The organism is Acidovorax sp. GW821-FHT09B03, from assembly GCF_059418305.1.
The window spans coordinates 1-44,329 of sequence record NZ_JBWKPP010000032.1; the positions used below are offsets into that span (position 1 = coordinate 1).

The following is a 44,329-nucleotide window of genomic DNA, read 5'->3' on the forward strand; positions in this document are numbered from 1 at the left end:
TTCTTTTGGGTACTTTTCTTTGGCGAAGCAAAGAACAAGTACCTCGGCCGCCGGGCCGAGACCCGGCCTCCGCCCTCGACTAAAGCATGCCGCTCACAACAGATCGCACATGCATGCAGGGAAATTACTGCTCTGCAATCACATCCACAAAAACCAGCGGCTCAGTGCCCGTGTTCGTGAGCCCATGTGATTCGTTCTTGCGCACGATGGTCACATCCCCGGCCTTCACCGGCACATCCTTGCCATCCTTGTCCTTGAAGGTGCCACGGCCCGAAATGATGATGTAGGTGTCCTCGTTCGTCGTGTGCTTGTGGTAGCCGATGGAGTCGCCGGGCTTGAGGGTCAGCCAGCTGATTTCCTTGATCGCCTGGTCCTTCAGGGCCTTGTCGCGCGTGAATGCGTATTCACCGATCAGGGTGCCCTTGCCGCCGCCCGCGGCTTCCTTGTTGACCTTGATGAGTTCTTCCTTGGTGAACACGTCGGCCAGGGCGGGCGTGGCAGCGAAGGACAGGGCCATGGCTGCGCACGCAGCCCATGCAGAGATTGCTTTTGTCGTCATATGTCTCCAGTGTTGTTGTCTGTCGCGGCAGCGCAGGGCGCACTGCCGGTGGAGATATTAGAGCGTGCCGGGCTGCGCGTGCTTGGGCCGTCAGGAATCTGAAGGCCCCGTCATCCCGCCAGCTTGGGCAAGGCGGATGCCAGCATCGCCACGCCCGACAGCGTGAGCATGCCCAGCACGATCTGGCGAAAGCGCGCCTCGCTGATGCCGTGGTACAGCCGCGCGCCCAGCAGCACGGGCACCAGCATGGCCGGCAGCGCCACCGCCAGGTAGGGCAGCATGGGCGCCGTGACCATGCCCGTGGCCAGGTAGGCCACCATGGTCACGAGCAGCATGGACAGGTTGAAGTTCTGGATCACCGCACGCTGGGCGTCCTTGTCCCAGCCGCGCAGGGTGCACCACAGCGTGGGCAGCACGCCGGTGAAGCCGCCGATGCCGCCCATCACCCCACCTGCCATGCCCACCACCGCATCGGCGAGCCGGCCGCCGCGCGCGATGCGCGGCAGCTGTTGGGCCAGCAGCATGGCCGGGCACCACAGCACCAGCAGCACGCCCAGCACGATCTTGAAGGCGTCCATGTCCAGCCGCGGCAGCAATGCCACGCCGATGGGGATGCCGGCGAGCCCGCCCAGCACGAAGGGCAGCAGGCGCAGCCTGTCGAAGCCCCGGCGCACCGAGAACGCCGCCAGCACCTGGCCCGTGAGCGAGCCCGCGACCACCAGCACCGCCGCCAGGCGCGGCTCCAGCGTCCAGGCCCAGAGCGACATGGCCGTCAGGCCAAAGCCGAAGCCCGACAAGCCCTGCACGAAGCCTGCCGCCGCCGCACCCAGCGCCACGATCACGAACACCGACGAATCCATTGCCTGCCCCCGCTACTGCTGTTGTTGCCTGGTGCCCGTACCGTACGGCAGCCACATGCATCCACGGATTGTGGTCGCTCCATATAAGCAAACCATCAGCAATTACTATTCACCCATGCGATTTTCCGCATACCCATTCCAGACCGCCATGCCACCCCACGACACCGACGCCACCCAGGCCCTGCAGGCCCGGCTGGCCTCTCGCCTGAAGATGCGGCACCTGGTGCTGCTGCAGCAGATCGAAACGCACGGCACCCTCACCCGCGTGGCGCACCACATGGCCACCAGCCAGCCGGCCATCACCCATGCGCTGGCCGAACTCGAGGCACTCTTCGGTGCGCCGCTGTTCGAGCGCCTGCCGCGCGGCATGGTGCCCACCGCGCTCGGCACCCTGGCACTGGCCCGAGCACGCACCATGCTGCAGGACCTCACCCACTGGGCGCTGGACATCGAGGCCACCAGCGCCGGCCGCGCCGCCCACCTGCAGATCGGCGTGATCCCCTTCGTGCCGGGCCGCCTGCTGGCCGCCGCCATCGGACAGACCCGGCCGCGCGGGCTGCGCGCCACCGTCAGCATCCACGAGGGCACCAGCGACCACCTGCTGCAGCGCCTGCGCGCGCACGAACTCGACTGCGTGATAGGCCGCGCCTCGGCCGTGCTCGACATGGACGGACTGGTGCACGAGGTGCTCTACCACCAGGAACCCCGCCTCATCGCCCACCGCCGACTGGCAGCACGACTGGCGCGGCGCCCGCTGTCCTGGCCCGAGCTCGCCGAACTCGACTGGGTGCTGGGCGCGCGCCAGACCCCCATGCGCGAGCAGATCACCGACTTCTTTCTGCGTGCCGGCGTGGCGCCACCGCAGGCCTATGTGGAGAGCCTGTCGTCCAAGATCATCGGCGAGCTGATCGCCGCCAGCGAACGCGCCGTCTCCATCGTGCCGGCCGACATCGCGCAGGAGCTGGTGCGCATTGCCGGCGTGGCCATCGTGCCGCACCGCTTTGGCTGGACGCTGCCGCCCATCACCCTGTTCCAGCGCTCCGAAGGGGCGCAGTACGCGGAGGTGGCGCTGCTGGCGCAGGCCCTGCGCGATGCGGCCACGGGGTTTGCGGCAGAGCAGGCCTGAGTTCCGCTGCGCAGGGAACCTTTGGCGCGGGGCGCCACTCCATAGAGCCCAGGAACCGGGGACACCAGCCATGCAACGAAGAACGCTTGTCATCGCCGCCGCCAGCCTGGCGGCTGGCTGCACTGCGCGAGCGCCGCTGGCCGAGTCCGCTGGCAGCACCGCCGACCCGGCCTCGGATGCGCCGGAGCCGGGCCGCACCACCAGGGCCCTGGCCGACGCACCGGCCTCGTATGCCGAAGCCTTGCAGCGCTGGAAGGGTGCGGCCGAGGTGAACACCTGGATAGGTGCGCGCTTCGAGTACGACCTGCAGCGCGCCATGCAGTTGTCCGAGACCCAGCGCAGCCGCAGCGCTCGCATGCCCATCCACGAACCGGCGGCCTTCTTTGCCAACCCCCGTGGCGTGTGCGTGGACCTGTCCCGCTTTGCCGTGGAGACATTGCGCGCCGTGGACCCGGCCTCGCGCCCCGGCTACGTGATGATCGAATTCAACCCTATCGCCATCCGCGGCAACACCCTGCGCCGCCACTGGGTGGCCTCGTTCCGGCGGGATGGCCAGACCTGGTTCTTTGCCGACTCCAAGCGGCCGGGCCATATCGCCGGCCCGTATGCGGACACGCAGGCCTTCGTGACCGAGTACGCGAAGTACCGCGGGCGCGAGATCGTGGCGTTCAAGGAGATGGACGGGTACGAGCGCAAGCTGCGCTCGGCATCCTCCGCGAAGGATCACGATACCGATTCTCCGCAATAGCGGACCGGGCGCCAGGCAGTGTCCGGCGCGTGCCCACTCAGAACGCCGCCGTCAGCGGATTGGGCCCGATGCGCCCCTCCGCCTGGTCCAGTTTCGCGACGGCCGCCATGTCCTGCGCGTCCAGCGCGAAGTCGAACACACCCGCGTTCTCGGCGATGCGGCCCGGGTTCACCGACTTCGGGATCACCACATGGCCCATGTCGATGTGCCAGCGCACGACCACCTGGGCGGCGGTCTTGCCGTACTTCCTGGCGATGGCCTGGATGGCCGCATCCTCCAGCAGTTGGCCCTGGCCCAGCGGGCTCCAGGCCTGGGTGGCGATGCCGTGGGCGGCGTGGTAGTCGCGCAGCCGGTGCTGCTGGAACCGCGGGTGCAGCTCGATCTGGTTGAGCACGGGCTTGGCGCCCGTCTCCTGCACGATGCGGTCCAGGTGCTCGGGCTCGAAGTTCGAGACACCGATGGAGCGCACACGCCCTTCGTCGCGCAGGCGGATGAAAGCGCGCCAGGTGTCCACATACAGTTCGCGCGAGGGGCAGGGCCAGTGGATCAGATACAGGTCGAGCACATCGAGGCCCAGCAGCTGCATGCTGGCGTCGAAGGCGCGCAGCGTGCTGTCGAAGCCCTGCTCGGCATTCCACAGCTTGGTGGTGATGAACACCTGATCCCGCGCCACGCCGCTGGCGCGCAATCCTTCGCCCACCCCGGCCTCGTTGCCGTAGATGGCTGCCGTGTCGATGTGCCGGTAGTCCGAGGCCAGCGCGGCCTTCACGGCCTGCGCGGTGGCATCGGCCGGCGTGCGCCAGACACCCAGGCCGAGCTGGGGGATGGAGCGGCCGTCGTTGAGGGGCAGGGAAGGAGGCGGCTGGGTCATTGCGGGGTTCCTGGCGTCTGGCGGTTGGGAGATTCGATCCGCTGCATGCGGCTTTGCAAAGCATCTTCGCACGCCTGCCAATTGGCTGCACAACCGCGTCCCATGGCGCCAGCCGAAGGGACTGCGTTGTCCAGGCGGTGCTTTGCCATCAACCCGATTGGCTGCCAAATAAAATATTTCCGCCGCGCCTACCAAAGTGCATCCATATGCAACCGCCCCAAAACAGGGAGAACCCAGGGGGCAAGCCACGCGCCGATAGACATGGACCCACAACGGACCCTTGGCAGATACGTCTGCATACGTTTTGCAATTAATTAACGCAAATTAACTGAGGCGCCCACGCAACTGCGGTAGACGGCGCAATGGCCTGCATGCCTATGATTTGCCCACAACAAACACACATGGATCCGGGGTGGGAACAGCATGCAGCACACGATGAAAAAGGGCGCGCATCGCGGTGCGCGCTGGGGCGCCTTGAGCGCATTGGCCCTGGGCCTGGTCGCCTGCGGCGGCGGCAGCAGTTCGGACAGCGGCGGCAGCGGCCAGGGGGCTTCGCAGTCCTCGTCCGAAGTGGTGTACGTCCAGCACAAGTCCGCCTACGAGGTGGCAGCAGCGGCGCCCACCCAGCCGGGCGTGGCGATCAAACCGGTGAAGGCCACCTCCTCTGCTGTGGAGAACCCCGGCATGTCGGCCAGCGCCGCCATCGACGGCAACCCGAACAGCCGCTGGGGCAGCACCTTCGTGGACGATGCCTGGATCCAGTTCGACTTTGGCGCCAAGGTCGATGTGGGCTACATGAAGCTGGTCTGGGAGCGCTCCTACGGCAAGGAGTACGCGCTGCAGGTGTCGCAGGACGGCGAGAGCTGGACGCAGGTCCGCTACGTCACCAACGGCAAGGGCGGCACCGAGGAATTCCTGAACCTGGGCATGAGCGCACGCTACATCCGCCTGCAGGGCGTGGCGCGGGCCGGTGGCTACGGCTACTCGCTGTTCGAGGTGGAGTTCAAGACACCGGGCACCGACAACACCCAGGGCGTAGGCACCACCTCGGCCTGGCGCTACCCTGCCAATGGCCAGGGGCTGGCGCCCCTGCCCGCCTCGGCCGAACCGGCCGAGCTGACCCAGTTCCGCCTGGCCGATGGCACGCTGGTGACGCGCTTCGGCGCACGCGCCCTGGGGCGCCATGGCCGCGAACGCGGCGAGGAGTGGAACGAGATCGGCTTCGGACCCAACGACACGGTGGACCTGGTCACGGGCGCCCCGGTGGACAAGGGCCCCGGCGCGCACCTGACCTTCGTGACGCAGTATTTCCAGAACCGCACCTGGGGCATGGAGATCATCGACAACAGCCGCGTGGCGGGCGTCACCAAGCCCACGCTGGTGGTCAACCGCTACACCACGGTGGACTTCCTGGCGGGCGACACGGCGTTCTTCCGCGCCTTCGACCGGCCCGGTGTCACCGGCTACGGCTGGATGAACCCGGGCGAGCTGGTGGACCGCAACGCCAAGGTCTGCACGCCCACGCCCTACCCGGCCAATGGCCGCCTGGCCAGCCCCGACGGCATCAATGGCCCCTGCACCCTGCGCATCAAGGACTACCCGGGCCACGGCGGACTGGGCGCCGACGGCCTGCCCAACGGCACCAACGTGCCTTCGCGCGCGCTGGTGGCCGGCGATGCGATCGAAGTCTCTCCTGCCATGTTCAGCACCCGCGAATCCATGGCCGGGAAGGGCGACAACGGCGGCATCCGCTACTACTCGGCCGAATGGCTGTACGTGGTGGGCACGGGCCTGGTGCCCTGGTACGGCGTGCAGCCACGGCTGAACTCGGCGCCGCTGCCGGCGATCACGCTCTCGGGTGGCACGGGCTCGGTCTCGTACAACTACTCGGACAACGGCGCCTCGATGTTCCAGCAGCCGTTCAACAACGTCGGCATGCAGAACATGCAGCGCTTCGTCGAGGGGCGCCGGCTGATCCACACCAGCTTCGACACCGGCGCGCACAGCGAGCCGGGCAACGACCCCTACCTGCCCGCCGCCAAGCTGCAGGGCACGCACTTCAACCAGTCGGCCTGCGTGGCCTGCCACATCAACAACGGCCGCAGCCCTGCGCCCATGCAGGTCAACCAGCGCCTGGACAGCATGTCGCTGCAGACTGCCAGCCTGGGCGAGGGCGGCCAGCAGCAGCCGCACCCGCGCTACGGCAGCGTGCTGCAGATGAACGCCCGCGCCGCCACCGGCGAGGCGCAGGACTGGGGCAACAGCGTGCGCGTGGCGAAGTTCGAAACGCGCAACGTGCGCCTGGCCGATGGCACCGTGGTGGAGCTGCGCAAGCCCGTGCTCGGCTTCGACGGCCCCGTGCCAGCCGTGCACTCGCTGCGCGCCGCACCGCCCATGATCGGCATGGGCCTGCTGGAAGCCGTACCCGAAGCCGACATCCTGGCCCGCGCACGCGCCACCCCGGATGCCGATGGCGTCAAGGGCGTGCCCAACTACGTCTACGACCCCGAGAGCGGCGTGGTGCGCCTGGGCCGCTTCGGCTGGAAGGCGTCCAAGGCCACGCTGCGCCAGCAGGCCTCCACGGCGCTGCTGCAGGACATGTCGGTGACCTCCACCGTCTACCCCTCGCGCGACTGCAACTACGGCCCCAGCGCCTGCGCATCGGGCGTGCGCAAGCCCGGCATCACCGAGGCCGACCTGGCCTCCATCTCCAACTACCTGGCCCTGGTGGCCGTGCCGGCCCAGCGCAGCCAGGCCAGCGGATTCCCCAAGGGCGTGGCGCCGCTGGACGAGCACCGCGTGAACCCGCAGCAGGTGGCCCTGGGCAGCAAGCTGTTCGACAGCCTGCGCTGCGTGGCCTGCCACACGGCCGAGATGAAGACCGGCTCGGGCCACCTGTTCGCCGAGCTGCGCGACCAGACCATCAAGCCCTACTCCGACCTGCTGCTGCACGACATGGGCGCCGAGCTGGCCGACAACTTCGCCCAGGGCCAGGCCACCGGCGCGCTGTGGCGCACCGCGCCGCTGTGGGGCATCGGCTATACCGACAAGGTGATGGGTGCGGGCCAGGCTGCCAAGGTAGGCTACCTGCACGACGGCCGCGCCCGCTCGCTGACCGAAGCGGTGCTCTGGCACGGTGGCGAGGCCGACGCCGCACGCCGCCGCTTCGAGGCCCTGCCCACAGCGGACCGCGAAGCGCTGCTGGCCTTCCTGCGCTCGCTGTGATCTGATCCTGAAGGCCGCTGCGGGCGAATCGCCTGCAGCGGCCTTTTTTCGTTTCAATAGAGGGTTGTGCGTTGCCGCTCGGGCAGCGCCTGGTCGTAGGCTGCGCCGTCGAAACTCTGGCTGATGGCCGAGAGGATCGCGCCCGGCGTGGGCACGGGCCGCGGCGCGGCGGGGTCCACCGCCTCCCACAGGCGCGAGCGCAGGATGGCGCGGGCGCACTGGAAGTACACGGCCTCCACCGCGATGCGCACCACGCACTTGGGCGCCTGGCCGCTGACCACGAAACGCTCCATCAGATCCGGCGCCGTGGTGATGCTGGCGCGGCCATTCACCCGCAGCGTCTCGCCCACGCCGGGGATCAGGAACAGCAGCGCCACGCGCGGATCGGCCACGATGTTGCGCAGGCTGTCCACGCGGTTGTTGCCGCGCCGTTCGGGCAGCAGCAGGGTGTGCTCGTCCAGCACCTGCACGAAGCCCGGCGCATCGCCGCGCGGCGAGGCATCGAGCCCGCCCGGGCCCGAGGTGGCCAGCACGGCGAAGGGCGAGGCCTCGATCATGGCGCGGTACGACGGGTGCACGAAAGGCACCTCCTTGGACAGCGATGCTTCGCCGGGCGTGCCGAACAAGGCTTCGAGCTGTGCAATGCTCTCGATCGAATGGGCGGTATCGACGACGGTAGCGGTCATGGCAGGTTCCAGGGGTTGATGGCGAAGATCGGGCAGAACATGGCCGCCATGGTGCAGTGCGGCACCGCCGGCGACAAACGAGTTTACGGCCCGCCATGCGTGAGAAAATCGCACGCATGACACCCCGCCTGCCCCCGCTGAATGCCGTGCGCGCCTTTGCGGCCGCAGCGCGCCACCAGAGCTTCACGCTGGCGGCGGCCGAGCTATTCGTGACACATGGCGCCATCAGCCGGCAGGTCAAGGCGCTGGAAGAGTTCCTGGGCGTGGCGCTGTTCGAGCGGCGCGTGCGGCAGGTGTCGCTCACGCCCGAGGGACAGCGCTTCTTTGCCGAGGTGGCCCCGGCGCTTGCGCAGATCGGCGCTGCCGCGCAGTCGCTGATGCAGGACGCGCCCGCCCGCACGGTCACCATCAACGTGCGCCCCTCGTTCGCGGTGCGCTGGGTGATTCCGCGCCTTCCGGCCTTTGTGGCGCAGTTCCCCGGCATCGACCCCCAGGTGGTCACCAGCACCGTCCCGCCGGACCAGGCCAGCGAGCATTTCGACGTGGCGATCCGCCGGGGCCGCACCACGGGCTGGCCGACCTCCATCGCCGTGCAGCCCTTCCTGCAGGACGAGGCGCTGATCGTGGGGACCCCGGCCCTGTTCGCCAGCGCAGCCGTGGCCGAACCCCGCGGCTTGGCCGCCCACGTGCTGCTGTGGTCGCGCTCGCGCCCCGACGACTGGGACCACTGGAAGCGCCAGGTGGGAACGCCCCGCCTGCGGCCCGCAGGCCAGTTGCAGTTCGACCACCTGCACTTCGTGCTGCAGGCGGCCATCGATGGCCTGGGCTTTGCGCTGGCCCCGGCTTCGCTGGTATCCCACGACCTGGCCGCCGGCCGCCTGGTCTGCCCCCTGCCCGCGCTGCGCCTGCCGCTCACGCGCCACTACTACGGCCTGGCACCTGACGCGGCGCCCGAGGCGCAGTGCTTTGCACAGTGGCTGCAGGCGCAGTTGCCGCCCCTGGACTGAACGACTGGGCAGCCAGCGCAGCTCAGTCCTGCGCCATCAGGTGGCGAAAAAAGCCGTTGCATTCACGTTCGCGCTCGATGTCGGCCAGCACCTCGGCATCGCCCGCCGCCTGCGCCGCAGCGACAGCGGCTTTCAGGGTGGGCAGCAGCGACCGGGCCGCGGCCACGATGGCGTTCGCATCCACGGTGTTGGCATAGGAATGTGCTGCTGCGTAGGTGCCCTCGAAGCGCTTCCAGTGTGCGAGAGGATGCAGGTAGGGATGCGCGCGGTAGGCCAGGTAGAAATCGCCCTGGTTGGGTGAGTTGCGGGCATAGGACCTCGATGCCGTGCCCTCCACGAGGTGGTGGTTCAGGTGGCGTGTGAAGACCTGCCGCAGCGGGTGGTCGCGCGCCGGGTCCTGCGCATCGGCCAGCGGTGCGAACGAAGTGCCAAGCGCCAGCCGGCGCAAGAATCCGCCCAGCGCCCGGGTGCCGTGCTGCCCGTCGATGGGCGGCAGTTCCAGGATGGAATCCAGCAGTTGCGGCGACACCTGAGGTGTGGAGGTCTGCCGTGCCTGCTCGGCCATGGCCTGGAATTCGGGGTGCTGGTGCAGCGCCGACAGATCGGGGTCTTGCCAAAGCTTGTCGAGGTGCGGATAGCGATAGACCATGGCCCGGCGCACCTCCTCCAGTGCCTCGTCCACGCGGCCCAGGGCGGCGTAGCTGCAGGCGGTGTGGTGAAAGAGGTGGGGATTGAACCAGGCGGTTGCCTCTATGCGCGGATAAAAAGCAATCACCTCGGCCGGCCGGCCCAGCTGGAACAGCGCATAAAAGTAGTTGTTGACATCGCGGTACAGCGAGCCGTCGGCATCCAGGCGATCGCGCGCGTACTCCGCATCGAAGTGCTCGCTGGCCCAACGCGCAAAAAGGTCTGCATAGGCGCCAATAGCGGCCCGGTCATCCGGGCTTGCCGGGTGGGGCATCGAAGGGCGGCCTTGCCCGGGCTGATTGCGGTCATGGTAGGCCTGCCCCCTCTGCGCCAGCAGTACCTGAGCAGCCGCCAGGTCCGCCACGGGCGTGAGCCGCAAGCCGTCGAATCGACCGCTTGGCAGACACTCCCGATCCAGCAGGTAGCGCCCGCTGGCATCACCGACCACATAGGCGTTGACGAATGCGATGCCTGTGCCCTCTACCGGCAGGTCGTGCTCCAGCCGGAAGCTCGCGGCATCGAGCGGCAGGCGGTCCGCGCCCAGGTACACGGCATGCTCGCCCACGAGCAGCTTGAGGTCATGGAAGTAGCTCGCCGGCTCGACCCGGCAGGTGCCGATGTCGGCACGCGGCACCACCTTGCCGCGAAAGTAGAAATGGTGCGCGTCCTCGGCCAGGAAATCGCCCCGCAGCTTGAAGCTGTGCGCGTCGGCCTGGGGTATGCGCCGCAGTTGCCGGGGCCATGTCGCCTCGCCATGGAAGTCGGTGGAGAACACCTGCGACTGGTCCTTGTAGAACTCCGTTTCTCCCTTCTGCAGCATCCGGAAGCTGGCGGCGTCCACCTGCAGGACCTGCCTTGCGACAACGGCGTGCCGCGCATCGGTGCCGCCCCATGCGGCAGGGCGGAAGCTCGCGGCATCGATCTCGGGCAGCGGCGTGATGTCGCCGGCCTTGTGATAAACGCACTGCCCGTTGAAGAAGTAGTCGCCGAAGAGGTGCATCGGCTGCACGAAGCTTGCCTCGTGCAAGCTGTCGACCAGGCGCTCGATGCGCTGCGCCTCGACACGCGCCAGGCTGCGCTTGGCAATGGACTTGTCCACGATGCGCCCCTTGGGCAACTGCAGCGCGAAGTGGACCTCGGTGGCACGAAAGAAGTGCTTCTTGCATTCCTTGAGGAATGCCGGCTGGTCCAGCCCCTGGACCAGCGCCAGCGGTGTTTCCGTGCAGCGCCCCTCCGCCACCTGGTAGGCGGCAACGGTGTCGTCGAACAGATTCAGCGCGTCCAGGCTGTGCAGCACGAAGCCACCCGGCCCGGTGGCATGCGCCGCCAGCTGCTGCAAGGCCTGCCATTCGCGGGATTCCTGCAGGAATGCAGCATTGCCGTGGTTGAAATAGAAAAACGCGAACAGCGCCTGCTCCGGCTTGAGGTAGCGGAACACCGGGTAGGCGTTGGAAGGCTGCATCAGCTCGTCGGCAATGCAGTCGGCCAGCAAGCCGGCGGCCTTGCTGCGCAGGAATTTCTTGAAGGCCGCTTCGGTCAGCGGGATGCGGGCGATGAGGGCAACGGGTTGGGACATGAGGACGTCAACAGCGAGGAACAGGGTCAGCCCATTGATTACAGTGCGCGCATGTCCTCACACGCCGCACTGTCTGGTGAGAACAACGCAGCGATGAGGAAAAGTGCACGAATGCACGCGATATCACTGGACGCCGGCCGCCCTCTTGCTGCTTTTGAACAGGTCCTCAAACGTCGATGGCGCTGGCAGAACCCGCCTGCTTGCGCAGCTCGAACTTCTGGATCTTGCCGGTGCTGGTCTTGGGCAGCTCGCCGAACACAACGGCGCGCGGCACCTTGAAGCCCGCCAGGTGCTGCTTGCAGTGGGCCACGATGTCCCCGGGCGTGAGCGTGGCGCCGGCCTTGAGTTCGACAAAGGCGCAGGGTGTCTCGCCCCACTTGGGGTCGGGCCGTGCCACCACGGCGGCGGCCAGCACAGCGGGGTGGCGGTAGAGCACGTCTTCCACCTCGATGGAGGAGATGTTCTCGCCGCCCGAGATGATGATGTCCTTGCTGCGGTCCTTGATCTTGATGTAGCCGTCGGGGTACTGCACGGCCAGATCGCCGCTGTGGAACCAGCCGCCTGCGAAGGCTTCGTCCGTGGCCTTGGGGTTCTTGAGGTAGCCCTTCATCACGATGTTGCCCTTGAACATGATCTCGCCCATGGTCTCGCCGTCCTGCGGCACGGGCTGCATGGTCTCGGGGTCGAGCACGCGCACGTCGCGCTCCAGGTGGTAGCGCACGCCCTGGCGGGCGTTCAGGCGGGCACGCTCGCCGATGTCCAGTTCGTCCCAGGCCGCATGCTTGGCGCACACGGTGGCTGGGCCATAGACCTCGGTCAGGCCATACACATGGGTGAGATCGAAGCCCATCTTCTCCATGCCCTCGATCATCGAGGCCGGCGGCGCGGCACCCGCCACCATGGCCTTTATGCCGGCGGGCACGCCGGCCTTCATGGCATCGGGTGCGTTCACCAGCATGCCGTGCACGATGGGTGCGCCGCAGTAGTGCGTCACGCCATGCTCGCGCATGGCGTCGAAGATAGCCTGCGCCTCCACCCGGCGCAGGCAGACGTTGACACCCGCGCGTGCCGCCACCGTCCACGGAAAGCACCAGCCGTTGCAGTGGAACATGGGCATTATCCGGACACCTATTTTTGCTAAGTAAGCCATTAATTTTGGCTTTCTAGCTGCACTTTTTCGACGTCGTGTGCAGACCGATCACAAAAAGATGGAAGAAATCATGACGTAAATTGCTAAAGTGCTTGGTGCTTGGTGCTTGGTGCTTGGTGCTTGGTGCTTGGTATTCTTAAATCTAAATACCTCAATTTTGTCCAACGCCAGTAGTTTATAATTTGTCTGTGTGCTGTTGAATCTTCATTTTGTGATCTTGAGAGAGCAAGCTGGGTAAGTGCGATTTTGGTATTGTTTTTTGTCTGCAGTAATTTTTGCATGTACCTTTTTAATGAGACGGTTGAATATTTTGTTGACGGTTTTGGAAGAAAGTTGAGGTTCCCATGCCTCGTAAATGAGGAGAATGAATTTTTCCTTCCTTTGCTGTCGTATATGGAATATTTAATCAGCAAAGGTTTATCACAATCGCACCTTTCAAAAGTTCGAGAAGCAGTTAGGTTATTTTTGGAGTATTCGATCGGGGTGCCTCCACCTTTGGGCTTTGGCAAAGGAGAGATTGGGCAGATTGAGCACTGGAGGCATTTTTCCAGATTTCGTTCGGCTGTCATTTTTGGAACGTTCAACCCAGAGACTGCACAAGATATTTCCGGGCTATGCTGGTTGCCTTCGACTGTTAAAAAAGGCAATCAAGTAGCAACTCTTCTGACAGATTTTTTTAGATACCTTGATGAGCTTGATGGTGAACTCAAGGCGTCCCGCTTCAATCCGTCTGTAACGCCTTCCCGCCATCAAATCTTTGCCAAAAGTGCCGCATATGAGTTCCGACGAGGGGTTGCATTTCTTGGCCATGTGTGGACACACGCGGAGGATAAAACATATTCTGCCCTCGCAATAGAGCGCCATTCTGAAAGAAAAATCGTTTCTGGTGCTAAGCGTTTACATGATGGCCAGTTTTTGCGATTATTGGAACATGGATTTAATCTCGCCACCCACAATGGCTTGCGCGATGCTCTTGTTGCCATTCTAATGAATAAGGGGGGTCTTCGGGTTTCTGAGGCACTTCAACTTTGGGTGGTAGATGTAGTTGAAGATCCAACTTCACCTTCCCAAGCGCTAGTAACGGTGGTGCATCCAGAGGACGGCCCGTGTAGCTTGGAGTTGCGTGGCCACTCATACAAGACACGAGGTAGCTATCTTGGCGCTGCTTATGGAATCCCTCCTCGCACCCGTCTACCTTTAAGTGATCCTCAAGCATTGGGTTGGAAATCAAGATTTCTAACACTGCCTGTGTATTGGTTTGAGCCATATTGGGGAGAAATATTTTTTCGTCTTTGGCGACGTTATCTAGAGGCTACAGTCGGCATAAAGCGGAGTCATCCCTATGCGTTTTCAATGAAATCAAATGGGCAGTGGCATCCGTTGTCCGAAGATGCTTACAGCAAGGCCTACGAGCGTGCAATATTCGCCTCAGGTCTGGTTCCTTCGGGCGGTTGTGATATGAAGGCCGCGGGTTTTACACCCCACGGGTGCCGACACGCATATGGCGATCGAGCAAAGAATCGCGGTGGCCTTGATGAAAAGGTTGTTATGCTGATGATGCATCATTCGTCCCATACTTCTCAGAACGTTTACACGCAAAAAGATCACCATCAGATCAAGCATGAGATCGGACTCGGATTCAAAAATATGGAGAAATCTGAATCAGTCAATCCTTCTGATAAGTTTTCTGGCGAAGTGCAGTCAAAGTTTTTCAATAGCCTCCGGCTTAACGACTTCTGACTTGCGCAGTGTGATTTGGGTTGGCATTTGTCTTCGATAGTTTGATATTATGAAATTTGCGGATGGTGTTCATAAGCGTGAAAGAGGCGGAAAAAAATATGAGGAACGTCTTCTCGCTTACTTAAAGGGAGACGAATCTGTCTTTGTATCTGAGCAGTTCAAAAGTGCAGTTGCTAAAATTGGGAAGGAGCAGCTAAATATTGACAGCCTCGCTGGTAGCGAACGAAACGCGATCGCATCGCTTGATGCGCGGTGGCAGATTGGATTGGATGGAGTACTTCTCTGGGAGCCCAACACCGGTCACAAGAAAGACAGAGAAAATAGTCTTGATTGTGCTTGGATTAAAGAAGGGGCTCTTATCTCTTGGACTAGCGCCCATGGTTCGATGAAGCAACCTGGCCTGCGACCACCAAGTTGGCTAGAAAGTTGGACTGAGTGCTGGGAGGGATGGGGTTATAGATATACCTCGTTTCTCTATGAGAGTCATCGCGCTCAGGCCGAACGGGACGGTCATATCAATCCAGCCAGAAAAGCTCTAATGGCAATGAACATAACAGTTAAAGCATTGCGGTTTTTATTTTTGGAGTATTTTCCCAGAAGTCTTTTGGTCAGCAGTGATGGATGTTGGCCCTTGCCTAAAGATTTGCTATCAAAGGAAAATCATCCTTTGGATTCAAACGACCTGAGAGATGATTTCTGGAATACATGTTGCGTATCGGATGGAGCCAATTTCATTTTGCCAGATGGGAGGGAGCGAAAAGTTTACACCTCTGGAGCAAGACGCAGTCTCGAAGTGCAACGCTTTTTGGATTTTGTTGCGGCTAGACTTGATAATGCAGATACCGAGGTATCGGGTGGATCTCCTTGTACCTATCGCAATCCCTTTTTACCACGCAGCACGCTCGCTACCCTGCTTGAGTTGGATAAAAATAATCAATATCTATCACCCAAATCCAGAGGCGGCGACAGATTTTTCGACTGGATTCCCCGCGAGTATCCTCATTTAATAGCATGGCAAAGCTTTGCCGCGGAGTTTGTGAATAGCGAGTCAGGCGGCGTGAGCCGCAAAATGTCAGCTATTTCCGTCTTTATTGGACAGGTGCTGGTTAATGCGGGGGGTGTGAGGGAGCCCAGCAATGATGTTTTTTCACGAGTGTCTCGTGACCCATTAGATTTTCTCCGAAGAGAAAATAATGAATTGGTGAAAGGTCAGTTAGTACGACTAGTCGACCCGATGTCGCGCAGAGCTATCTCAGAATTTCTGAATCATATCATCAGACACCACTGTACGATTGTGGATGAGATGGGACCAATTCAGTTGCCAGAGTTCGGGAACCCAATGGCTGCGGAAAAACGGTTGCGGCCGAGAGTTTCGTCCAACCTCGCGGAAACGTTGCGACAGGCCATGCCGTACTCATGGATTAAAGGCCTCCGCAAAATACTTGTTCGCGGACCTCATTTTCGGGACTGGCATTGGGCAATTCAGGCACAGCAAGCGAAAGATGGGCGTTCTGCTGACTGGTTTGAGATCCCTAAGGATCTAATTGACGAGAGCGATCCGGACTGCATCTGGCGCGAACGATTTGTGCGTGAAAACGGGAAGCCAATCGCGAAATACTATGAGATGTGGTCACCTGTTCGCTGGGTTGTCTTACTTACAAAGCTTACCACCGCGTTGCGTACGGCCCAGGTGCGGGTTCTTGACTCTGGGGAGTCGGATGACATGCGTTTCGATCTTCGCGCTTGGGCAGAGAGTTCGAAGCAGAATAAACGTGATGGCTCGCCAGTATCACCATGGGTGTTGAGTTCCCTGAAAGAGCGAAATGCTACTTTGTTCGCTGCAGTCTCTTCACAAAAAGCGCTTCGCAAGCGGGTGAAAGGCCGTAGCGAATATTCTTGGAGCAATGGTGTATTGCGTCCTTGCGAGTCGTTTACCTCAGCTGGGCGCTACACCGAAACTTTACTTTACGTCAATACGAATAAAACAGCTGACTCTAGAAAAGAAGGCGCTGCAAAGGGCTTTGAAGTACCTTTGCCGTTGATGGATTGCCCACTGGCAATCGGTGATGATGGTGAATTCTGTGAGCCGCAGTTTCAAACTGCGAAAGATCGTGAAGAATGGCTCGAGGAGTTAAGTCAAAATATTCATTGGTGGTTAGCGAAACTTCGTGATTGGCAAGAAAAATACAATCCGATTGAACGTCGTATTGAATGGTCTGAATTTTCGGGGACAACGATTATTAAGGAGAAATCTGAAGAGCAGTATGCGATGCATCGACCAGCATGCTTTCTTTTTCGCGAACCTGCAATGAGAAAGACAAGAAAGCATCCCGGGCCCAGCTTTCCCCCTCCAGATAGCGTTATTGTCAGGGCGTGGTGGTCGCTGAGCAAGGAGTTACAAGATACATTCGCAAAAGAGGGCAAGCGCAATTTAGACGGAAGAAATATTGAGTTGGTTTTTAGTCGCCAAGGCCTAAATAACACTTGTGTATTCGATCTGCACAGTATTCGAGTGTCTCTAATTACGTCGCTCGTCGTTGATGGAAAAGTTCCTTTGGAAATCGTCCAGCGCCTAGTTGGCCATAGTCGTATTTTGATGACGCTCTACTATACCAAGCTGACTTCTGGTCGTATGCAACAGGCGCTGCGCGAGGGGTTCGCGCGCTTAAATGAAGAAAGTTCTGATAATGAGCTGCTATATTTGCAAAACGCATCAATCGAAGATATTCGAGCTAATGCAGCTTTTCACGATGAGGCCTCTGCATTTGCGGCGCTGGGACTTGGAAAAGAGCCGCAGCAAAGGCCTGCAGCAGCCTGGGTTCGGGTGGTAGGCGGAATATGCCCGGTGGGGGCTGTTGCCCGGAACACGGAAGGCAGTTTGCAAGCTGGCTGTTTCAACGGTGGCGAGCTTGTAGGAAATGGTGGGAAAACTCTAGCAAGCGGCGTTTACGGGCCCGTGGCCGGCGGTGAGCGGAGCTGTACAAATTGCAGGTGGTTTGTCACTACGCCAGCCCATGTGCCTGAACTTATTGCTATGTTTGAGGTCACGCAATACAGAGTGTTCGAAATAGATGAGCGGGCTATTCATCAGGAAATGTTAGTGCGTGCTGCGATCGCTCAGGAGGAAGAAGCGCATCAACAAGGCATGCCTCCGCGTAAGATAGCGGAACTTACGAGGGCAGTTGAAAGAGCGCAGCAGTTAAGTGACTCGATCTCCGAGCAAGGAATCGTTTCAAAGGTGACGTTAGGAAATACCTATCGACTGATTCAGCGATGTCTGGAAATTACAAATCAGCGAGGGAATTTCGAGAGCGACGATGCGTTGGTTTTAGCCGGAGGTGAGATGGAACTTGGGGTAATTCTCAACGAAACCACTTCGGAGATGCTTCATCTTTGCCGTATATCTCAACATGCCGAGATTTTTCCGGAGCTTGATCCGGGAAAAGCCATTTTAAAATGTTCTGAAATTATGGCAAAGAAGCTCAGCAAGGAAGGAGTGGATCCTTTTCTTATTTTAAGCCTTTCCGAATCCGAGCGTTGCAAGATTACAAATTCCGTGATGAGGTCGATTGCCAGAAGAATTAACCCAAATGATGACAATAGCGGTCTACATGCGGCTGTTCGAATAATAGAAGGGCCACACACCGTTGCCGACGCATTGGGTATAAAGAAAACTGCTCTGCCCGATTTTCTGGCGGGGTGTTCAGCAAGCAGGGGGGAACCTTTGCGACTAGGTATTGCAAGTCGAAATTCTCCGTTTCTGATTGAAAATGCAACGGAGAATAAATGGCAAGCATAAATCCACAGGAGCTATATGATCGACTAATATCAGAGAGCCAGCATCCCGCGAAGCGCAAGGGGCTTGAGATAATTCACGCGATCTGCAGGGAGCGATTTGATTCAAAGGCAACTTCTTGGTCTGTAGCCAGTATCGGTAGAATTTCAGCTGCACGTGGAGGGCCGACAGCTGCATCCCTTCGACAGCCAAGCCTTGAGCACTACAGGGCGTTGATTGCGGCATGGGCGACACAAAGCGTTGAGTCTTTCCCTCATGAAAAAAGCGGGCGCCGAGTTAGCGATGATTGGATCAGCAGTATTGAAAACCTGGCTGTCCGTCAGTTAACTTATATTCTGCGTAGTGACCTTGAGCGGTCACGGGCAGATGTGCGTAGACTTCAAAAACTTCGGCTGGATGGCGGGATTTTAAGCACCCTAGAATTAAATAAAGCAAGTTTGCCATCGCGTGCCGAGCCATCGCCAAACCAAGTGAGAGAGCTGGCTAGATTCTTACAGCATTTTGTCGATAATGATAAACTGCTGCTTGAAAAAGGTATCGTACGTAAGAGCGGCTCGCTGTGGGATAGCGATACTGGAGAGGCCATACTTGAAATGGCTGCAATTCAACTGCTTCGCAGAATTGTAGAAAACTGATTGGAGCTAACGCTCATCCTACGACTGCTCAGAACCTGTGTTTTCGCACTGGGGATGGTTGCTTGTTGAATTCCACTGACCTGATCAACGTACTAACCCTATCCTGCTGCTTTTAGAAGCAGGAGATTTCAGGAGCTTAGACGTGGTGACACTCAGTGTCATAAGGCGATAGGCCCTGGGCGAGCAGCTGTCCATCCGCGAGATTTCAAGGCGCACAGGCCTAGCTCGCAACACCGTGAAAAAGTATCTGCGCTCGGGTGATGAGCAGAGCACCCCAGCTGCCAAGCGCGCGAGCTCCAGCAAGCTCGACCCATTCGCAGAGAAGCTTTCTACTTTGCTAGCCCTGGAAGCAACAGAGTCGCGCAAACAGCGGCGTAGTTTGCGGCAGCTCCACACCGAGATGCCATCGGGATTCGCTCTAACTGAGGCCGAATAGAGCCCATGTGTTTTGATGGACGGGAACTCATGGAGGCAGCGTGGTAGGCCCCGTGACCTCTTCTTCGCAGTTTGGCGGTTTGCTGCCAAGGTAGTACCACATCGATGCTGGCACGGGTGTTCTGAAATGACGGCAAGCGATGAAGTCCAACGGCCAAAAGCCAATTGCCAGGGCCGGCGAGCTTTCCTCCCATCGAAGACGGCCACTCGCGTTGAATTGCGCGATGCGGTCGCGCAAAGTTTGCGCCGGTACTGGCAAGGCGTAGGGAGCTTCGGCGCTACCGCTCACCTGGTGCGCTGGCCCAAAATACCAGTTGGATGCCCAGTCAGCCGTTGGGTGCCAGAGCTGACTGCCCACATCGGAATATTCCTTTGAATGACCCTCGGCGAGATTCTGGTACATGTCGTCTAGACGCAGCATCGCACACCAGGACGCCATGGTGGCCAATAGCCACGAGTGGCGGCGCATAAGACCTTTGAACTCGTCGGAGCCATGTACCTCAAGCTCGACCAGATCGTCGAAGGAGTCGGATCCCACCGGGAACATTCTGTCCATCGTGAACACGAAATTCAGGCGTCCAGTGATCTCGGCAGTCCACCAGCGCGCCAAGTCGTGCCGCCCCGTTTGAATGAACAACACCAGAGCCAAACAAATGTCGATCACTTGTTCATCCAGTCGAGGGGAGGCTGCCGCTCCGTGGTTGCGCAGCATTGCAGCAAGGGCAGTCGCGAGTTCACTGGAACGTGCCCGCCACGCGTCATCTTGACCCTGCTCCACTAAGGCAGCCGAGAGTCCGATTGAAGCAAGGAGGCCGACTTGTTCGAGCAGCAGCACCGAATACTCGGCGCCTTCTCGCGTGTACCCCGACAGGCCGTCCTTTATGCGGACGTGTGCAGCCACGGCGTCGAAGTAGCGGCTGGCCGCTTGCAGGTAGGAGCGCCAGATATCCTGTATCACCTCACGGACGTCTTGCCGGTCGTGTAGCGACTGCAGGACGACACGGTGGAAGCTCCACAGCAACGTGCGCTCCATCACCCAGAGCGCCTGGCGGCGCTCGTTCTCGCCGTCGGCCCAGTGCGAGCACACCAACGCAGCCAAATGAACCCGGCGCAGCGCTTTGAGCAGTGCCGGGACAGTCTGCTGTGCTCCTTTCTCGTCTAACTGGCCTTCGGGCGCGAGGCCCAGTTGACGAAGCATGAGTTTGCAGAGATGCTCAAAACGGTAGTCGCTGTCGGCGCCCATCACCAGCGCCTTGCGCAAGTCGGCGCGATCCTGACCGTCAAAGAGGTGTTCGTTCAGCAGGTGCGCCTCGACCAAGTCGGACACCTCGTCCGCGCCCCAAAATTCGAAGTGGAGCTGGGGATGGCGCGTGGCAAAGCCGACCCAGTTGGGCTGCACTTCCTGGCCAAGGTCGCCTGTAGTTGCGACCACGATCACTTTTCGGTGGTCTTTGTACTCGGGCGGCACATGGCTAGCGAGCCAGACATCTATGATCTCCTCCATGCTCTCACGCACAGCGTTAGGATCCCCGCTCCAAGTGCGTCGGCCGATGTCGCCTTGCTTAATGACGAACAGCAGTAACTCTTCGACGCCATCCGTCAGAGATCGGCCTGCCGCCGGGAAGTCGACGCCGAACTGGCGCACCCCGGCTTTGGGCTTGACCAGCGGCACGTAGCCCATCTGCGTTAACAACTCGGGCAGCAGCCGGTCGAACTCGTCCCGCTCTCGCAGTGTCCGTAGGTAGTGCGAGAGCGCTAGGCGCATCGGGTTGCCGCCGTTCATGTGAGATCCCGCTTGGCTGTGCGCAGTTGCAGCCTTCGATAGGCATTGCCGACAGGATCGAGCACTTCGCGCCGCGGCATCTCGAACGACACCGAGTGAGATGCAAAGTGCATGGGCTCGGTCCACGACTCGCCATCGTGCTGAAAGCTGGTCTCGCCGGCCTTGATGTGCACCCGCGTGACGAGTTGTGCAAAGACCGACTGCTTTTCCGCCTCGCGTATCGAACTCTGCATCGCCTTGGAACGGGCTTTAGCGAGATCACGGCGCAGGGTGATTGGAACTCTGAGTTCGCGCAGGCGCGGCAGCGCCTCCAGCGCAGACATGTCAGCCTCCAACTGCGCTGCGATGCTGCCCAGCAGCTCTTTCACGTCAGCGTCCTGCTCATGCGCGGCTCGCTCTTTTAATGCGACGCTCGTGGCTCCTGGGTAGTCATATCCGACTTCTTCATACAGCATCCAACGCATAAAGGGAAATACGCGCTCCTTCGCGTCGCGCAAATCCAGCAAGGACAGCGTTAACGAGATCATCTGCTTGGACTCCAGCAGGAAGCCAAGTGTCCGTTTGACCAAGTACACCAAATCAGCCTCGGTGGCAGTCTCGAGCACCGCTCGATCAAACTCGATCGCCATACCGTCATTGGCGCGCATGTCTGTGACCAAGCCTGCCGCAGCATTCGCAGTGGCCTGGCCATCAGCGAGCATCCAGCGGGTGAACACGCTGGCCATCAACGGGGGATGGGATCGCAGCGCCTGCGCGCACGCATTGAAGCGATCCGCGAACTCACGCTTGCCTACTGTCGAGCCGAGATGGGCGCGGACCCACGCTTCGAGGAACTCAAGCACTGGTTCGACGTGCGCCGACTCGGGGCGCAATAACTGAGAGAGACTGTAGTCCAGCCTGTCCAATGCACGGTCGAACCCGTCGCCTAGCCCTACACACAGGGGGAGCCACTCGAAGAAAATGCCTGCCTGAAGAAAATCCTCGTCGTTGCGTGATAACGCCTGCGCAACGCACACGACCGCGTCTTGGTCGCCTGCGGCGATGCGCGCACGCAAGGCTTCATCGAAAGTGCGTCGCAGGTGAAGAACTGCGCCGGCGGCGCGCAGCCCGGCCTGGCGCTGAACAACATCTTCGTCAGCCATCCGGAGCAGGATGCGTGCTTCCAGCGCTGTTGCCAGTTCGGCAGACAGGCCGGGCTCTGCAAGCATGCGGCTGGCGATCCAGCAGGTGACCTCGTCAAGATCGGTCAGGTCGGGGCGCATGTCTACTTCCAAGAGACGTGAGACTGAGGTCTGCGGGTCTGATTCGAACCAAGCCATCCAGGCCGCGCCCAGCAAGTTGCCACGCGTTTTGCAAGGCTGTGCCAGCAGCATCTCGACCATGTCGCGTGCGGCCGCTGGCTTGCGGCCGAACCAGCGCGACAGCGCATGATAGAAGAAACCGCCGGCGAGATCGTTCACTGTGTGCGGCTGCTCGGCATCGCAAAGCGCTATCACATCGGACGGTTCGACCGAGTCAATGTACGGCAGTGTGGCCTCAACGAGGTGCAGGGCGTCGAAGACGTCGGTCGGACGAGCAATTCGGGTCGTCGCCAAGCGTAGGACGCTGACCACTGGGTGGACAGCCGCCAGAAACCTTCCGGAAGCCATATCGGCGTTGCCAATCTCCCGCCGCCATAGACCATAGGCTGCAGTCCACACCACCTGCTCGTCAAAGGGAGGATCGCCCAACTCAGCGAGGACCTCCAAAGCCGCCACCGAGTTCCGGTCTTCAAGGCGAGCGAAACGCAACTTGCCGCCATTTACCGACGCACCGGGAGTGTTGGAGAGATCGAGCTGCGCTCCGGCGGGGACCTCGATTTCAAGCTCTCTGCGATCGGCTTCCTGCAGCTGGCGCGCAAGTTGTCCTACGGTCACGGGCTGTTGCATTGTGAGCATTGGTACGGGTCGCAGGTAGTAGCGATGAGAGCCTGTTAGGTTACCGCAACGCGCACGGAGGATACTCCGCGAGCTACTGGCTTCTGAAACATCCCCTTGCTTGAGCTGGGCCGAAGGGCAGGAATCCGCCACGGAGCCGTCAGCGCACCCACTCCAGCGATCCGAAAAATGCTGCAACGCGGTCACCCGGGTTTGCCTGGCAACCTCAGCTTTTGGCCTAAAGCTGAAGTTCGCGGCACTCACAAGCTGTTGGCCAAGATGGGATGGCCGGCCGCTTGGTGATAGATCATGTCCGGTGCACGCCATTCCGGAAGTCAAGCCTTGGAGCTAGCGAGCGACGATCTACGAAAGTGGGATCGCCAGATCTAGCTTGAAGCGCTCTTCTTCTCGACAGCTTTGGCTAGCGGCGTCAACCAACCGATGCGCCTAAAGCGCCAGTACAGAGCGCTGCATGCACACACAATCACAAAGAGTGAGAGAGGATAGCCATAGGTCCACTTCAGCTCAGGCATGTGCTCGAAATTCATGCCCCATAGACCTGCAAACGAAGTCCATACGGCAAAGATTGCGGCCCATGCAGCCAATCGCTTGGTCACCTCACCATCATTGATGGTCACCAGTGACAGGTTGACCTGGACCGCGGTACCAATAGTGTCTCGTAGCCCATCGATAGAGGAGTTGACTCGCGCCAAGTGGTCTGCAACATCCCTAAAGTAGTCCTGCACAGCGGCCACTTGTGGCGGAACTCGTCCGCCATGTAGCCTGCCCATATCGTTCAACAAGGGGCTTACAGCGTGCTTGATGCGAGTCGTCTTCAGCTTCAATTCGTATAGGCGTTCTACGTTGGCCTTGCCGGGGCCTGCCTTTCCAAAAATCTCTTCTTCTATTGCATCTAACTCAGCTTCGAGCTGTTCCACAATTGGGAAGTACCTGTCTACCACTGCGTCTACCAGTGCATAAAGGACATAGCCCACGCCGTGGCGCAGTAGCTCGGGTTCTCGCTCGGCGCGCGCGCGTACGCCCAAGAAGCCCGTGCGGCTATTTCTTCGTGCTGAAAGTACATAGTTGCTGCCAGCGAAGATCGCGAGCTCCCCGAATTGGAGCTCACCCACTTCATCAACTTCGATCATGTGCACCACAACGAAAAGGCAATCGGGATACTCTTCGATTTTTGATCTCTGGTGACCATGCAAGGCGTCTTCAACCGCAAGCTCTGGAAGATTGAACTCTCTCTGCAGAATTGAGAGTTCATCTTGAGTTGCATCCTCAAGCGCCACCCATACAAACCTGTCCGGCTGCCGAACTACGGCTCCGATGCCGTTCAGGTCCGTATCTCGCTCCTTGTGTCCATCTCGATAAGTGGCGCAGTTGATAAGCACGGCTGTCTCCTGAGTTAGCTGGTCGTCTTCGTGATGTTGGTCTGGAACACTCGATCGGCACCGGCGGCGTTGAGCTCAAAGCGATACCAAGCTCATTTGCGCGGAAGCAGTTCACCACCGACGGCTCTAAGTCGAGCCATGTGGGTAGATCGCCACCTATGTGTTTGCAGCTTCAGCCCACACGGAGAATTCGCACGCGACATGCCACCGGTGCATGGCGACCGCAATGGGGCCCATCAACCATGGGTACTCGACGGTCAAAAACGCACGCATTCCCCCATCTTCATCGCGAAACTGGTGCCGGATCCCGCCCAGTACAGTCCCATCCGCGAGGCGCGCAGCGCCCGCCATTTGAATTGGATAGGTCGGGTCTGCAGGCGTCACAAGATCGGCCGTTTCGTCCATAGCGAAAAAGAAGCGGGATGCGAGAGGTGACCCGCCCGTTGTTTCCCACACCTCCTGACCGCCGTCAGGTGTAGGACGAAAAATGTGGTGGTCAGGGCAGGCAGCAAGAAAGGCAGCCTCGTCATCCACCGCTGCCCGGTCAAAGTACCAATTTTTAAAGTTGGCTGCAGACCCACGCGGGAGAAACAGTTCGACTTGACACTGAAGGCGCCGGCCTCGAGAAGCGAGCGCCAAGACCTTGGTCAGTCGATCAGACCATTTCACCTGCGTAGCCAAGCGGCGTTCGATCTCTGGTCGGCCGAGCGAAATTCTGGCTCTAACTACTTCTGCGCGAAGCGTATCGACATCTGATGAACTTGATGGCATCCCAAGACTGCGCAATGCCTTCTTTGCTCTGTTGACCTCCCACGCGAGGATTTCTTTCCTGGAAAGAACCTGGGTGTTTTTACCGAGGCGAACCGTTATCGCCTGGCGAGGGATAGGAAAAAGAGCTTCGTTCATGGCTGCATGAGTTCCGATGTTTGCCATGAGGACGAGAGTCCCCTGGCGTTGCACGACAAGCCCCGGCAAAATGCCGGTACATTCCGTTTCAAACACTCGTATCATACAAATGTTTGAATCAAAGTTCCATCGGTTGCAGCTAGTGGAAGAGCTCCAAAAGAGAACTTTCGAAAACGTCTTCCCGGCTTAAAGATCACGATCTTGCCGTATCAGTGTCTAGAAGTACCATCAAAAATGTCATCCAAACCAGTTTTTGACCCTGCTGCCGAAACCAAGTGGAAGGTCATCTCCGCCGCCACGCACCTTTTTGCGGAGAAGGGCATGGAGAACGTCACCTTGCGAGAGCTGACTGCTTCCGCAGGGGTCAACTTGGCAGCGGTGAACTACCACTTCGGAAGCAAAGATGCACTTTGCGAAGCGGTGCTCGACAGCCTTGCCGGAAGCGTTAACGAGAGGCGTCTCGCTGGACTCAACAAAGTTCTAGAAAAAGCGGATAGCCAGGGAGTAGCACCCTCACTCGAAGAGATCTTGGACACATTTATGCGTCCCTACCTCGGGCCTGATCAGGACGGAGAAGGGGCACTTCTCGCACAGCTCGTGCTGAAACACAGGCTCAGCCCAAACGAAATGACCACACGGATCGTCCAGAGGCACTTCGACCCCTTGGCCCGAGACTACATCCGCGCCTTCGAGAAGGCATGCCCAGAAGTGAATCCGTCTGCCTTCTACTGGCGCTACATGTTCATGGCCGGAACTGTGATCGTGACGTCCACGGACCGGAGCAAGACCAATCGGATCACCACAATCTCGAACGGTCGGTTCGATGCCGCCGATTCGGATGCGCTGCATCGATCTCTCATGGAATTTCTTGTAGCGGCCATCAGCGCTCCTACATCGTAGAGCCGTCCAAGCGGGTCTGAACATGCCCCTCGTACTCGGGTAAACCCTCTGTTTCCGAAACCCAGGACTCACTACGATCCGATTCAAACAGCTGTTTTAATCAGCTGTTTGATGGATCTAACTTGTCAGGAGTTTTGAATGTTTGAGTACTTTGAAGGCAACTACTCTTGGAATCTCGCCACGCTGATGGTGATCAATACGGGTGGCGTGCTGACTGAGGTTGACGACGTACTGCGGCCCCTCAAGCCTCTGGCCGCCAATGCTGATGACGCCGCGACGCAGGCGTTCTGTGATGCCTGGAAGGCTGCGGGCGACAAGGTTGCCAAAGCTGCCCAGGCGGATGAATTGAAGGGTGATCGGAGAGGTGCCTCGGGAAAGTACGGCCGTGCTGCCACCTATTACTTTGCCGCTGAGCGTCAGAGTTCCTCAAAGGATCCTGGGCGCAACCAGCTCTACCAATTGTTTTTGGAGTCGTTCAAGAAGTTCGCAACTCTCGGAAAGTATGAGATCGAGAGGGTTGAGATTCCCTATGAGGGGACCACCCTGCCAGCGCTGTACGTTCGCGGCAAGGGCAATGCCGCCCGCAAGCCATGCATGGTTCACTTCGATGGGCTCGACGTGAACAAGGAGTACATCTACCTCGGCGGAATGCCCACCGAATTGGCAGAAAGAGGTGTCTCGACGCTGATCGTGGACCACCCGGGGGTGGGCGAAGCCTTGCGCTTGCGTGGCTTGCACACGATCGTAGAAACCGACCGCCCTGCCACTGCGTGTGTGGACTGGTTGATGACGCAGTCAGATGTCGACCCCCAACGTATCGGAATGATGGCCCTGAGCCTGGGCGGCTACTACGCAGCTCGTTCGGCAGCGTTCGAACCACGCTTTGCATGCTGCGTGTGCTGGGGTGCCATGTACGACATCGGGGTCGGCATCCGCCGGCGGCTTCAGGGTGGTGGTGCCCAAAAGTCGGTCCACCACTACTTCGAACACGTCCAGTGGGTAATGGGCGTCCAAAGCGTTGAAGAAGTTCAGGCCATGGGGGATCGTATGACCCTGAATGGAATCCTGGATCGCATTCGGTGTCCGCTGCTTGTGGTCCACGGCGACAACGATCGACAGGTGCCCGTGGAGTTCGCTCACCGCACGTACAACGAGGCAGTAAACAGCGTCGGCAGGGAGCTTCACATTCACACCGTGGAAGAGGGGGGAAGCGAGCACTGCAGCGTCGATAACCGCGAATTGACCATCAGCTACATGGCTCATTGGATCGGCCGAACACTCGGCGCCCCACAAGAACTTGCATAGTCCTGCGCCGCCCGCAAACCATCTGTTACCCATCGCGTTGAAACCCATTCGCAGTCAACGCTTGTCTTCACCCACCACAAGAGCACATCCATGAAATCACTTCCTCCAGTGCGCAGAGTCATTACCGGAACCAATGCCGAAGGACACTCCTATTTTCAGGAAGACGGCGCCGCTCCCGCACCCATCACGTTGGCTTCTCGGCCTGGCTATTCCAATTCGAACCTCTGGCGCACCGGTGCAGCTCCTTCGGCAACGAAGTGCCCTGATGACATCCGAGAACACAAGGGCGTGATGCCACCAAGCGGTGGCACGGTATTGAGGGTTATCGACTTCCCGCCACATCCAAAGGACCCAGAGGAACGCCGTCGCCAGGCCGCGGCAACCTTCGAAGCGGTCTATCCCGACGCAAAGCATCAGCCCAACAATGATCGCGACGTTGGGATGCACATCACCGACACGGTGGACTACGCGATCGTGCTCCAAGGCGAGATCACCGCAATCATGGAGAAAGGCGAGACCGTCCTCAAAGCTGGAGATGTGCTTGTGCAAAGAGGAACGAATCACGCTTGGGCAAACAACACCGATGAGATTGCTCGGGTTGCCTTTGTACTGATTGACGCACATCGGCAGATGAGCTCGATCTGACTCGCCTGAGGTCAGCAGCCCGCGGCTGACTTCACAGCTCACTTCACAGGAGACAAAAATGGACCGTAGACATTTCCTTGAGGCCCTCGGTTGCACCGCTGGGGCACTGACGCTTTCTTCGCCGTCATTCGCAGCGGAGTTCCCGAGTGTGATCAAGCTGATCGTTCCGTTTGCAGCAGGCGGGCCGTTTGACAACACGGCGCGCATCTTGGCGGACGGTCTGGCGCTGGCCACGCGCAAGTCCGTCATCGTCGACAACAAGGGAGGCGCCGGTGGAGTGATCGGTAGCAGCGAAGTAGCGCGATCCAAGCCGGACGGATCTACGCTGCTCTTCACGACGGGTGGCCACACTGTGCTCCCCATCCTCCAAAAGAAGATGCCCTACGACGCACGCAAAGCGTTCACCCCAATTACCCAGCTGTACAAATCCGCCGGCTTCCTACTGTTGGTGCCGGCTAATTCACCCTACAAGACCGCTCAGGAGCTTCTGCAGGCTGCAAAAGAAAAGCCAAGCAGCCTGAGCTATGGGTCCGCAGGCACAGGCAACACAACGCATCTGGTGGGTGCTCTGTTCGCTCGCGCGGCCAAGGTTGAGCTGATCCATGTGCCATACAGAGGCGCCGCTCCGATCTTCAACGACATGTTCTCGGGCATGGTGACGATGTCCTTCCTGGGCACCTCTATCGCAAAACCATTTCTTGACGCTGGTCGACTGCGAGCGCTCGCCATCTCGGGTGATCAGCGCACCCCCGATTTGCCGAATGTTCCATCATTTGGGGAACTGGGTATCAAGGGCGCGGACGTGCCTGCCTGGGGCGGCATATTTGGCCCAGCCGACATGGCCGCCGACCTGGTCGACCAGTTTCACAAAGCCATTGTGTTCGCAACCCAGCGCCCCTCTTTCCTCGAAGAAGCGAAGAAGATTGGTGCAGTCGTTACTGTGCCTGCGCCCAAAGAATTCAAGGCGTACGTTGAAGCCGAGTTCAACAGGTACCAAAAGATTCTGCCGCCGCTAGGCATCACCCTGGATTGAGGAGACCACGGGTATGGAAGCAACTCTTCTGTTGCGCCTGGTTGGCATTTTTGCAATGGCCGTCCCCTGCGGAATTGCTCACGCGCAGAAGTCCAACGACTTTCCAGTGAAGCCTATCGAGGTGATCGTTCCTTACGCTGCTGGTGGCGGAGTAGCGAACATGGCGAGGGCTTTCGCGGTGGATGCCGCACAGGAAATGGGCCAGCAACTGGTAGTCGTCAACAAGGAGGGCGGGGGCGGAGTCGTGGGATTCAATTCCCTGGCGCGAGCGAAGCCTGATGGATACACCATTGCCTTCTCCCCGGCCTCTCCCTTGACGAATGCCCCATTCGTGAACAGCAGCATGCCCTACAAGCTTGACCAGTTTGAGCCCGTGTGCCAAATCTTCGAAAACATCTTCGCTGTGGTAGTCAAACCCGACTCCCCACTCCGCAGCTTCGAAGATCTGGTCGCCAAAGCAAAAGCAGCGCCCGGGACGATTTCGTTTGGGCACGCGGGGCCGGCCAGCGTAGGGCACCTGTCCTTGGCTGCGATAGAGCGCTCATCCGGGATCAAATTCAACGCGATTGCATACCGCGGCGACAGCCAAGCCATGTCTGACACCCTCGCTGGCACCCTTGATTTCGCGGCACTGGGGGTTGGCACGTTAGCTGGGAAGAACATGCGGGTACTGGCAGTGTTGTCCCAGAAGCGCCATCCTGCGCTGCCCGATGTACCAAGCGTTTCAGAGTTGGGCTTCCCGACCAACAGCCAAGGCCTGAATGGACTGTTCGTGCCTGCCGGTACACCGCAAGCCATCATTAATCGCTACTCGGCTGTATGCAAGAAGATCGCTTCATCACCTTCGTACATCGAGCGCGCACGTGGCATGTCGCAGGTGGTCAACTACGTCGACGCTCGAACCTTCAAGGCGCTCATCGAGCGTACATACAGAACACACGAAGCACTTGTGCCTGGTCTTGGGCTTGAGAAAAACTAGAACCGTTTTGTCAGCATAGGGCGCACGGCCAAGGCGACAGAGGCCGCGCTGCCTTCCAACCATCGGGCCCCGCCCGTAGTTCAAGGAATTTGGAAATGATTGTAGAGATTGACGTGCCGATTCGCGTTCGCGACGGCCTTGAGTTGCGGGCCAACATATTCCGGCCAGAGGCTGCCGGCGCTTATCCCGTCATCCTCACGCACGGACCCTATGGAAAGGACGTGCATTTCGCAGATGGCTACGCGCCAGCCTGGAAGAAGCTGAAACAGCTGTATCCGGAAATCGACAGCGACGGTTCATCTGGCCGGTACCTGCGCTGGGAGCTTCCAGACCCAGAGCAATGGATTCCGCACGGCTACGTGGTAATCGCGGTCGACACGCGCGGCAGCGGCAAGTCGCCTGGGAAGCTGGACGTATGGTCCAAGCAGCAGACTCTGGATCACTACGATTGCATTGAATGGGCCGCCGTACAGCCATGGTCCAACGGGCGAGTGGGTCTTATGGGCATCTCCTATCTTGCTGCGAACCAGTGGCAGGTCGCCGCATTGAACCCGCCACACCTGGCTGCAATCATGCCCTGGGAAGGGTTTTCAGACTTCTATCGGGAGCTGACACACCAGGGCGGAATTCTGGCCAATCACTTCGTCAACGCCGCCTGGTGGCCTAACCAGATCCTATCCCTGCAGCACGGCAACGGGAACTCACCTCACAAGAGTCGAGAGACTGGACAAACTACGACAGGGGTTCCGTTGTCTGAGGGGGAATTAGACGCCAACCGCGATGACTTCTTCGAACAGTTCGAAGCCCACCCGATGGATGACGAATGGTACCGAGACCGCAACGCGGACTTGTCAAAGATATCGGTCCCTGTGCTTTCGGCCGGGAATTGGGGCGGTCTAGGGCTGCATTTGCGGGGCAATGTAGAAGGCTTCCTCGGCGCAGGCTCCAAAGCTAAGTGGCTTGAGCTCCATGGAGGAACTCACTACGAGTCTTTCTACAAACCTCGCTGGCGTGATCTGCAGCGGCAGTTTTTTGACCACTATCTCAAAGGGCTCGCAAATGGCTGGGAGCAACGCGAGCCAGTGATGCTGCACGTAAGACATCCAGACCACTTCGAATACCGAGAGGAGAGTGAATGGCCAATTGCTCGTACCAGCTGGAGTCGGTGGTATCTGGACGCGAAAGGCCAGACAGTGTCGAAGAAGACGTTGAACGAAGAGGCTAGCGTGACCTTCGATGCAATGGGTACAGGTGTCGAGTTCTCGACGCCTGCGTTTGAGAGCGAAATCGAGTTCACGGGCCCACTATCAGTACGGCTGTGGGTCGAGACGACTGCGTCGGATGCTGACTTTTTCCTCACGCTCAAGTTGTACGACCCGCATGGCGCCGAAGTTCCATTCGAAGGGGCTTCTGAGGCTGCAGTCCCAGTTACCCAGGGCTGGTTGCGTCTGTCCCATCGCGCGCTCGATCAGAATAGGAGCACTGAGTCTCGGCCGTTTCATGCCCACACCGAAACTTCCCCTGTTGTCCCCTCCACGTCCTATCCGATAGAAGTGGAACTGTGGCCAACCAGCGTCGTCGTTCCACGCGGCTATCGCCTCGGGCTGCTGGTGGAGGGTCAGGATTTCTCTCGAAGTGCGACCAAAGAGCCACGCACCGGCTCTGGGCCATTTCTTCACAACGATCCGAGGGACCGAAGCCCGGCCAAGTTTGCAGGTATCAACCGCATTCGTACCGGGGGAGCGTTCGACTCCAGCATCCTGCTTCCAGTGATCCCGCACAAATAGACGCGACCCTAGTGCAATCGTGGAAAGCGCTTGCACTGTGCACGCCCTCACTTCTCACGCACCATTAAGCTCAAGCATGACAGCAACCGAAAAAGCAATCTTGCGCATGCCCGTGGCATTCGGGCCAAATCCAAGTCCTCGGCAAGGCCGCGCACCCGTGACGCACTTTGATCAAGTCAACAGCCCTCGCAAGCGCAGCTTGTACGCACGATTTGAGACCAATGAAGCTGCAGTCGCCAGGCTTATACCCAAGCACTGCGTTCTTCGTGGAGCTCCTCAAATTGCGTTTGAATTCACGGTCTTGGAAGACCTGCACTGGCTCGCTGGACGAGGCTACAACATGCTGTCGGTCCGAATTCCCGTCCAATGGAAGGGAAAGGAGACAATAGATGGTTGGGCCCAACCCGTCGTCTGGGAGAACCTTACCGATCCAATCCTCAGTGGACGTGAGGAACTCGGCTGGAGCAAGATCTATGCAGATCTACCTATGCCAACGGAGCAAAAAGGAGTCACCCGTGTGAGCGCCGAATGGATGGGATTTGAGTTTTTCGAGATGCGCTTGGAGGCACTGGAAGAGACTCCGGCGGCACCGCAAGTGGGGGGCAATCTCATCCACCAGAAAGTGATGCCCTCTACCGGCGCTTGGGGTGAGTTGGACGTTGACTATTGCACCCTGACGCCAGCTGGAAACAGCAGCGCCAGGTTGACCTCCCACTCGCAAGGATCCGCATCGGCAAGGTTCAACTCGCCAACTTGGCAGCAGATGCCCACACAGTTCCATATCGTTTCGGCGCTTGCTGAGATTCCCCTCCTCCGGCTTGTCACCGCCGGCGTCTATGAAAGCATCGGTGGCAAAGATCTTTCAGATCAACGCCGTCTGAACCCCACCTAGATCCAGTAGCAAGCCGGTCATCTCGCCCATCAAGGTAGATAGCAGAGCTGATCGGCGATTACTACACAGTGCGGTTACTCAGGACATTTCCTCCTGAGTGACTGCGGTCCATGGCCAGCTCCCATCGCCACTAGTCGACCTGGATATTGTTCTCTCGCACGACTTTCGCCCAAGCCCTTGAATCCTCAGCGAGAAACTGGCGGAATTCGTCTGATGTGCCACCTGCAGGGACCAGGCCAAAGTCATGAAGTCGCTGTTGGAAGTCTTCGGCCTTGATGATCTGCTGAGCCAACGCGTTGAGCTTTGCGGTCACTTCCGGTGGTGTGCCTTTCGGGGCGACGAGGCCGTGCCATGAATCGCCCACGAAATTCTTGAAGTGTTCGCCCACAGTTGGTACGTCTGCCAGCGCACTGACTCGCTTTGGTCCAGAGACAGCGAGCGCAGTCAGCTTGCCGGCTTTGATGTTGGGAATTGCCGTTGTGGCAGGCTCAAAAACCACATCGATGAGTCCATTCATAAGATCGGGTAACGCCATGACGTTGTATGGAGCGTGGACCATCGTTACACCGGCCTCGTTTAGCAAGCGCGCCATTGCCACATGTGTGCTGCTGCCGATCCCATAGCTGGCGTATGTCATCTTGCCTGGCGCTCCTTTGGCGGCTGCAACAAACTCTGGCAATGTCTTGTACTGCGACTTTGGAGAAGTCACCAGAACAAAGGGCACTGAAAGAATGCGCACCACAGGTACAAAGTCTTCTGCCTTGTAAGGCAGGTTTTTGTACACGTGCGGGTTGATTGAAACCGTGTTGTTCACGGCGTACAGCAGGGTGTGACCGTCAGCGGGCGCGGTCGCCACGAGTTGTGCCCCAATGATTGTGCTTGCCCCACCCTTGTTGTCGATGTACACGGGCTGACCAAGCCCCTTCGACAAACGCTCGCCCAGTAGCCTTGCTATGACGTCTGGGGAAGAGCCCGCCGCATAGGGAACGACGATCCGCACCGGCTTTGTGGGAAAGGTCGCCTGCGCAAACGACGGCCGTTGGGCAAAGCATGCCGCTCCGACGAAAACTGACGTCAGAATCAATGTTCTGCGGATTGATGAGTTAGAGCTGAGAGCGAGGACAGATTTCTGAATGCGTTGGTTGGACATCTTTTCTCCATTTGGCGAGTTTGGATCTGGCACGCGGCTTGGCATCACAGCACTCATCTGCGATTGCGCCCACAGACTCGCTTGCGAGTCGCTGCTTTCGAGTAGTCGAGAGATCGATCCGCCTAGATATCCATCTCAATGCCGAGGGGCGGCAGCAGTTGCTGCAGGCGCTGGAGTTCGTTCTTCAGATAGACCCTGAACTGCTCAGCAGGCATTGCCTGCGGTTCGTTGCCGAGAGTTTTGAACTTAGCTCGGAGTGCCGGGTCTTGCAGAGTTGCCACAACTCCCTTGTGCAGGGCGGCAAGCACATCGGCGGGCATGTTCGGTGGAGCCAAAAGCGCCGAGTAAGCAGGGATGTCAACGTCCTTGATTCCGAACTCGGCGAAGTTCGGAAGATTCGGTAGCGTCGTCGCCCTCTTGGTCCCGGAGAGCCCAAGCGCTTTCAGCTTGCCTGACTGGATGAAGGGCATGACTACGGACGGTGCTACAAAGGCAATGTCCACGACCCCTCCCATTAGGTCCGTTATGAAATCACCGCGGTAAGGCACGTGAAGGAGCTCAATCTCTGCCGATTTCGCAAACAGCGCGCCGACCACATGGGTGGTATTCCCGATGCCTGCCGATGCGAAGCTGATCTTTCCCGGAGCCTTTCGTGCAGCATCAACTACATCCTGCACGCTATTGAACGGAGAGCTGGTACGGGTCAGCAAGGCGAAGCCCTCGCCAACGGACACCTTTGTCACCGGCGTGAATCCCTCTAGCGGATCGTAGGGCAACTTCTTCATAAGCACGGCATTGGTGGTATGTCCACCAGTCGTCCACAGCACCACCGATCCATCCGGCTTTGACCTAGATACTTCCGAAGCCGCGATGGTAGCGGCGGCCCCCGGCTTGTTCTCGACGATGCACTTGCGGTTGGTAACGGAGCGGTAGGTTTCGGCGAACCATCTCGCCGACGCGTCGAGCGAGTTACCCGGAGGAAAGGGCACGATGATTCTCAGAGTGTCCGGCAGGACCACTTGCGCATGCCCAAAAGTTGGAAGCGCTGCTGCAGCCATGGCCAAAAGAATGTCACGACGAAAAATATCCACGAGGTTGTCTCCTTGTTATCGTCAAAGTGGGCCGATTGATACTTCGACCACCTGGCACTACTGCATCTGTTGCGCGAGCCAACCAATCATCTTGGGCGCCACGACATCGAGCTTTGTGACGGCGCAGTGCCCCGTGTCGGGCAACAGAAGAACTTCTGTATCTTTGCGCCCCTGAAAAACCAGGGTGTCTTGTTGAGGGATATGGACGTCATCAGCTCCATTGACCACCAGCATCGGCGCGTTCTGACCCTGTTCAAGCAGACTCCTCAGCGAGAAGCCAGCCATCGCTGCCGCTACTTCTTGTGGATCGGGGCGATTCAGGCCAAGCGCATTTCCCAGAATGTCTGCCATCCCAAAATGCCACTGGCGCGCTGGTGGATTCGCAAGCGCTCCGACCGGGCCGCCGAGAACGATGGAGGCGTCCACCGCGCCCTCCAGTCCAGACCGTGCGGAGAAGTGGCCGCCCATGGAGATACCGAGGTGCCCCACTTTGCGAGCTCCTGAGCGACGTGCCTCTGCCACTAAGCCAGTAACGATCTCATACCCGGCAGGCGACATCGGAATTTGGGACTCGCCAGTTCCGGGAATGTCGAATGCAAGTACTCGGACCCCAGCATGCTGGATAAAAGGCAGGAAGACACCTTGCAAATCCATCTTCCATGAGTCGACTCCACCGCTTGCCAAAAGGACAGGGGCATCAGCCGCGGCTCCCTTAGCCGACAGCACATGCACAGGTACCGCTGTCAAACCTCCGGCGTAGGGCACGTTCAGTATGCGGCGCTCGAAATCGATGGGTAGTTGGCTCGACCAGCGCTGACACTGCTCGACCTGCTTCGCCAAGGCTATCCGACCTGCTTCGTTGGCCAGTGTCGGAAACTTGGCCCAACCATACGCGAGCATGGCTTGATCATGGCGACCTGCATTCGCATACCGCTCCGCAAGACTGGACCATTCGTACACCCAACCTCCTGGCTCATAGTCCCACATGCGATCGATGCGCGATCGCACCTCGTCCACGTCTTTGGAAGGAAGATTCTGCCGAGTCATTTGAGCGTATCGCTCGGTGAATAGCTCATTGGGATCAAGGGGCCATGTGTATGCCATGTCGGTACTCCTGGTCTGTTTAAGAGGCGTTGCTTGAGATCGATGGGGACCGCCAATGGACCATTGGAAGTCCGGCAACCGGTGACCTAAAGCAAGCGAGCGATGTGCCCATAAGGCTGCCGAGATAGACGGTCTGCAAGTCAGGGCCGCCAAAGGTGATGCTGGCCATCCACGGCGCGAGCGTGCCGTGGGCCTTCGCCATGATTTCCATGGTCAACGTGCCCGCTGCAGCGTGCGCTTCGAGTTGGGCATTGGCATCTGGATTTCCGTCGTCAAGGAGCTCAATGACCTCGCCTTCGGGCGTTATCGCAAGAAGCCTGTCCGACATGATCATGGTCACCCACAGGTTCCCGTAGGCATCAAATGCCATGCCGTCCGGCGATCCTGCACCGAGTGAGGAGGGACCAAACACTTCACGATCTACAAGGGATCCATCGGACTGCACCCGCAGGCGCGAGATCCTTTTGGCCGTGGTCTCCACCACGTACAGCCATTCCTCTTTGGCATCGAAGCGAATCTCGTTCGTGAATGCGAACCCTTCGGCAACCACACGTGCACCTTGGTCATCCATCAAGATGATGTAGCCGTCGTTGACGCCAGGACGCAGCGCATCGGACCAGGGATTGATCCGTGTGGAGACGGTGATCCAGAGGCGGTTTCGCGAGTCACGTAGAACGAAGTTCGCCTTGCCAATCGGCACGCAATCAATTGCGTCGAGAAGCACCGTTGTGTCGCCAGTTTTGCGGCTCATGCGTTCGACCCGATCGGTGCCGAAATTTGCCACTATCAGGTCACCGGCGGAGTTGAAGGCCAGACCATTGGGAAGCGTCCCCCTGGTGAAGCGCTCTTTGAGGTCACCGGTATCTTCAAAGCGCGAGCTCGCTTTCTGAGCGACCAGGCGCTGCGTTCCATCAGGCTGTATGTGCATCACTCCACCACGGGCATCAGCAACCCATAGATCACCTGAACTTTCCGCAAGCACGCACTCGGGCCTTGCGAGATCAACACCAACCTGAGTCACCAGTTTTCGATCAACCTTCCAGTTGAGCAGCGGGTTCGTTTTCATCAAATTTCCTGAAATTTTCACAAGACGAGCTTCGATCGACGCTCATGCAGTCATGTTAGTTTGTTTACACGTGTGTGCAATATAGTAGAAACCCAGGCTATACTTTGCTGCGTCTTAGCGGGATCATTCGGCCTTAGATGGATGACCGCTATGGTGTATTTTTGGTTGCACATGTGTTCAATTTGTAGACGCTTGTCCAGCGAGCATGGGCTTGAGGCGTGGTAGCGTGGATGCCCTGATTTCGCCAACACGTCTATGAACACCCCAAAAAACACACCTGAGGTTGAAACTCCGAAGCGCAGACCACAATCGCGCTCGGATAGCGAGGCGACCAAGGAGCGAATCCTTGACAGCGCTGAGAAATTGTTTGCGCGGTTCGGCTACCACGCTGCTTCGATCCGCGACATAGCGGCGGAGGCGGAGTGTCAGTCGGCACTCGTGGGATACCACTTTGGCTCGAAGCAGGAATTGATGGATCGAGTGCTCGCTCGTCGCTCTGAGGTCCTCAACGCCGAGCGACTTGCGTTTCTTGAGCGGGCTCGAATCCAAAGCCAAGATGCGCCCATCAAGGTGCGGACCTTGCTTGAAGGCTACGTAGGCACGATCCTCAAAAGAGCAGCACGCAACGACCAAGGTTGGCGCAACTACACGCAGATGGTTGCCATGGCGGCAAGCAGCGCCGAATGGAGCGAGCTGACCGACAAGCATTTCAATGCGGTCGCACGCGCGTATCTGGAAGAGCTGCACAGAAGCCAGCCAGACATTTCTGCCGAGGACCTCCACCAGGGGTTCTTCTTCGCTGTCGGGGCGATGGTGAATGTCTGCGCGCGGCCAGGGCGCATTGAAACCCTGTCAAAGGGGCAGTTCAAGTCAAAGGACGTCTCTGCGCTTTATGACAATTTATGCACCTTCTTGGAAGGCGGATTCATGGCGATGGCCCGTAGAGGCCTCGCTCCACCAGGTCCTTCGGGGCAAACAAAGGAAGATGATGGAGATTCAACAGGCGCCCCAGCCCGCGCAAAACGAAGGAAACAGCAGAGCACCGGTAGCTGAAGGTCAGCTTCTGTGGACTCCTTCTCCTGAGCAAGCCAACAACAGCGAACTCTCTAAATTCATGAGGTGGCTCGCCTCTGAACGCGGCCACTCCTTCGGAGACTACGATTCCCTGTGGCGCTGGTCCGTGACAGACGTCCAGGCCTTCTGGGCCGCCATTTGGGACTACTTCAATGTCATCTCCGGCACCCCATATGAGCGGGTTCTGAACACCAGGGAGATGCATGGAGCGCGATGGTTTGAGGGCGCGACGGTCAACTATGCCGAGCATCTGATGCGTGCGGAAAGACAAAACCCAGACAAGGTCGTCTTCCACCATTGCTCGGAACTGCGGCCACTGGGCCAGATGACTTGGCGTGAACTGGGTCGACAGGTGCGCATCGTTGCGACACGACTGCGAGAGCTCGGCGTGCAGCCTGGAGACCGCGTTGTCTCCTACATGCCCAATATTCCCGAGACCGCGGTGGCGATGATTGCCAGCTTGGCGATTGGCGCTGTATGGTCCTCAGCCGCGCCAGAATTTGGCGTAAAGACGGTGGTAGAAAGGTTTGCACAGATACAGCCCAAGGTTCTTTTTGCGGCCGACGGATACCGCTTCGCAGGCAAGGATGTTGACCGGCAAGCTGATGTGTCAGATCTAGCCCGGCAGTTGCCATCCGTCCAGACAATTGTTTGGCTGGACTATCTCAAGCCTGGCGTTATTCCTTCCATGGGTACGCGCGACCTGGTGAGCTGGCAGGCCTTGTTGACTCATGCTGACGTAGAAGCTGAAGGCTTTGAATACGAGCGAGTCGGGACCGAGCATCCGATGTGGGTCCTGTTTTCGTCCGGCACTACGGGCTTGCCAAAGGCGATCGTTCACGGCCACATCGGCATGCTCTTGGAGCATTTGAAGGTATCCCACTTTCACATTGGACTGGGCGTGGATTCAGTGTCATTCTTCTACACGACCACCGGTTGGATGATGTGGAATGCGCTGTTGTCAGGCCTCCTTGCCGGGGCGTCCGTAGTTTTGTATGACGGTAGCCCGGTGTACCCGGCATTGGACACGCTTTGGAAGCTAGCGGCTGACACGAAGACAACCTCGTTTGGGGCAAGCCCGACTTTCGTCCAGATGATGGAGAAAGCGAAGCTCCAGCCCCGCACATCTCATGATGTTTCAAGCTTGCGTTCTGTCCTCCTGGGCGGCGCTCCCTCTACCCCTGAGGTCTTTGCCTGGTTTTACAACAGTGTCAGTCCTGATCTGTGGGTCACATCCCAATCTGGAGGTACGGAGATGTGCAGTGCATTTGTTGGTGGCGTACCGATTCTTCCTGTTCGAGCAGGCGAAATTCAGGCGCGTCTGTTAGGAATGGACGTTCATTCATGGACAGAGGATGCCTCTGAGCTGCACGACGAAGTGGGAGAACTCGTCGTCACCACACCGTTTCCATCAATGCCGCTGTTCTTCTGGAACGATGCGGACGGAAGTCGCTATCACGACGCCTACTTCTCGCACTACTCGGGAGTTTGGAGACATGGTGACTTCATCAAGATCAATGCCCGTGGAGGATGCTTTATCTACGGGCGGTCGGATTCCACACTCAATCGTCATGGTGTGCGAATTGGCACATCGGAAGTGTATCGAGCAGTCGAGCAGGTCGAGGAGGTTGCAGACAGCCTTGTGGTCTGCTGCGACTTGCCCAATGGAACTCACTACATGCCTCTGTTTCTTCGATTGAAGCCCGGGCACGTGCTGGATGATGCGCTTCGCGACAAGGTCGCAAAGCGACTGCGCAGCGACTACAGCCCCCGCCATGTTCCCGACCAGATGTTCCAAGTCGACGACATCCCTTACACCCTCACTGGAAAGAAGCTCGAAGTGCCGGTCCGCAAGATTCTCATGGGCAGCCTGCCTGAGAAGGTCGTGAGCCGCGACGCCATGGCGAACCCTCATGCGCTTGACTCGTTTGCTCGACTCGCGCACGAGACACCCGTGCGTTGAGGCATTCGAGGCCTCCATGTTCACTCAATCCCCTAGCTCAGGGTGGACAAGCTGAATAGGCGCATCGCGTGCACCACGCTCTGCAATCGCCACTGAGCAAGCCGCAGCATCAGATCGCACTTGAGCGCGATCAATGGTTTGCAAACCTCCCGCCCAGCTTGAGGCAGCAACTCCTCTCGGCTGGGCGCTTGCGTTACTTCGGACCAGGGCAGCGCCTCTTTTCTCGTGGCGATATTGTTGATGGTCTGTACTGCGTTATTGATGGCGATGTCGTGGTCTACGGTGAGCTCGCGCCAGGTCGCAGCGGAGTGCTCCTGCAACTTCGTCCTCCAACATGGTTCGGAGATATCTCGTTGTTTGACGGGCTCGGGCGCTCACACACTGTTGAGGCGACACAAGCCGTCACGGTCTTTATGGTTCCGATAGATCTAATGATCCGGCTGTTAGACGGGGAGCCAATTTACTGGAAATTTCTCGGTGTCTTGCTTAGCGAAAAACTGCGGACGGCCCATTTGGCTTTAGATGAATGCGCAAAGGCATCGACAGAGGTGCGACTAGCTCGCCGCTTGGTTGTGATGTCGCTTACAGGGGGACAGTCAGTACCGAGGTCAATTGTCTTGGAAGTTCAGCAAGAGCACTTGGCACAGATGCTAGGAATGTCCCGAAACTCGATCAATCCTGTGCTCAGAAAGTTCAAATCGATGGGCCTCATCACGTTGTCCTATGGGCGGCTGGCCATCGTGAATTTGGACGGACTCAAGGATGTTGCTGGGTTCAAGTATTGGCCATCTCGCCGATAGATTGCGTTCCCTACAACCGCGTGTATCGCACGCTCCGCGGCGAGTGCAGCAGTTCTGGGCCTTTGACTGTGGTCACGGAAGCTAGTGCTGCAGGCCGCTATCTCAAAAAAGGAATGCGTGATGCTTTAGAAGGCGTGGCTTTTCGCCGGCGATGAGCGACTGCGCGCGCCAAAGCAGATCGGGCACGTCTCACGTGCCTCATTTCAGTGGAGTTTAAGTAACTACTTTGTGCAGTGTTGAGCAAACAAGGGAAAGCCCCGGAAAGACATCGTTAAGCACTCGCCGACTATCAGCCTGCGCCATTTCTTCAACCAACCAAAAGGAGACAAATATGGTTACTCGTAGATCTTTCGGCACTGCGGCAGCCTTGGCAGCTGTTGCGGCGGTAACTCCCCTGAAGGCGGCCTCAGCGGCAAGCACTGCGCCACTTGTGCTCACCACATACATTGGAGGCAACACTGTTACCCGCGAACAGGTTTTGCAGTGGGAAGCACGTCGTGTGCAGGTGGCGGCACAGCGACTGCGACAGAACTTCTTACTGGCGCTCGCTGGCGAATTAGATTCCTTGATTCTCCGACCTGCCGCATCAATTGCTACGCTTGCGCAAGATAGAGAGCGACTCGCCAATGCAAAATTGCATCTGGGGCACCAGCGCATACGCAATCTTTTGGCCGGGGACCTTGCATTGTCCACACCATTGGAATCCGCAGCAGCCTCAGCAAACCGTTGGGCACTCTGCACGATTGACATTGCCAGCAGCCGTGGAACGGCGGAAGGCTTCAAAGTTTGGCTTGAGCAAGTTCGAGACCGAAATGACGAACGCGCCATGCTGGTCGCCTGCCCTGATCACTACCTTATCCAGACCCTTGCTGGAAGCAAGCAGGAAATAGTCGAAGTCACAGGAGGGGCAATGTTGGCGAGCAGGTTTGTGTTTGATCCATATAACCAAGTCGGCTTGGCTATCGCCGCAGATCCCTCATTTCCAGTTCAGATCGCGGGGGTTGCGGCTGACAACCAAGGAACAACTATTGGGGGAATCCGCCACCAAGGGCGCAATTTAGGGCTTGGCCAAGGATTTATCTGCCGCTTTGGCATTGCGCTACCCGCAACTCTTCCGTTTTGGTTTGTCACTGAGCACCGCTGGCACTTGGCGTGCGAGTTTTCCAATTGGATCTCCGCTTACGCCGAGAGCTAAGTGACACTTGCTTCGGTGCTCTAACTACCGTAGCCCCTCCAATGGCCAGGGCGCCTTGATCACACGAGGCGCTCCCGCACACCCTCTACTCTTCGGAGACAAATGATGGCTTCCCGACAGCTTTATCAGTGCATGGGGCGTATGCTCATGGCGTTTCTTTCAACTTCCCTAGCTTGCGCCACGTTTGCAAACACGTCCGCGCAGGGGGTCAGATTCGAGGATGAACTTGTTTCCAATGGCTCTACGCTTGTATTAAATGGAATCGGTGTTCGGCGGATTCTTTTTATGAACGTAGCGGTCGGTGCCCTCTATCTTCCTAGGAAGACGCAGCGCTTCGAAGATGTCATCGCGCCCGCGTCACCAAAACGATACCACGTTGTTTTCCTCCGGGACATCGACGGAAAGGAAGGGGGTAAGCAATTCACTGACGGAATTGCGCGAACCACTACAAAATCAGAGATGGCCACGCTGATTCCATCAATCGCGAGAATGGGGGAGTTTTTCTCCAAGAGAAAGAAGCTTCTCGCAGGAGATTCCTACTCGATGGAATTTGTGCCTGGCGAAGGTACGTACATCTATTACAACGGTAGATTGGACTCTCCTGAACCTTTTCGAGATCCATTGTTCTTCCCGGTCATGATGCGAATGGTCCTGGGGGAGAAGGCCGCAGATCCGTCATTCAGGGCCGGCTTACTTGGCACTCCGATGGTGTCAGCAGACCCTTCTGCCCAAAATCGATAAGAAGCGTACACAGCGCAATTCCCTGACTAGCAGCTATTTCGTGTTCCCTGGCACGGGACAACGACAAGGAGGCGGACGTGAGCATCTGTGCGGCTTTGTCCAGTCGCCTGCTTGGGTGATTCGGGGCGCTGGAGCCACCACCTAGACTTCGGCTATCGGCCCAAAGCTGCCACTCGGGAAGTGAAAGTCGACGACCGCTTCAGGCTGATTGCGGAAGTTCACCAACGGCTGCTTCGGGGTCGTTCAGTACCAGGCAGCGAGCCCGGCGGCTTCGCGGCCTGCGACGCGACGGCTCGTTAGCCCAATGAAAGCAACGTCACCATGTATCCGGATTCCGGCACAAGGTCTGCTCGTAAATGCTCTGAGGCTGTCGTCTTCGTACCGTCCCTTCACCCGTTCCGGACGCCGCCTTTTCGAGCAGCGGCGGCGCTGAAACAGTTGCGACCCTTCTCCGTAGGTAAACTCCGTGCATGTGGCCGCTCGAGTGCCATGGTTGGAAAGGGGGGAGCGCATGCGCCGAACAGCGCGGCCTCACACGCGATGGCAAAGTCAACGTCAGTACCGCGCAAGCCGCGGAAGAACAGCTTTGAAGTGAAGCGCGGGGTAGTGCCTCCGTCTTCGCTTGTTCTCCATTTCTCCCCTGACCAGTGGGAAAAGTTCATTGAGGAAGCTTGCTGGCAACGCAAGCTGCCCAACGCAGCCACGTATGCGGCTGTGAAGCAGCTTGGTGGCGCAGGTGATGGCGGTCGCGACGTTGAGGCGCGACTGGTCCCAGCGCTCGTGGCCGGTCAGTGGGACCTCTATCAGGCGAAGCACTACAGCACCGGCATCACGCCCTCGGACTTCTTCCCTGAGTTGGCGAAGTTCTTCCTACAGCTTTTTGCGGGCACCTACCCGGCACCGCGCCAGTACCTGCTGTGCGCGCCGCGAGGCGTTGGTAATGATTTGCACAACCTCCTCAGCAAGCCGTTGGAGCTAAAGCAGCGCTTCCTTGATGAGTGGACGGCGGGCAAGACTGGGCTGAAGGGGCGGAGCGCAGAGTTGACTCCACAGGTAAAGACCGTCATTGACGCCTACGACTTCTCGACCATCGTGGAGTGCCAGTTGCGCGACCTTCTGGAATGGCACGCGCTCAATCGAGCCAAGCACTTCGAGCTGTTCGGCATTGAAGCTGAACGTGGCGACGACCCAGCCACTCCTGCTGTTCCGACAGTCGCCGAGCATGCCTACGTTGAAGAGCTGCGTCGGCTGTACGAGGAGCATGCTGGAAAGCCGATGACCCTCCTCGAGGTGCTTCAGGAGCAGCGCTACCTGGAGCATCTGCAGAGCCACCGTGCGCTCTTCTACTGCGCGGAGGGGTTAAAAATGTTCAGCCGCGACCTCTACGGCGAAGAGGAGTTCAACATCCTGCTTGATATGGTGCTAGTGTCGTGAGTTAGAAGTTCGCAGGCAAAATCTCTCGACACTCGCGAGGATGTCATCTGCGGTCTTTGACCAG

At 58.9% G+C, this 44,329-nt stretch carries 33 protein-coding genes and 2 pseudogenes; 21 read left to right on the top strand and 14 right to left on the bottom strand.

Features of this window, described 5'->3' with window-relative positions; all coding sequences use genetic code 11:
* Nucleotides 1–124: 124 nt before the first annotated feature.
* Nucleotides 125–559 carry a cupin domain-containing protein gene (locus AC07PA_RS31405; protein WP_494655417.1) on the bottom strand — a complete coding sequence of 145 codons (435 nt, stop codon included), beginning with the start codon at nt 557–559 and terminating at the stop codon, nt 125–127.
* A 110-nt stretch (nt 560–669) separates the two neighbouring features.
* Nucleotides 670–1,419 carry a sulfite exporter TauE/SafE family protein gene (locus AC07PA_RS31410; RefSeq protein WP_007858596.1) on the bottom strand — a complete coding sequence of 250 codons (750 nt, stop codon included), beginning with the start codon at nt 1,417–1,419 and terminating at the stop codon, nt 670–672.
* Nucleotides 1,420–1,567: 148 nt separating this feature from the next.
* On the opposite strand from AC07PA_RS31410, the gene AC07PA_RS31415 reads away from it, so the two are divergent.
* Both AC07PA_RS31415 and AC07PA_RS31420 read left to right on the top strand, forming a co-directional pair.
* Nucleotides 1,568–2,545 carry a LysR substrate-binding domain-containing protein gene (locus AC07PA_RS31415; protein WP_035205641.1) on the top strand — a complete coding sequence of 326 codons (978 nt, stop codon included), beginning with the start codon at nt 1,568–1,570 and terminating at the stop codon, nt 2,543–2,545.
* A 70-nt stretch (nt 2,546–2,615) separates the two neighbouring features.
* Nucleotides 2,616–3,293 carry a hypothetical protein gene (locus AC07PA_RS31420; RefSeq protein ID WP_494610108.1) on the top strand — a complete coding sequence of 226 codons (678 nt, stop codon included), beginning with the start codon at nt 2,616–2,618 and terminating at the stop codon, nt 3,291–3,293.
* Between the two features lie 37 nt (nt 3,294–3,330).
* Here AC07PA_RS31420 and AC07PA_RS31425 read toward each other — a convergent pair whose 3' ends face one another.
* Complete coding sequence (locus tag AC07PA_RS31425) at nt 3,331–4,164, bottom strand: aldo/keto reductase (protein WP_494610109.1); 834 nt, start codon at nt 4,162–4,164, stop codon at nt 3,331–3,333.
* A 423-nt stretch (nt 4,165–4,587) separates the two neighbouring features.
* On the opposite strand from AC07PA_RS31425, the gene AC07PA_RS31430 reads away from it, so the two are divergent.
* Nucleotides 4,588–7,389, top strand: coding sequence for a di-heme oxidoredictase family protein (locus tag AC07PA_RS31430; protein ID WP_494610110.1), 2,802 nt, complete (start codon nt 4,588–4,590; stop codon nt 7,387–7,389).
* Nucleotides 7,390–7,442: 53 nt separating this feature from the next.
* Here the strand turns inward: AC07PA_RS31430 and AC07PA_RS31435 are convergent, their stop codons facing one another.
* A complete protein-coding gene (locus AC07PA_RS31435; RefSeq protein WP_494610111.1) occupies nt 7,443–8,075 on the bottom strand; it encodes a pyridoxamine 5'-phosphate oxidase family protein in 633 nt (210 codons plus the stop codon).
* Between the two features lie 116 nt (nt 8,076–8,191).
* On the opposite strand from AC07PA_RS31435, the gene gcvA reads away from it, so the two are divergent.
* The gene (gene gcvA / locus AC07PA_RS31440; protein ID WP_494610112.1) at nt 8,192–9,082 is read left to right on the top strand and encodes a transcriptional regulator GcvA; all 891 of its coding nucleotides are present in this window, start codon (nt 8,192–8,194) and stop codon (nt 9,080–9,082) included.
* Nucleotides 9,083–9,104: 22 nt separating this feature from the next.
* On the opposite strand, the gene AC07PA_RS31445 is transcribed toward gcvA, so the two are convergent.
* A complete protein-coding gene (locus AC07PA_RS31445) occupies nt 9,105–11,345 on the bottom strand; it encodes a TPR end-of-group domain-containing protein (RefSeq protein ID WP_494610113.1) in 2,241 nt (746 codons plus the stop codon).
* Nucleotides 11,346–11,511: 166 nt separating this feature from the next.
* Nucleotides 11,512–12,462: pseudogene (locus AC07PA_RS31450) on the bottom strand (AMP-binding protein); the annotation flags it as partial.
* 312 nt (nt 12,463–12,774) lie between these two features.
* On the opposite strand from AC07PA_RS31450, the gene AC07PA_RS31455 reads away from it, so the two are divergent.
* The 4 genes and pseudogenes from AC07PA_RS31455 to AC07PA_RS31470 form a co-directional block, all read left to right on the top strand.
* Nucleotides 12,775–14,235 carry a hypothetical protein gene (locus tag AC07PA_RS31455; protein WP_494610114.1) on the top strand — a complete coding sequence of 487 codons (1,461 nt, stop codon included), beginning with the start codon at nt 12,775–12,777 and terminating at the stop codon, nt 14,233–14,235.
* A gap of 49 nt (nt 14,236–14,284) precedes the next feature.
* On the top strand, nt 14,285–18,034 hold the full coding sequence (gene gmtZ / locus AC07PA_RS31460) for a gamma-mobile-trio integrase GmtZ (protein WP_494610115.1): 3,750 nt from the start codon (nt 14,285–14,287) through the stop codon (nt 18,032–18,034).
* Nucleotides 18,022–18,666 (top strand): gamma-mobile-trio protein GmtX, encoded by a 645-nt coding sequence (gmtX, locus tag AC07PA_RS31465; protein ID WP_494610116.1) that lies wholly within the window; start codon nt 18,022–18,024, stop codon nt 18,664–18,666. Before gmtZ ends, gmtX begins: the two co-directional genes overlap by 13 nt.
* A gap of 175 nt (nt 18,667–18,841) precedes the next feature.
* Nucleotides 18,842–19,069: pseudogene (locus tag AC07PA_RS31470) on the top strand (IS21 family transposase); the annotation flags it as partial.
* 60 nt (nt 19,070–19,129) lie between these two features.
* Here the strand turns inward: AC07PA_RS31470 and AC07PA_RS31475 are convergent.
* The 4 genes from AC07PA_RS31475 to AC07PA_RS31490 all read right to left on the bottom strand — a co-directional run bounded on the left by AC07PA_RS31475 (nt 19,130) and on the right by AC07PA_RS31490 (nt 25,106).
* The gene (locus AC07PA_RS31475; protein ID WP_494610117.1) at nt 19,130–20,884 is read right to left on the bottom strand and encodes a hypothetical protein; all 1,755 of its coding nucleotides are present in this window, start codon (nt 20,882–20,884) and stop codon (nt 19,130–19,132) included.
* Entirely contained in the window at nt 20,881–22,812 is a 1,932-nt protein-coding gene (locus AC07PA_RS31480; protein ID WP_494610118.1) for a hypothetical protein, read from the bottom strand. The genes AC07PA_RS31475 and AC07PA_RS31480 overlap by 4 nt, the downstream gene beginning before the upstream one ends.
* A gap of 374 nt (nt 22,813–23,186) precedes the next feature.
* The gene (locus AC07PA_RS31485) at nt 23,187–24,200 is read right to left on the bottom strand and encodes a magnesium and cobalt transport protein CorA (RefSeq protein WP_494610119.1); all 1,014 of its coding nucleotides are present in this window, start codon (nt 24,198–24,200) and stop codon (nt 23,187–23,189) included.
* Nucleotides 24,201–24,356: 156 nt separating this feature from the next.
* Nucleotides 24,357–25,106, bottom strand: coding sequence for a hypothetical protein (locus AC07PA_RS31490; RefSeq protein WP_494610120.1), 750 nt, complete (start codon nt 25,104–25,106; stop codon nt 24,357–24,359).
* A gap of 234 nt (nt 25,107–25,340) precedes the next feature.
* Between AC07PA_RS31490 and AC07PA_RS31495 the strand changes: the two genes are divergently transcribed.
* The 7 genes from AC07PA_RS31495 (at nt 25,341) to AC07PA_RS31525 (ending at nt 32,647) form a co-directional block, all read left to right on the top strand.
* Nucleotides 25,341–26,006, top strand: coding sequence for a TetR/AcrR family transcriptional regulator (locus AC07PA_RS31495; RefSeq protein ID WP_494610121.1), 666 nt, complete (start codon nt 25,341–25,343; stop codon nt 26,004–26,006).
* Nucleotides 26,007–26,144: 138 nt separating this feature from the next.
* Nucleotides 26,145–27,311, top strand: a complete 1,167-nt coding sequence (locus tag AC07PA_RS31500) for an alpha/beta hydrolase family protein (protein ID WP_494610122.1) — start codon at nt 26,145–26,147, stop codon at nt 27,309–27,311.
* Between the two features lie 90 nt (nt 27,312–27,401).
* Entirely contained in the window at nt 27,402–27,956 is a 555-nt protein-coding gene (locus tag AC07PA_RS31505; protein WP_494610123.1) for a cupin domain-containing protein, read from the top strand.
* A gap of 148 nt (nt 27,957–28,104) precedes the next feature.
* Nucleotides 28,105–28,989, top strand: a complete 885-nt coding sequence (locus AC07PA_RS31510) for a Bug family tripartite tricarboxylate transporter substrate binding protein (protein ID WP_494610124.1) — start codon at nt 28,105–28,107, stop codon at nt 28,987–28,989.
* Between the two features lie 13 nt (nt 28,990–29,002).
* Nucleotides 29,003–29,968: a tripartite tricarboxylate transporter substrate binding protein gene (locus AC07PA_RS31515; protein WP_494610125.1), complete on the top strand. Its 966-nt coding sequence runs from the start codon at nt 29,003–29,005 to the stop codon at nt 29,966–29,968.
* Between the two features lie 95 nt (nt 29,969–30,063).
* Nucleotides 30,064–31,755, top strand: coding sequence for a CocE/NonD family hydrolase (locus AC07PA_RS31520; RefSeq protein ID WP_494610126.1), 1,692 nt, complete (start codon nt 30,064–30,066; stop codon nt 31,753–31,755).
* A 76-nt stretch (nt 31,756–31,831) separates the two neighbouring features.
* On the top strand, nt 31,832–32,647 hold the full coding sequence (locus AC07PA_RS31525) for an acetoacetate decarboxylase family protein (RefSeq protein WP_494610127.1): 816 nt from the start codon (nt 31,832–31,834) through the stop codon (nt 32,645–32,647).
* 130 nt (nt 32,648–32,777) lie between these two features.
* Here the strand turns inward: AC07PA_RS31525 and AC07PA_RS31530 are convergent, their stop codons facing one another.
* The 4 genes from AC07PA_RS31530 to AC07PA_RS31545 all read right to left on the bottom strand — a co-directional run bounded on the left by AC07PA_RS31530 (nt 32,778) and on the right by AC07PA_RS31545 (nt 37,058).
* Nucleotides 32,778–33,797: a Bug family tripartite tricarboxylate transporter substrate binding protein gene (locus tag AC07PA_RS31530; RefSeq protein WP_494610128.1), complete on the bottom strand. Its 1,020-nt coding sequence runs from the start codon at nt 33,795–33,797 to the stop codon at nt 32,778–32,780.
* 122 nt (nt 33,798–33,919) lie between these two features.
* A complete protein-coding gene (locus AC07PA_RS31535) occupies nt 33,920–34,888 on the bottom strand; it encodes a Bug family tripartite tricarboxylate transporter substrate binding protein (protein ID WP_494610129.1) in 969 nt (322 codons plus the stop codon).
* Nucleotides 34,889–34,945: 57 nt separating this feature from the next.
* Nucleotides 34,946–35,992, bottom strand: coding sequence for an alpha/beta fold hydrolase (locus tag AC07PA_RS31540; RefSeq protein ID WP_494610130.1), 1,047 nt, complete (start codon nt 35,990–35,992; stop codon nt 34,946–34,948).
* Between the two features lie 19 nt (nt 35,993–36,011).
* On the bottom strand, nt 36,012–37,058 hold the full coding sequence (locus AC07PA_RS31545) for an SMP-30/gluconolactonase/LRE family protein (RefSeq protein ID WP_494610131.1): 1,047 nt from the start codon (nt 37,056–37,058) through the stop codon (nt 36,012–36,014).
* 255 nt (nt 37,059–37,313) lie between these two features.
* On the opposite strand from AC07PA_RS31545, the gene AC07PA_RS31550 reads away from it, so the two are divergent.
* The 6 genes from AC07PA_RS31550 (at nt 37,314) to AC07PA_RS31575 (ending at nt 44,265) form a co-directional block, all read left to right on the top strand.
* Nucleotides 37,314–38,111, top strand: a complete 798-nt coding sequence (locus AC07PA_RS31550; RefSeq protein ID WP_494610133.1) for a TetR/AcrR family transcriptional regulator — start codon at nt 37,314–37,316, stop codon at nt 38,109–38,111.
* Nucleotides 38,047–40,095, top strand: a complete 2,049-nt coding sequence (locus AC07PA_RS31555) for an acetoacetate--CoA ligase (protein ID WP_494655418.1) — start codon at nt 38,047–38,049, stop codon at nt 40,093–40,095. Before AC07PA_RS31550 ends, AC07PA_RS31555 begins: the two co-directional genes overlap by 65 nt.
* A gap of 68 nt (nt 40,096–40,163) precedes the next feature.
* Entirely contained in the window at nt 40,164–40,895 is a 732-nt protein-coding gene (locus AC07PA_RS31560) for a Crp/Fnr family transcriptional regulator (protein WP_494610135.1), read from the top strand.
* A 331-nt stretch (nt 40,896–41,226) separates the two neighbouring features.
* Nucleotides 41,227–42,090 carry a hypothetical protein gene (locus AC07PA_RS31565; protein WP_494610136.1) on the top strand — a complete coding sequence of 288 codons (864 nt, stop codon included), beginning with the start codon at nt 41,227–41,229 and terminating at the stop codon, nt 42,088–42,090.
* A gap of 105 nt (nt 42,091–42,195) precedes the next feature.
* On the top strand, nt 42,196–42,831 hold the full coding sequence (locus AC07PA_RS31570; protein ID WP_494610137.1) for a chalcone isomerase family protein: 636 nt from the start codon (nt 42,196–42,198) through the stop codon (nt 42,829–42,831).
* A gap of 540 nt (nt 42,832–43,371) precedes the next feature.
* Nucleotides 43,372–44,265 carry an ABC-three component system protein gene (locus AC07PA_RS31575; RefSeq protein WP_494610138.1) on the top strand — a complete coding sequence of 298 codons (894 nt, stop codon included), beginning with the start codon at nt 43,372–43,374 and terminating at the stop codon, nt 44,263–44,265.
* The last annotated feature ends 64 nt before the right edge of the window (nt 44,266–44,329 follow it).

Bases quoted from the DNA above. Each gene is read 5' to 3' on its own strand.
- AC07PA_RS31405 (WP_494655417.1), bottom strand. From the start codon at position 559: ATGACGACAAAAGCAATCTCTGCATGGGCTGCGTGCGCAGCCATGGCC.
- AC07PA_RS31410 (WP_007858596.1), bottom strand. From the start codon at position 1,419: ATGGATTCGTCGGTGTTCGTGATCGTGGCGCTGGGTGCGGCGGCGGCA.
- AC07PA_RS31415 (WP_035205641.1), top strand. From the start codon at position 1,568: ATGCCACCCCACGACACCGACGCCACCCAGGCCCTGCAGGCCCGGCTG.
- AC07PA_RS31420 (WP_494610108.1), top strand. From the start codon at position 2,616: ATGCAACGAAGAACGCTTGTCATCGCCGCCGCCAGCCTGGCGGCTGGC.
- AC07PA_RS31425 (WP_494610109.1), bottom strand. From the start codon at position 4,164: ATGACCCAGCCGCCTCCTTCCCTGCCCCTCAACGACGGCCGCTCCATC.
- AC07PA_RS31430 (WP_494610110.1), top strand. From the start codon at position 4,588: ATGCAGCACACGATGAAAAAGGGCGCGCATCGCGGTGCGCGCTGGGGC.
- AC07PA_RS31435 (WP_494610111.1), bottom strand. From the start codon at position 8,075: ATGACCGCTACCGTCGTCGATACCGCCCATTCGATCGAGAGCATTGCA.
- gcvA (WP_494610112.1), top strand. From the start codon at position 8,192: ATGACACCCCGCCTGCCCCCGCTGAATGCCGTGCGCGCCTTTGCGGCC.
- AC07PA_RS31445 (WP_494610113.1), bottom strand. From the start codon at position 11,345: ATGTCCCAACCCGTTGCCCTCATCGCCCGCATCCCGCTGACCGAAGCG.
- AC07PA_RS31455 (WP_494610114.1), top strand. From the start codon at position 12,775: ATGTACCTTTTTAATGAGACGGTTGAATATTTTGTTGACGGTTTTGGA.
- gmtZ (WP_494610115.1), top strand. From the start codon at position 14,285: ATGAAATTTGCGGATGGTGTTCATAAGCGTGAAAGAGGCGGAAAAAAA.
- gmtX (WP_494610116.1), top strand. From the start codon at position 18,022: ATGGCAAGCATAAATCCACAGGAGCTATATGATCGACTAATATCAGAG.
- AC07PA_RS31475 (WP_494610117.1), bottom strand. From the start codon at position 20,884: ATGAACGGCGGCAACCCGATGCGCCTAGCGCTCTCGCACTACCTACGG.
- AC07PA_RS31480 (WP_494610118.1), bottom strand. From the start codon at position 22,812: ATGCAACAGCCCGTGACCGTAGGACAACTTGCGCGCCAGCTGCAGGAA.
- AC07PA_RS31490 (WP_494610120.1), bottom strand. From the start codon at position 25,106: ATGAACGAAGCTCTTTTTCCTATCCCTCGCCAGGCGATAACGGTTCGC.
- AC07PA_RS31495 (WP_494610121.1), top strand. From the start codon at position 25,341: ATGTCATCCAAACCAGTTTTTGACCCTGCTGCCGAAACCAAGTGGAAG.
- AC07PA_RS31500 (WP_494610122.1), top strand. From the start codon at position 26,145: ATGTTTGAGTACTTTGAAGGCAACTACTCTTGGAATCTCGCCACGCTG.
- AC07PA_RS31505 (WP_494610123.1), top strand. From the start codon at position 27,402: ATGAAATCACTTCCTCCAGTGCGCAGAGTCATTACCGGAACCAATGCC.
- AC07PA_RS31515 (WP_494610125.1), top strand. From the start codon at position 29,003: ATGGAAGCAACTCTTCTGTTGCGCCTGGTTGGCATTTTTGCAATGGCC.
- AC07PA_RS31520 (WP_494610126.1), top strand. From the start codon at position 30,064: ATGATTGTAGAGATTGACGTGCCGATTCGCGTTCGCGACGGCCTTGAG.
- AC07PA_RS31525 (WP_494610127.1), top strand. From the start codon at position 31,832: ATGACAGCAACCGAAAAAGCAATCTTGCGCATGCCCGTGGCATTCGGG.
- AC07PA_RS31530 (WP_494610128.1), bottom strand. From the start codon at position 33,797: ATGTCCAACCAACGCATTCAGAAATCTGTCCTCGCTCTCAGCTCTAAC.
- AC07PA_RS31540 (WP_494610130.1), bottom strand. From the start codon at position 35,992: ATGGCATACACATGGCCCCTTGATCCCAATGAGCTATTCACCGAGCGA.
- AC07PA_RS31545 (WP_494610131.1), bottom strand. From the start codon at position 37,058: ATGAAAACGAACCCGCTGCTCAACTGGAAGGTTGATCGAAAACTGGTG.
- AC07PA_RS31550 (WP_494610133.1), top strand. From the start codon at position 37,314: ATGAACACCCCAAAAAACACACCTGAGGTTGAAACTCCGAAGCGCAGA.
- AC07PA_RS31555 (WP_494655418.1), top strand. From the start codon at position 38,047: ATGGAGATTCAACAGGCGCCCCAGCCCGCGCAAAACGAAGGAAACAGC.
- AC07PA_RS31565 (WP_494610136.1), top strand. From the start codon at position 41,227: ATGGTTACTCGTAGATCTTTCGGCACTGCGGCAGCCTTGGCAGCTGTT.
- AC07PA_RS31570 (WP_494610137.1), top strand. From the start codon at position 42,196: ATGGCTTCCCGACAGCTTTATCAGTGCATGGGGCGTATGCTCATGGCG.
- AC07PA_RS31575 (WP_494610138.1), top strand. From the start codon at position 43,372: ATGGCAAAGTCAACGTCAGTACCGCGCAAGCCGCGGAAGAACAGCTTT.